The 48371-nt window shown below is 60.0% G+C and carries 42 protein-coding genes; 25 read left to right on the top strand and 17 right to left on the bottom strand.

Going from position 1 to position 48371, the window contains the following annotated elements:
* Nucleotides 1–147: 147 nt before the first annotated feature.
* Both AAF563_17865 and AAF563_17860 read right to left on the bottom strand, forming a co-directional pair.
* The gene (locus tag AAF563_17865; GenBank protein MEM7123152.1) at nucleotides 148–1653 is read right to left on the bottom strand and encodes an amidohydrolase family protein; all 1506 of its coding nucleotides are present in this window, start codon (nucleotides 1651–1653) and stop codon (nucleotides 148–150) included.
* A gap of 294 nt (nucleotides 1654–1947) precedes the next feature.
* Nucleotides 1948–2877, bottom strand: a complete 930-nt coding sequence (locus AAF563_17860) for a LysR family transcriptional regulator (protein MEM7123151.1) — start codon at nucleotides 2875–2877, stop codon at nucleotides 1948–1950.
* 279 nt (nucleotides 2878–3156) lie between these two features.
* On the opposite strand from AAF563_17860, the gene AAF563_17855 reads away from it, so the two are divergent.
* The gene (locus AAF563_17855; protein ID MEM7123150.1) at nucleotides 3157–4944 is read left to right on the top strand and encodes an IlvD/Edd family dehydratase; all 1788 of its coding nucleotides are present in this window, start codon (nucleotides 3157–3159) and stop codon (nucleotides 4942–4944) included.
* 14 nt (nucleotides 4945–4958) lie between these two features.
* Here AAF563_17855 and AAF563_17850 read toward each other — a convergent pair whose 3' ends face one another.
* Complete coding sequence (locus AAF563_17850) at nucleotides 4959–5894, bottom strand: D-2-hydroxyacid dehydrogenase (GenBank protein ID MEM7123149.1); 936 nt, start codon at nucleotides 5892–5894, stop codon at nucleotides 4959–4961.
* A 452-nt stretch (nucleotides 5895–6346) separates the two neighbouring features.
* Here AAF563_17850 and AAF563_17845 point away from each other — a divergent pair, with 452 nt between their 5' ends.
* Genes AAF563_17845 through AAF563_17835 form a run of 3 tightly spaced genes read left to right on the top strand, consistent with a single transcriptional unit; the run spans nucleotide 6347 to nucleotide 8477 of the window.
* Nucleotides 6347–7153, top strand: coding sequence for a transporter substrate-binding domain-containing protein (locus AAF563_17845; GenBank protein MEM7123148.1), 807 nt, complete (start codon nucleotides 6347–6349; stop codon nucleotides 7151–7153).
* A gap of 8 nt (nucleotides 7154–7161) precedes the next feature.
* Nucleotides 7162–7830: an amino acid ABC transporter permease gene (locus AAF563_17840; protein MEM7123147.1), complete on the top strand. Its 669-nt coding sequence runs from the start codon at nucleotides 7162–7164 to the stop codon at nucleotides 7828–7830.
* Nucleotides 7827–8477 carry an amino acid ABC transporter permease gene (locus AAF563_17835; protein MEM7123146.1) on the top strand — a complete coding sequence of 217 codons (651 nt, stop codon included), beginning with the start codon at nucleotides 7827–7829 and terminating at the stop codon, nucleotides 8475–8477. The genes AAF563_17840 and AAF563_17835 overlap by 4 nt, the downstream gene beginning before the upstream one ends.
* Nucleotides 8478–8625: 148 nt before the next feature.
* Here AAF563_17835 and AAF563_17830 read toward each other — a convergent pair whose 3' ends face one another.
* Nucleotides 8626–9033 (bottom strand): RidA family protein, encoded by a 408-nt coding sequence (locus AAF563_17830; protein ID MEM7123145.1) that lies wholly within the window; start codon nucleotides 9031–9033, stop codon nucleotides 8626–8628.
* A 121-nt stretch (nucleotides 9034–9154) separates the two neighbouring features.
* The gene (locus AAF563_17825; protein MEM7123144.1) at nucleotides 9155–10066 is read right to left on the bottom strand and encodes a dihydrodipicolinate synthase family protein; all 912 of its coding nucleotides are present in this window, start codon (nucleotides 10064–10066) and stop codon (nucleotides 9155–9157) included.
* A 912-nt stretch (nucleotides 10067–10978) separates the two neighbouring features.
* Here AAF563_17825 and AAF563_17820 point away from each other — a divergent pair.
* The gene (locus AAF563_17820; protein MEM7123143.1) at nucleotides 10979–12175 is read left to right on the top strand and encodes an aminotransferase class V-fold PLP-dependent enzyme; all 1197 of its coding nucleotides are present in this window, start codon (nucleotides 10979–10981) and stop codon (nucleotides 12173–12175) included.
* Between the two features lie 8 nt (nucleotides 12176–12183).
* Here the strand turns inward: AAF563_17820 and AAF563_17815 are convergent, their stop codons facing one another.
* Nucleotides 12184–13503 carry an aminotransferase class III-fold pyridoxal phosphate-dependent enzyme gene (locus AAF563_17815; GenBank protein MEM7123142.1) on the bottom strand — a complete coding sequence of 440 codons (1320 nt, stop codon included), beginning with the start codon at nucleotides 13501–13503 and terminating at the stop codon, nucleotides 12184–12186.
* Nucleotides 13504–13810: 307 nt separating this feature from the next.
* Between AAF563_17815 and AAF563_17810 the strand changes: the two genes are divergently transcribed.
* The gene (locus AAF563_17810; protein ID MEM7123141.1) at nucleotides 13811–15154 is read left to right on the top strand and encodes an amidohydrolase family protein; all 1344 of its coding nucleotides are present in this window, start codon (nucleotides 13811–13813) and stop codon (nucleotides 15152–15154) included.
* On the opposite strand, the gene AAF563_17805 is transcribed toward AAF563_17810, so the two are convergent.
* Nucleotides 15151–16155, bottom strand: coding sequence for an AraC family transcriptional regulator (locus tag AAF563_17805; GenBank protein ID MEM7123140.1), 1005 nt, complete (start codon nucleotides 16153–16155; stop codon nucleotides 15151–15153). The genes AAF563_17810 and AAF563_17805 overlap by 4 nt on opposite strands.
* Nucleotides 16156–16517: 362 nt before the next feature.
* Between AAF563_17805 and AAF563_17800 the strand changes: the two genes are divergently transcribed.
* The 4 genes from AAF563_17800 (at nucleotide 16518) to AAF563_17785 (ending at nucleotide 19542) form a co-directional block, all read left to right on the top strand.
* Nucleotides 16518–17312 (top strand): amino acid ABC transporter ATP-binding protein, encoded by a 795-nt coding sequence (locus AAF563_17800; protein ID MEM7123139.1) that lies wholly within the window; start codon nucleotides 16518–16520, stop codon nucleotides 17310–17312.
* Nucleotides 17309–17977, top strand: a complete 669-nt coding sequence (locus AAF563_17795) for an amino acid ABC transporter permease (GenBank protein ID MEM7123138.1) — start codon at nucleotides 17309–17311, stop codon at nucleotides 17975–17977. Before AAF563_17800 ends, AAF563_17795 begins: the two co-directional genes overlap by 4 nt.
* Nucleotides 17978–18115: 138 nt before the next feature.
* Nucleotides 18116–18862, top strand: coding sequence for a transporter substrate-binding domain-containing protein (locus AAF563_17790; GenBank protein ID MEM7123137.1), 747 nt, complete (start codon nucleotides 18116–18118; stop codon nucleotides 18860–18862).
* A 17-nt stretch (nucleotides 18863–18879) separates the two neighbouring features.
* Nucleotides 18880–19542, top strand: a complete 663-nt coding sequence (locus AAF563_17785) for an amino acid ABC transporter permease (protein MEM7123136.1) — start codon at nucleotides 18880–18882, stop codon at nucleotides 19540–19542.
* Between the two features lie 27 nt (nucleotides 19543–19569).
* On the opposite strand, the gene AAF563_17780 is transcribed toward AAF563_17785, so the two are convergent.
* Nucleotides 19570–20478, bottom strand: coding sequence for an aminotransferase class IV (locus AAF563_17780; GenBank protein MEM7123135.1), 909 nt, complete (start codon nucleotides 20476–20478; stop codon nucleotides 19570–19572).
* A gap of 297 nt (nucleotides 20479–20775) precedes the next feature.
* On the opposite strand from AAF563_17780, the gene AAF563_17775 reads away from it, so the two are divergent.
* Nucleotides 20776–22134 carry an MmgE/PrpD family protein gene (locus AAF563_17775; protein MEM7123134.1) on the top strand — a complete coding sequence of 453 codons (1359 nt, stop codon included), beginning with the start codon at nucleotides 20776–20778 and terminating at the stop codon, nucleotides 22132–22134.
* A gap of 41 nt (nucleotides 22135–22175) precedes the next feature.
* Here AAF563_17775 and AAF563_17770 read toward each other — a convergent pair whose 3' ends face one another.
* The 3 genes from AAF563_17770 to AAF563_17760 form a co-directional block, all read right to left on the bottom strand.
* Complete coding sequence (locus AAF563_17770) at nucleotides 22176–23561, bottom strand: amidohydrolase family protein (GenBank protein ID MEM7123133.1); 1386 nt, start codon at nucleotides 23559–23561, stop codon at nucleotides 22176–22178.
* A 273-nt stretch (nucleotides 23562–23834) separates the two neighbouring features.
* On the bottom strand, nucleotides 23835–24548 hold the full coding sequence (locus AAF563_17765; GenBank protein MEM7123132.1) for an AraC family transcriptional regulator: 714 nt from the start codon (nucleotides 24546–24548) through the stop codon (nucleotides 23835–23837).
* 470 nt (nucleotides 24549–25018) lie between these two features.
* Complete coding sequence (locus AAF563_17760) at nucleotides 25019–26098, bottom strand: aromatic ring-hydroxylating dioxygenase subunit alpha (protein ID MEM7123131.1); 1080 nt, start codon at nucleotides 26096–26098, stop codon at nucleotides 25019–25021.
* 267 nt (nucleotides 26099–26365) lie between these two features.
* Between AAF563_17760 and AAF563_17755 the strand changes: the two genes are divergently transcribed.
* Nucleotides 26366–27892, top strand: coding sequence for a M81 family metallopeptidase (locus AAF563_17755; protein MEM7123130.1), 1527 nt, complete (start codon nucleotides 26366–26368; stop codon nucleotides 27890–27892).
* 201 nt (nucleotides 27893–28093) lie between these two features.
* A complete protein-coding gene (locus tag AAF563_17750; GenBank protein MEM7123129.1) occupies nucleotides 28094–29704 on the top strand; it encodes an ABC transporter substrate-binding protein in 1611 nt (536 codons plus the stop codon).
* A 280-nt stretch (nucleotides 29705–29984) separates the two neighbouring features.
* On the opposite strand, the gene AAF563_17745 is transcribed toward AAF563_17750, so the two are convergent.
* The gene (locus AAF563_17745) at nucleotides 29985–30584 is read right to left on the bottom strand and encodes an XRE family transcriptional regulator (protein ID MEM7123128.1); all 600 of its coding nucleotides are present in this window, start codon (nucleotides 30582–30584) and stop codon (nucleotides 29985–29987) included.
* A 416-nt stretch (nucleotides 30585–31000) separates the two neighbouring features.
* Here AAF563_17745 and AAF563_17740 point away from each other — a divergent pair, with 416 nt between their 5' ends.
* The 9 genes from AAF563_17740 to AAF563_17700 all read left to right on the top strand — a co-directional run bounded on the left by AAF563_17740 (nucleotide 31001) and on the right by AAF563_17700 (nucleotide 39525).
* Nucleotides 31001–31927: a dihydrodipicolinate synthase family protein gene (locus tag AAF563_17740; GenBank protein MEM7123127.1), complete on the top strand. Its 927-nt coding sequence runs from the start codon at nucleotides 31001–31003 to the stop codon at nucleotides 31925–31927.
* Nucleotides 31928–31986: 59 nt separating this feature from the next.
* The gene (locus AAF563_17735) at nucleotides 31987–33036 is read left to right on the top strand and encodes an aldo/keto reductase (GenBank protein ID MEM7123126.1); all 1050 of its coding nucleotides are present in this window, start codon (nucleotides 31987–31989) and stop codon (nucleotides 33034–33036) included.
* Nucleotides 33033–34115, top strand: coding sequence for a proline racemase family protein (locus AAF563_17730; protein ID MEM7123125.1), 1083 nt, complete (start codon nucleotides 33033–33035; stop codon nucleotides 34113–34115). The genes AAF563_17735 and AAF563_17730 overlap by 4 nt, the downstream gene beginning before the upstream one ends.
* A gap of 99 nt (nucleotides 34116–34214) precedes the next feature.
* Entirely contained in the window at nucleotides 34215–35201 is a 987-nt protein-coding gene (locus AAF563_17725) for a TRAP transporter substrate-binding protein (GenBank protein ID MEM7123124.1), read from the top strand.
* A 157-nt stretch (nucleotides 35202–35358) separates the two neighbouring features.
* Nucleotides 35359–35880: a TRAP transporter small permease gene (locus AAF563_17720; GenBank protein ID MEM7123123.1), complete on the top strand. Its 522-nt coding sequence runs from the start codon at nucleotides 35359–35361 to the stop codon at nucleotides 35878–35880.
* A gap of 7 nt (nucleotides 35881–35887) precedes the next feature.
* Nucleotides 35888–37177 (top strand): TRAP transporter large permease, encoded by a 1290-nt coding sequence (locus tag AAF563_17715; protein MEM7123122.1) that lies wholly within the window; start codon nucleotides 35888–35890, stop codon nucleotides 37175–37177.
* A gap of 30 nt (nucleotides 37178–37207) precedes the next feature.
* On the top strand, nucleotides 37208–37954 hold the full coding sequence (locus tag AAF563_17710) for an SDR family NAD(P)-dependent oxidoreductase (GenBank protein ID MEM7123121.1): 747 nt from the start codon (nucleotides 37208–37210) through the stop codon (nucleotides 37952–37954).
* On the top strand, nucleotides 37951–38928 hold the full coding sequence (speB, locus tag AAF563_17705) for an agmatinase (GenBank protein ID MEM7123120.1): 978 nt from the start codon (nucleotides 37951–37953) through the stop codon (nucleotides 38926–38928). Before AAF563_17710 ends, speB begins: the two co-directional genes overlap by 4 nt.
* Before the next feature lie 195 nt (nucleotides 38929–39123).
* On the top strand, nucleotides 39124–39525 hold the full coding sequence (locus AAF563_17700; GenBank protein ID MEM7123119.1) for a nuclear transport factor 2 family protein: 402 nt from the start codon (nucleotides 39124–39126) through the stop codon (nucleotides 39523–39525).
* A gap of 46 nt (nucleotides 39526–39571) precedes the next feature.
* On the opposite strand, the gene AAF563_17695 is transcribed toward AAF563_17700, so the two are convergent.
* Nucleotides 39572–41104: a hydantoinase/oxoprolinase family protein gene (locus AAF563_17695; GenBank protein ID MEM7123118.1), complete on the bottom strand. Its 1533-nt coding sequence runs from the start codon at nucleotides 41102–41104 to the stop codon at nucleotides 39572–39574.
* The gene (locus tag AAF563_17690; GenBank protein MEM7123117.1) at nucleotides 41101–41283 is read right to left on the bottom strand and encodes a hypothetical protein; all 183 of its coding nucleotides are present in this window, start codon (nucleotides 41281–41283) and stop codon (nucleotides 41101–41103) included. The genes AAF563_17695 and AAF563_17690 overlap by 4 nt, the downstream gene beginning before the upstream one ends.
* Before the next feature lie 449 nt (nucleotides 41284–41732).
* On the opposite strand from AAF563_17690, the gene AAF563_17685 reads away from it, so the two are divergent.
* On the top strand, nucleotides 41733–42440 hold the full coding sequence (locus tag AAF563_17685) for an OmpA family protein (protein MEM7123116.1): 708 nt from the start codon (nucleotides 41733–41735) through the stop codon (nucleotides 42438–42440).
* Nucleotides 42441–42814: 374 nt separating this feature from the next.
* Here the strand turns inward: AAF563_17685 and AAF563_17680 are convergent, their stop codons facing one another.
* Genes AAF563_17680 through AAF563_17670 form a run of 3 tightly spaced genes read right to left on the bottom strand, consistent with a single transcriptional unit; the run spans nucleotide 42815 to nucleotide 46202 of the window.
* Complete coding sequence (locus AAF563_17680; protein MEM7123115.1) at nucleotides 42815–45046, bottom strand: N,N-dimethylformamidase beta subunit family domain-containing protein; 2232 nt, start codon at nucleotides 45044–45046, stop codon at nucleotides 42815–42817.
* A 30-nt stretch (nucleotides 45047–45076) separates the two neighbouring features.
* Complete coding sequence (locus AAF563_17675; GenBank protein MEM7123114.1) at nucleotides 45077–45376, bottom strand: hypothetical protein; 300 nt, start codon at nucleotides 45374–45376, stop codon at nucleotides 45077–45079.
* Between the two features lie 40 nt (nucleotides 45377–45416).
* The gene (locus AAF563_17670; protein ID MEM7123113.1) at nucleotides 45417–46202 is read right to left on the bottom strand and encodes a methyltransferase domain-containing protein; all 786 of its coding nucleotides are present in this window, start codon (nucleotides 46200–46202) and stop codon (nucleotides 45417–45419) included.
* Between the two features lie 443 nt (nucleotides 46203–46645).
* On the opposite strand from AAF563_17670, the gene AAF563_17665 reads away from it, so the two are divergent.
* Nucleotides 46646–47593: a D-2-hydroxyacid dehydrogenase gene (locus AAF563_17665; protein ID MEM7123112.1), complete on the top strand. Its 948-nt coding sequence runs from the start codon at nucleotides 46646–46648 to the stop codon at nucleotides 47591–47593.
* Between the two features lie 97 nt (nucleotides 47594–47690).
* Nucleotides 47691–48371, top strand: a 681-nt coding sequence (locus tag AAF563_17660) for an acyl-CoA dehydrogenase family protein (GenBank protein ID MEM7123111.1), incomplete at its 3' end; no start/stop codon positions are given.

Genomic DNA, 48371 nt, shown 5'->3' with positions numbered 1-48371 from the left:
TGCACATGGTACGTGTTCGAGAGGCGGAGCCCCCATAGTCGTGTCGGAGAGAGATTGCCACACTTACAGAACTGCCAACTATCTCTACGTTGGTTTCAAGGTCACATAGCGGCGGCGCGCACTCCCGCCTAGCTGCGTGAATCTACTTTAGCCGCCGATCCATCTGGTGAAGCCGATATCCGACTGGGCGCACCGGTCGTAGATGCCGTGGGTGATGGTCTCGAGTTCGGCGCGTTCCCGGTTGAACGCGTCACACAGCGCACGGTAGCGCGGCCACATCGCTCTGATCTCATCCTTGATGGCCGCCTCATCAACGGTCAGAACGCGGCCGTTCTCGCAGATCACCCGGCCCGCCACCATGGTCATGACGACGGAAGAACCGGTTTCGGCGGTGACAAGCTGACGTTTCAGGTTGTTCAAGGGCACGAACGGCATGCGGTCGAGATCGAGCAGAATGATATCGGCGAGCGCGCCTTCGCGGAGCTGGCCGAGCTCGCCGTGCTTGCGCAGAGCCCTGGCGCCGCCATCCATGATGCAGTTCAGATAGGTTTCCGCCGCGGGCCACTGGTCGTAATCCGGCTGATCGATCCTCTGCAGCATGGTGCCGACCTTGGCGTTGATCCAAAGGTTGTTGCTCTCGTCGACCGAGGCTTCGTCGGTGCCCAGGCAGACAGGCACACCGGCGTCGATCATCTTGCGTAACGACATGACGCCGCTGCCAAGCGCCAGGTTGGAAACGGGGTTGTGGGCGACCATGGCGCCTGCGTTGGCCATGCGCACGATATCGTCGTCGTCGGCCCAAACGGCATGAATAACGACGCTGTTCTCGTTTAGCGCGCCGATGTCGTCGACATACGCGATCAGAGATTGGCCGTGGTCTTCGCGGCCATGCACGTATTGCATCTTGGTCTCTAGAATGTGCATGTCGAAGGCGACGTCGTGCTCTTGGGCGAGCGCGGCCAACGCCTTCATGGTCTCGCGGGTAACGCGCTGCGGCGCCGAACAAGAGACGTGAATGGCGAGCCGGCCGCCATCGTGATTGTGCCATCGGGCAAACGCGCGGTCATACATGGCGACCATGTCAGCGGTTGACTTGCATGACCGCGCATCCATCGCTTTGATCGCGCTCTGCGGCAACATGTCCTGCAGAAACGGCAATGTCGCGTATTCAGGAAGGTTCGGATCGGCAATGCCAACCGATGCCCGTATCCCGGCGTCGGCATAGGCCTGGAGCGTGACATCGATCGTATCGTCGGCTGCCGGCAGGAAAAAGTGCTGGTCGTCGCGCACACTCGTGACACCTAGTTTGATGAGCTCCAGGGCCGACAACATGGTGCGCAGATAACCGGCCCGCTGACCGCTGGCCAAGTCGTCGGACGGTGTCTCGCGCAGCATGTAGACTTCCAGGGGAAAGCCATCGAATGCGCCTTTCATGAACGCACTTGCCGAGTGAAAGTGACCGTTGATCAGGCCGGGCATGGCAAGCAACCCGGTTCCGTCGATGACGCGCTCAGTCGCGCCGGCTTCGGTTCGGACCAAGTCATCACCGATGGCGGCAATCCTGTCACCATCAATCAGGATGTCGCTGGTCTCCAGGAAGCGGTCCTCCTGATCGAGTGTGAGAACCGATGCATTTCGAATGAGGATACTCATGGACAGGTCTTCTCCTCCTGGTGAACGACCAACGGCGTCGATGCCTTTGGGGTCGAGACTGTGATCTTACCGCCAAATCGATGCCGCAGGGTCAACTGAGCAGGCCAACATGGGCGGCAAACACGGGTGTGCAATCCAGGTCTGACAGATCAACGTTCGGGTGGCGCGGATGTAACGAAGGTCAAGAAAACGAAGAAGCTTGATAGGCTCAATCTCAAGGTCATCGGAGAATTGGCCTTGGGAGAAAGTACAGATCATCACGTCGTGGGCTTGCCGTTTGTGACAGAGGAAGGGTTAGCTTCCCGACCGACCTTTGAGCATGACCTGTAGAAACTCCTGCAAGATAGCAGAGTGATGGCGATTGCTTCGAAACACCGCATAAATCGGCATGGTGTAGCGGAATACATCCGGTAGGATCTCACGGATGTCGCCATGACCTGACGTCGCACAATGTACTGGGAGAAAGCCTAAGTACATTCCGCCCTCAACAAGGGCGAGCATTGCCTCGGTCTGATTGACGATACTACCGACGGGAAACGTCTGTTTCAGGCGACGTAATTCATCACTCTCAAAGAACCCCCGGTGCACAAGTTCACTCTTGTAGATTTCCCGTTCGTCCAATTCGTCGCCACGATCAATGGCCTGAGCGACCGGATGTTGGCCGCCGCAAAACAGGCCCGCGATCTCCTCATAAAGATAAGCGTACTGAAGGCCGGAGAAACGTTGATAGTCAGGGACGATCCCGATATGAAAGCGTCCGTCGATGACCCCGCGCTCAACTTCGCTGGGCGTGCCAATCGTCGGATTCACCGTGACATCAGGTGCGATCTCGCGGAACTCCATGATCGCTTTGATCAACGGGTTCCTGTCATCTGAAACCGCGTAGTCAATCACGCCGATTTCGATCTTGCCCATCAGCTTGTCGTTTATGCCGGCGATGTTCTCCTTGAAGTCGTTAGCGGCCGCGACAAACTGCTCAATGTACACAAGGGCCTGACGGCCCTGTTGGGTTAGGCGGAAACCGCTTCGATCACGATGGCAAAGACGCATGCCAAATCGTGTTTCCAGATCAGTGATGTGCTTGGATAGCGTGGAGCGGCCAATTCCCAGTTCAGTCTGTGCTGCCGACAAGCCCCCGCATTCGATCACGGTCTTAAACACGCGAACCAAACGCAGGTCGACGTCACTTATCTGACCCGAAAAGACCTTTCTTCGTCCGGCCATGCCACTTTCCTCCAGGTCGGGCGCGCGGCGGCTATGTTGTCAAGTTATAGAACAGTACTTCGACAGCTTCGGATTTACGTCACAAAGCAGACTACCTAGTACAGGTGAAAGCACGGATCTCCGTCAGTCGCAAGCTTGGCCCGCCATTTCTCATTGCCCTGACGCGACAAACTGGCACTGTAAGCGGCCATCCGAGATGGTGGCCAGTCGGCACGAACTATCTGAGTGGTCGAGCGTCGAGAGCGGCGCCTTTAGATTCAACGAGAACATGGGCGAACCGTGACTAGAAATCGCAAGAAACGCCCTGAGGACCTCCGCAGTAGTGCGTGCTTCAACAACCCCGATGATATCGATCAGGCGGCAACGCTTCTCGAGCACTATCTGAACTACGGACTAACGCAGGAGGAGATGCGGTCCGGCCGGCCGGTGATCGGAATCGCACAGTCCGGTTCGGATCTGGCGCCGTGCAATCGTCACCATCAAACGCTGGCACTTCGACTGAGGGACGGCATTCGGGATGCAGGCGGCATACCCATCGAGTTCCCGATCCACCCGATTCAGGAGACGGGCCGCAGGCCAACCGCAGCTCTAGATCGCAATCTGCAGAGTTTGAGTCTCATCGAGATCCTGCATGGTTACTTCCTGGATGGAGTTGTGCTGACCACCGGGTGTGACAAGACCACGCCGTCGCAGCTGATGGCAGCGGCCAGTGTCGACCTACCGGCGATTGCCCTGTCTACCGGACCTATGCTCAATGGCCGGTACATGGGTCGCTGTGTTGGCTCTGGTACGACCATGTTCGAGGCCAGGAAGCTCTTCGCAAAGGGTGAGATTGACGCTGTCGGCTTCCTTGATATCACGGGCTGTACCGCGCCTTCGGTCGGTCATTGCAACACCATGGGTACGGCCCTGACGATGAACTGCCTTGCGGAAGCGCTTGGTATGTCACTTCCGGATAACGCTTCGGCACCAGCGGCTTATCGGGAACGCCAGCAGATCGCCTATGCAACAGGCCGTCGGATTGTGGACATGGTGTGGGAGGACCTTAAACCCTCCGACTTGATCACGCGTTCTTCCATAGAAAATGCGATTGTCGTCTGTGCCGGCCTTGGCGGGTCCACGAATGCACAGATCCACATCAATGCAATTGCGGCACACGCGGGTATCGATGTGACGATGGAGGACTGGCAGGTGCTCGGCGCCGACGTCCCGCAAATCGTCAACTGCATGCCTGTCGGTGAGTATCTCTCCGAGGATTTTCACCATGCGGGCGGTTGCCAGGCCGTGCTGTACGAGCTCAACGAGGCCGGGTTGCTGAACGGCGACGCGATGACCGCCAACGGGAAATCTGTTGCTGAGAACTGCGCGAACAGAGAAACCCAGGACCGAAACGTGGTTTGGACCGTACAGGAGCCGGTCACCAGGAATGGTGGGTTCACGGTTCTAACGGGCAATCTCTTTCGATCGGGCCTCTTGAAGACCTCTGCGATCAGCGATGACTTTCGCGCCCGCTATCTCTCAAGACCAGATTGTCCCAACGTATGCGAGCTGAACGTGACGGTGTTCGATGGCCCAGAAGACTACCGGGCGAACATCGACAGCCCTGAGCTCGAGATTGATGAGCATTCCATTCTGGTCATCAGAGGTGTCGGTCCGGTTGGTTATCCCGGATCGGCTGAAGTGGTGAATATGCGGCCGCCTGCACGGCTTCTTACGCAGGGCATAAACGAGCTGCCGACAATGGGCGATGGTCGCCAAAGTGGCACCTCCGGAGCACCGTCCATTCTCCATGTCTCACCCGAAGCCGCGGCCGGTGGTGGATTAGCCATTCTTCGGAACGGTGACCGGATTCGACTTGACCTCAACGAGCGCCGTGTCGACTTGCTCATCGATGACGAGGAGATTGCCGAGCGGTTTCGCAACACCAAGTTCGAGTATCCGGTGAACCAGACGTGGTGGCAGCAGGTTTACCGCGAAAACGTGACCGATCTCGACAGGGGAGGCGTGTTCGAAGATATGGTCCAGTACAAACGGATTGGCAAAAAGTTGCCACGCCGCGTCGAGTGAAGTTTAACGTCGATTCAGTACCCTTTCTCGAAGTCGACAATGCCGAGCAATGGTTCACCACGGCGATAGCGCGCGAGGTTGTCGGCGAACACATCGATTATCTGGTCCATCTCGTCTACCGTACCGCCGCCACTGTGCTGGGTTACGATCATGTTCGGCGCGGTCCAGAAGGGATGGGTCTTCGGCAGTGGCTCTTCCTGGGTGACATCGATCACCGCGCCGCCGATTGCTTGTCGATGCAGGGCAGCGGCTAGGGCGGCCTCGTCGACGACGGAACCGCGTCCAAAGTTAACGAAGAGTGCATCGTTCTTGAGCAAGGCCAAGCGGGCCTCGTTGAAGACGCCGATTGTGCCGTCGGTTTCCGGGACCGTACTGACCACAACATCTGCAGCCGCCAGAGCCTTGTCGAGTTGAGCGGGTGTCCACTCGCTGCCAAAGCGGGTGACGTTGCATTGGAATGGCGCCAGCAGCTCTTCCAATCGCCTATTGATGTCGCCATAGCCGAAAAGCACGACGGCTGCCCCTCTCAGGGTTGCCAGCTGCGCACGTATCGCATCGCCCTGCCAATCTGAGTTTTCCCGCAACACGGCAAGTCGATTAACACCGCGGTAAAGAGCCAGTATCCCGGCCAGGATGGATTCCGCGACGGGTTCGGTGAAGAAGTCCGGCAGATTCGTCAGTGTGATGCGATCTTCAAGTGCCGGCCAATCCAGTTCGCAGTACTCGCTGATGCCGACAGAGCACAACTGCAGCCATTCAAGAGACGGCGATCGCGGCACCCAAGAGGCAGGGATGTTCCCAAACACCACCTGACTGGTCATGAATGCGGGGCCCAGATTGTCGGTCTCCTCGAACTGGTCGTGTACGTGGAGAGTGTCGTCACCGATCACGCTTCGTACTCGCTCGATCTGTGTGTGGTCGAAGGCTGAGGAGAACAGAAAAACGTCCATGAATGGATCCTCTGTTGGAGGCACCTAGGGTCAAGGGGCGGGCCAAATGAGCCGTGTTAGCTGAGCGAACAAGGGTCATCTATCTAGGAAGCATCGATGGAGGTCGTTGGCTAAATGTCGAACCATAGTTTGATTTCCTCACCTTTCGATGGCTCGGCATTTCGAGGAACATTTTCACACTGCGGGTACGCACATGGCCTGCGCATGTTGAGGGGCTCGGTTAGCAGTCATGCAAGGGTTTGTGGATCGTGGCGGCCACGAACCAAGCGACCGACGTTTCGGCAGTTACTTGCCGAGCTATTCATGAAGAAGAGGCTTTCGCAAGTCTTAGGCGCAGGAGCGATCTCTGCAGACGTCCAGTGACCTCACCAGTCTGAGGAAAATGCGACGTTGGGCATGTCCAAACGAGCAGCAGGATGACAGCAGCTCAAAGACAAAAGGGGAGTGATAGAATGCTTGGACTAACCAAAAAATGTGTTGCGGCGGCCTCGGTCCTTACTCTGGCCCTGTTCGTTTATCAGGCCGGCGGGCCTGCAGCGAACGCCGATGAACTAGACGACATAATGGATGCGGGCGTCATAAGGATTGGGTTTTTTGAAGATTTCCCGCCGTTCTCTTCCGCTGGCCCAGATCTGCGATCCCACGGTTACGACATTGATGTCATCAACGCCTTGGCTGAAGAATTGGGTGTCGAGGCGGAGCTCGTCGGCATCACCGGCCAGAACCGAATCCCGATGCTTCTGGAACACAAGATCAACATGATGGTCAGCGTTGGTTACAGCGATGAGCGCGCTGAGGTCTTGGCCTTTACTGAGCCCTACGCGCCATATTCGATCGATGTCGTCGGGCCGAAGTCTCTTGAGGTGACGGGGCCGGAAGACCTCGTCGGGAAGTCGCTAGCCGTTAACCGCGGCACGCTTGAGGACACGAGTCTGACGGAGGTCGCCCCCGAGGGTACGGACATTCAGCGTTTCAACGACTACAACGGTGTTATCTCGGCCTTTCTTTCTGGTCAGGTCGACATGATGGTTGTTGGCAATGACGTCGGTGCGGCGGTGCTGGCACAAAAGCCGGACATGGAACCGGAGTCAAAGTTCCAGCTCTTGAATTCGCCGTCAGCGATGGCGATTAACTTGGGCGAGGAACGCCTGTTAGCGCGACTTGAGGCGTTCATCGTACGGATCAAGCAAGATGGTACGCTTGATTCTATTTCTCAGGAGTGGCTGTCAATTCCGTTGCCCGAAAACTTGCAACACTGAGCGACTGAGTGGAGTACCAGTTAGACTTTGGGGCGCTGCTTGAGTACGTCGACTTGTTCGCGGAAGGGGCGGCGGTCACCTTAGGGTTGACCGCCGTTTCTGCTGTAGCTGGAGTCGCCGTCGGGATTTTTGGCGCCGCCGCGTTGTGGAGTGGGCGATCGTGGATGAGGTGGCCGATCGTCACCTACGTCGAGCTGATTCGCAACACGCCGTTCATCGTCCAGATGTTTTTCATTTTTTTCGGGCTGCCGAGCCTGGGCTTGCGTCTCACAGCGCTGCAGGCCGCGGCGCTTGCCATGACCATAAACCTTGGCGCCTATGCCATAGAGATTGTGCGTGCCGGACTAGAGTCAGTTCCAGACGGACAAGGCGAAGCCGGGCGCAGCGTGGGTCTCCACGCGATCCCGATCTTCGTGCTGATTATCCTGCCGCAGGCACTGGTCACGGTCTATCCGGCCCTTGTCAGCCAGATCACGATCACCATGCTTGAGTCGGCCGTGGTCTCACAGATTGCCGTCGTCGATCTTACCCATGTCGGCGACTTCATCCAGTCGCGTAACTTCCGTGCCTTCGAGACTTACGTCGTGATCACGGTTATCTATCTCGTCATGGCACTGCTGATGCGACGCCTTTTGGCGCTCGCCGGTTTCCGGCTCTTCGCAGGACGCGGCCGATGATGGAGTTCACGCTCTGGGACTTCGCGCGCAATCTGCTGCTGGCTGCCCGCTGGACGCTGCTACTCTCCGGCATAGCCTTTGCCGGCGGCGTAACGTTGGGACTGGTTTTGCTGGCGATCCGTGTCAGCAAGTACAAGCGCGTGCACATCGCAATCAAGCTTTATGTCGAGTTATTCCAAAGCACGCCGTTGCTGATGCAGTTGTTTCTCGTGTTCTTCGGCCTTCCGATGCTGGGGTTCGACGTTCCGGCGTGGGTAGCGGCGTCCCTTTGTCTCACGCTGTATGCAAGTGCCTACCTTACCGACATATGGCGCGGCTGCGTCGAAGCAATCCCGCGCGGTCAGTGGGATGCCAGCGCCAGCTTGGGCTTGAGATACTTGGCGCAGTTGCGTTTTGTCATCCTGCCCTTGGCTCTGCGTACCGCCATTCCGCCGACGGTGGGATTTATGGTGCAACTTGTCAAAGGTACCGCGCTTGCCTCGATCATAGGATTCAGTGAGGTAACTAGGACCGCACAGATTCTGACCAACGCGACGTTTCAGCCGTTCATCATATTCGGCATGGCGGCACTGATTTACTTCATCATATGTTTCCCGCTGACGGTCTGGGCGCGCAGAATGGAGCAGCACCTATCAACGGAGCGTTGAGATCGGACGGGAGCCAAGCGAACTTCGGGAAACGAAGCGTTCCAGCTTCGGTGTCTGTGGATCGCCGACGAGTTTCCCACCAGGCCGATTTCAGCACACCGAAACTCGAAGCACACCGATAACTGACGTGGCGGCTTGCGCATAGACTCTAGGAGCCCTGAAGGCCGTTAGGCTGATAGGCGGTTAGTTCGATTTCGACCTTTGCATCGATGGTTAGGCTGGCGCAAATGGTTGCTCTGGCCGGCGGCTTGCTGGTGAAGTACTTCGCGTAGACCGCATTGAACTCGTCAAAATCCGATGGGTTGGCAAGGCAGATGCTGACCTTCACGACATCTTTCAAAGAGCTGCCAGCCTTGCGCAGTATGCCATCTGCCACATCAAGAATTTTCGTCGTTTCGGCGCCGACACCGCCACTGACGATCTCCTGATCGTCACCAAGTGCGACCAACCCGGAGAGATAAATGAAGTCGCCGGCCCGGACGAAGCTGGAGAATGGCATGCCTTCTTCGCCGGGTGCGCCATGTTCGAGCCTGATAGTGCTGCTGCTGTCCGTCACTCTCTGTCTCCAATGCTGATGTTACGGTCACGACTGGATAGCGTCGCTTGGTGATGTGGCATCGTCTGGCCGCCAAGAAGCTTGCATTGCGCAGGCCCGTAGCCATCGCGCCACGCTTCTTTTAATGCGAGGTGCCGAGGCCTGAGGGAATGGCTTCCAGGAAAGGATCTGCAAGCGAGAGGAGCTGCTGCCGACGTAAAGAAGGGAGCGGCTCAAGGGGTGGGCAAACCGTTCTCCAACCAGGGTCCTCCGACAGGTCGGCGATCAACTCCTTGACCGCCTCACTAACCGGAAACTTCAACAGCGTATCTTCCCACAGACCGACCAACGTCGCCTGGGCGGCCTGGGCCGCCGGGCTGTTGCTTTGCCAGCCATCCGCGACATCGCGAAGCAGGTTCGGTATCAGGTTGGCCGTAGCCGTGATAGCACCGGCGCCGCCTGCTTCTAGCAGCGGCCACAGCAAGTGATCGTCTCCGGAATAGACGGCGAGCTCCGAAAAGGAGCTGACAAGTGCCTTCATGTTCTCGAAAGAACCACTGCTGTCCTTGATGCCTGTGATCACCGGCGAAAAGTCGTTCAGCAACCGTTCGATCAAGGATAACGTCAGCGGAACGCCAGTTACGTCTGGAAAGTGATAGAGATAGATCTTGGCGTCGTCCCGGCCTAGAGCGTCAATGACACGCGCATAGAAGGCGAAAATGCCGTCTTCGCTCGGGTTCTTGAAGAAGAACGGCGGGTGGATGAGGACTCCCTGACAGCCCAAATCAAGAGCTTGCCGAGAAAGCCTGACCGTCTCGGCGATCGAACAGCAACCGGTGCCGACCATAACGGTTTCTGGTGGAACGCCAGCACCGACAAAAGCGTCAAGGGCGGCGGATCTTGCGTCAGGCGAGAACGACGCCGACTCGCCGGTCGTGCCGAACAGGACTATGCCATCGCAGCCATTGCCCAGCACCCAGTGCGCGTGATCGACGAGTTTGCGGAGCTGTACATCTCCCGCTGAGTCGACGGGTGTGACGAGTGCGGCACTCAACGTCGGTTTCGAAACGTTCGGATTGCTCGTTGGCACAATCGATCAGCCCATAGTGTTACCTGACATCAGACTACATGGCGCGGCAGTCGTGCTGAAACCTGATAGTTTCGAAGCTTGGTTTCGCTAAATCGAACGAAACACTCTGGCTCGATCCACCTCAACCTGAGAAACCTCCTAACGTGTGTCGTGGACCACCCCTTGCACCACCTGTTGCATGATCCTCCGGTCCGGCGGCTCGCGTAGCGATCATCCAGATGGACCACAGGTCCATCATGATCTAACAATCAAACTGGAGCAGGTGGGGGGTATCTGGTTGGCGCGATCGGCCACGCTTCATGCGCCTATGCCTTCGACGACAGCGAAGGCAGCGGCAGCTCCAGGCTGGATCTGGATCTAACCTATGCTGGCCCCTTGGTGGGTGTCGGATTTCAGTTCTAGGGACTCGCGTTTCGATCGCGACATAGGTTCTGGGCGGACTCAGTGGAGCGGCGGAGTATTCGCACCACCACGACTCTCCATATCACGGGTTGTGGCGCCATCAGATGGCCATTGCTGAGCGATCACGTTCTTGGCGCACCCTAGCCGTTCCCTTCGTATCCAGAGTGCTCGCGTTTTGTGACATGCAAGATTGAGGCAGACCGGCCGCATGCGTGAGTCCATTTGCACTGCCTGCCACCCGACGGACCGCGCGGGCGCGTGGGACGCATCAGGGCCCCATAAGTCTATGTCGTCCGGCATAACTAAGGAGGTGACCGCTGAGAGATTGATGTCTGCTAAACCGATGCTGACTACGGTTGATCGGCAACGGCAGCGTCCGTGTGTGTGCCGGTCCTCCGGCATGGTTGGTCAGAAGGACGCGCGATGGGTCTGCGGAACGTTACGTCGCCAAAATGGGATGCCCTGAAAGCGGAGTTGCAGTCACGAAAAGACGGCGACTTCGACTGGGAAGGAGGCAAGGTTGCGCTCTACAGCTACTGGTTCGATGAAGGTCTCGAGTTTGCCATTCGCGAGGCCTACCAGCTTTACTTCGGCGAAAACGCGCTCGGCAAAAAGGCTTTTCCAAGCGTCGCCGAACTGGAAGACGAGGTCATTGATCATGGTCTGAGGCTGTTTGGTTGCCCGAATGGAGGCGCCGGCATCTTCACAAGCGGCGGCACGGAGAGCATCACCATTGCGGTCAAAGCCGCCCGCAAGTGGGCGCGCGACAACAGACCGGACGTTAACGATCCCGTTATCGTCGCGCCGGAAACGGCGCACCCGTCCTTCAACAAAGCCGCCTACATGCTCGACATGACGGTGACTCGCGTCCCGATGGGCGAGGACTTTCGGGCCGATGTCGCGGCCATGCGTGACGCGCTGACCGCCGACACGGTCATGATCGTCGGGTCGGCGCCGTCCTATTCCCATGGTGTCTTTGACGATATCGCAGGCATCGCGGCGCTCGCCCAGGAGCATCGGCTCTGGTGCCATGTCGACGCTTGTCTTGGTGGCTTTCTCTCGCCTTTTGCCAAGAAGCTGGGTTACGACATTCCACCCTTTGATTTCAGCGTGCCTGGCGTTACGAGCCTATCGGCCGACTTGCACAAATACGGCTACGCTCCCAAAGGGGCGTCACTGTCGCTGTACCGTTCGCAGGTCCTCAAGGATTGCGCCAAGTTCAGTTTCAACGACTGGCCCCGGGGCGCCTACGTAACTTACACGCTCAGCGGATCGCGCCCCGGTGGTGCGGTCGCGGGTGCTTGGGCCGCGCTTAACTATCTGGGCGAAGAAGGCTATGTGGCCGCGACAAAGGTCGTCATGGAGACGCGGGACCGTCTGATCGGTGGCATCGAGGCAATACCGGGTCTAAGGGTTTATCGCCCCTATGACCTGGCTGTCTTCGTCTTCGATTCGTCGGACGACAAGGTCGACATCAACGCCGTGATGGCCTGCATGCGCGAACGCGGGTGGTTTGTCGGCAGCACCGCGAAACCAATGGCCATCCACTACTCGGTCAATCCCGTTCACGCCAAGAGCGTCGACGCCTACCTTACCGACCTCGCCGCGGCGGTCGACGAGGTTCGGGTCTCCGGCCGGACCGTCGCGTTCGACGACGACACCTACTCATAGCGAGGTGGCTAGTTTGGCGAGCTCGTGAGGTGTCCATAGGTATCGAGAAACTCATCGAATCGATCAGCCATATGCCTGACATCATCGCGCGTATGGGCGAAGGAGAGATTGATCGCGCCGCGTCTGGTGATGTAGATCCCGCGGTTCAGCATGAAGAGTTGGTAGAGTTTCCGTAACGCCGCCGTCGTCGCGATCTGCGACGGATTTGTCGGCAGGCTGCTCTGAAAGTGCAGGGATAGTATCGATCCGAAGCAACCGGCACTGAAGGGCAAAGACCTCGCCTTGGCCTTGTCGCTCAACTGCTGACGCAACTCGTCACCCTTGGTGTTGAGCGCCTGCATGCCGGTGTTTGTCGCGACATGCCGGAGGCCGGTGTAACCCGCAATCATCGTCAGCACGTTGTTGTTGAACGTCCCGCCATGCATCAGCGTTTGAGGATGGGTCGGACTCAGCCGGTCGATGATGTCGGCTCTGCCGCCGACCGCACCGAAGTTCAGGCCGCCGCCGAAGAACTTCCCCAACGCCGTGATATCGGCGTCGATGCCCAGGATCGATTGCATGCCGCCGGGTGCGAAACGGGCCGTTTGCACCTCGTCGAAAATCAGCAGGGCGCCGATACGGTCCGCTGTTGCCCGTAATGTCTCGAGAAATGCCGGTTCAGCCATGATGCCGCCGCCGCTTCCCATCATCGGCTCGATAATGATGGCCGCGATCGCACCTTCATGCTTGGCGACCAGGCGATCGACGCTTTCGGTATCGTTATAGGTAGCGAACAGCATTCTGTCGGCTTCAACGTTCAACGGCATGTCCGACGAGAGGTAGTTGCACATGTAGCCGTGGTAGCCACCCTCGAAGGCGAGGATCAGCGGGCGACCAGTCGCAACTGTCGAAAGCCGCATGGCAATCAGATTGGCCTCGGTACCGGACGTGCAGAAACGCACGAGGTCGATCGACGAAAATCTTTCGCAGATCTCTTTGCCCAAGTCGACCTCGTGAACATGTGGCCCGCCATAGTTCATGCCATTCGATAAGGCGTCGCGCAGCGCATCTGTTATGGCCGGATTGGAGTGGCCATAGAGTGCCGCCGTCATGTCGCTGGTGAAATCGACATACTCGTGACCGTCCACATCCTCGACGTGGCTGCCTTCCGTGCGTGCGAGGAAGAGTGGAAACGGATCGAAGTAAAGCGACTGGCGTGAGCTGCCGCCGGGTAGGTAGGCGCCCGCCTCATCGAACACCTGTCGGCTTTTTGGGTTCAAATCGGCATATCGCTTCTCTTCATGGTCGATAGCGTCGTGGATGTCTTCGGGTCGGTTGACGTTCGGCATGTGTGGCGCCTTCAGAGCATTTGCGGGTTGGCGATAGTCGGTTTGTCCCCGGCGCCGGTCGATGAATGAAAGCTATTCGCTCTGTCGAATTCTTATGTGCGTTCTGAAGGATCATGACGCTCGGCGCATACGAATAAGCGCATCTTCATAAGGCGCTCTACCTTGGTGAACCACGGCGGCTTCTGGGATGTTGCCGCCGACGCTGTGCCGGGTTCCGGTAAGTGTTGATCAATGTTCCGCCTTCTGAAGCAAGGTTTGCGTTTTGAACGAGCCGTCGCCGATAGCCCAAGAGGCTTGTGATCTGCTGGTGCACAATGCTCGCCTCTTGACCGTGGACAAGCGCGATAGGGTCGTCCAAGGCGGCGCCTTGGCGGTGCGCGACGGCCTGATCGTCGCCGTCGGCGAGGATGAAACCATAAAACGGCAGTTCGTTGCCCGGACTGCGGTCGACGCCAATGGCGGTGTCGTTCATCCGGGTTTCATCGACGCCCATGTCCACGTATCACAGTACATTGCACGCTCGGTTCGGCCCGCGCTGGCGGCAAGCGCACTAACCCAAGGTCATTGGAAGGAGCATGTCCGGCCTGAGGATGAGCACGCCAGTGCGACACTCGCCGCAATCGACTACCTCAAATGCGGGTACACCGGTTTTATTGATCCCGGCACGATCTTTAACGCGGACGCGGTCGCGCCGGTCGCCGATGAGGTCGGAATCAGGATCTGGTTGACCGACCCTTACGTCGGGGATCGCGGTCGTCAGCTCGGCGAGACCTTGGGACACCTCTCAAGCGCCGGATTTCTCGCTCGCTGGACGGCGGACCTCGACGAGGCGCTGGAACGTATGGGGGCCCAGCTGTTTCGAAACGACCGGCCAGACAGTCTGGTGCGGGCCTTTGTCGGCATCTACGGTGAAGGAACCGAATCCATGGCGTTACATCGTGCCGCCCTGGAGCTTGCGCAGTCGGCCGATGTGCAGTTTCAGATGCACCTTTGCTTTCTGCCGTCTGCCCATCTTGAACGGGAGAAGCAGCTTGGAACGTCACTTTATCAGTACTACGCCGACGAGGGGTTGCTGAATGACAGTGTGACATTCATTCACATGAATGTCGTTCGCCCGGACGAGGTCGCGCTGTTGGCGGAACACGGCGTCTCCGTTGTTTGGTGCCCGTTCGGACAGATGCATATGATCGGCGAGGGGGGTGCCGCGCCGCGAATGGCCGCACTTCAGCGCGCCGGGGTTCCCCTGGGTCTTGGGACGGACATACCCTGGGTCATCAACTTTGACGGGCTCGCCGGCCTGGCAATTGCCGCCTCTTCGACTGTCGGCGACACGATCTCGGCCCAGAACACGCTCAGGGCTTTGACGCAAGGCGGCGCCGCCGCGGTCGGTGCGTCAGGAGCAACAGGTAGTCTGGAGCCTGGAAAACACGCCGACTTTGTCATCCGGCACCCCAGCCCATCCGGCGACTATGGTTTTGATGTAACGCTGGAGAGCACGATCCACGGGTCGCGTGAGACCGTCCGCTCGGTCTATGTCGCCGGCGACCTCGTCTACCACGCCGGGGAACCTGTCAGGGTTGATCGAGACCGTGCCGTCGAGCGTTCGAGAACGGCCGCACGCGGGATTGCGGCCCGTGCGGGAATCACTTAGCCGCGCGCGTTACCGTCCTTCGGCTCGGCTCCTCTGCCCTCCAAGCGTGCGCGCCGGGCCGTGACGCCAAAGCGCCGCTTGAAGGCGAGGCAGAAGTTAGAGGTGTGGTTGTAGCCGACTTCGTAAGCGATCTGCTTCATCGAAAGATCTGTCGCGACAAGCATGTGGACGGCTTTGGTCATGCGCCGTTCTGTCGCGTACTCGTGAATCGTCAGGCCAAAAGTCTCCATGAACTGTTTGGAGAGCGTGGCGGGTGCGATGCCGAGTTCTTCGGCGAGAATGCCGATGCCGATCTTATCGCGGGTGTTCTCGTCCAGAATCACCTTGGCGGCCTTGATCTTCTCACGAATCGACTCGGGACTTTCCGGGCGTTGCTGGTGGTCGTTGAGAATGCTGTCCAGGCCCAACACCAGCAGCTCTTTGGATTTTGCATAGATGTAGTCGCGTAACAGATTTGGATGAATGTTGGGCGCCAGGAGCTGTCCGGCAACGCTTTCCATTTCAGGCGTCAGCGGGCTTTGAAACCAGGTGAACTCCGCGCTCTCGTCCAAGGCGGTGTCAATCGTCCGTGTCAGTGCTGGGAGCTGCTGCTTCACCTCCGATGGCGGATCGTCGCAATCGAAGCCGATCGTGACGCCGGTGTCCCAACCGCCGCGGTCCCAGACGTTCGTTTTTGCAATGCCTGCGGGATGGTGGTACGCGACGAAACACGGCAAGCTCAGTGTGTGACGCGAGGCGCCCGGAATCTCGACCGTTCGACCGCCGCTCAAGTGAAAGACGAAGACCAGTCGGCCGGCGCCGGGCTCGGTCTCCTCGAAGCCTTGCCGAATCTTGACCTGTTTTGTCGTGAGCAAGCAGCTGTCTTCGATGGCGAAACCATCCTCGTAGCCTTCGCCAAGGCCGCTGGGAAGGCAGTATCTGACGGCAGTGTCCAGGCCACTGGGGTGCTGCGGCGCACGCGACAGCGACCGACTAAAACTCAGGCGTTCAAGAGCTTGCATGACCTCACTCGCTACCGCTTGTCAGCACGTCAATGACCGGCGTTCCAGCCGATGCGATCATGCACAAAATGATTGCAGCGCGGTTAAGAAGAATCAAGCTGGGGTGGAGTCACGAACGCCGATCTGCTCAGACAATGAGTGCTGAGAGGCATGCGGACGCAAACACGATGAGGCGGCGCGTGGCGGTCGAACCGGTCATACGAATCTCGCAGACCGCATAACTTTCGCCCTCTTCTAAGCATCTGAAATCACGTGAAGACTCTCATCTGGAGCAAGCGTTGCCGGGACTTCGCGCAGGAGCCCGATAGCACGCTTAACCCTGGTGCGATCAGCCCACAGAACCGTGGAGAAGAGGCGACTGCATGCACAGTGGTTCTGACACAACGCCGTTCGTCAGACTGAGGGGTGTTCACAAACAGTTCGGTGACTTGCGCGTCCTGCGCGGCGTCGATCTTGATGTCGCCCAGGGCGAGGTCGTCGTCCTTATCGGCCGCAGCGGTTCGGGCAAGAGCACGCTCCTGAACTGCGTCGCCTTGCTGGAAGACATCGAGGTTGGATCGATAGAGGTCGACGACACGGTGATCAGCACCGGCCCCGATCAGGCGGGTTCGTTGGCGCCGAAGCCGGTGCGCCAGGCGATCTCGTGCGAAGTCGGCATGGTATTTCAAAGCTTCAATTTGTTTCCCCACCTGACGGTTTTGCGGAACATCACCCTGGCGCCGAAGCGGGTTCGCGGCATGGCGACCCGCGAGGCCAAAGACCTCGCGATAAGTCTCTTGGAGAGAATTGGCCTGCGGGACAAGGCGGACGAATACCCCGTCAACCTCTCGGGCGGCCAGCAGCAGCGTGTTGCCATAGCGCGCGCCCTTGCGATGAACCCGAAGGTCATGCTGTTCGACGAGGTGACGTCGGCGCTTGACCCGGAACTTGTCGGCGAGGTGCTCAAGGTCATGCGTCAGCTCGCCGAGGACGGCATGACGATGCTGGTCGTGACCCATGAGATGCGTTTCGCGCGCGACGTCGCCGACCGGGTGATCTTCATGGACGATGGCGTCATTGTCGAGGACAGCCCGCCCGACACCATGTTCACCAACCCAACGACCGAGCAGGCGTCGCGTTTCTTGCATGTCCTGATGGATGCCGAGACTGCCGCATGATCGACGGTTTTATCAACATCGCCTCGGACATCCCCTACATCGCTATCGGTGCGTGGATCACGCTGACTCTGACGGTCGTCGCCATGTCGGTGGGCGTGGTGATGGGGTTGATCCTTGTCTTCGCGCGATTGTCCAGGTTGCCGGTGCTCAGTCAGGTTGCCATTGGATGGATCGACTTTTTTCTGCTGACCCCGCCACTGGTCCACATCATCTGGGCCTATTACGTCCTGCCCATCGTAACCGGCTGGCGGCTGGACGGCATCACGGTTTGCGCGATCGCGTTGTCGGCAAGCGTCGGCGCCCACATGGCGGAGGTCTTTCGCGGCGGCCTGCAGGCGATTGCCAAGACGCAGCACCGCGCCGCCGACGTCCTTGGGCTTTCGACCTTCGATAAGTACCGCTTTGTCATCCTGCCGCAGACGCTGCGTGTCATCCTGGCGCCGTCGACCAACGTCCTCGTCTCGCTGCTTAAAGACACCAGCCTGGCGGCGGTCATTGGGCTGGGCGAGATCCTGCATCGCGCTGAAGTGACAGCGTCGTCGAACTTCCTGTTCCTGGAGATCCTGACATTCGTGGCGGTCCTTTACGCCAGTCTGAACTATCCGCTCATCCTCCTTGCACGACGTCTGGAGGTACGGTCCCGCATGGGATTCGCGAGCGTTTAGCGTCCTCGATATGAGCATCCAAAAAAGGAGAGACTAATGAAAACGAGAAACGTGTTGGGTAGGCTAGTGGGCAACGTTTGCCGTGTTCTTGGTGCCGGCTTTGTGGCCATCGGCTTGACAGTTGGATTGGATGTCCGCGTGGCCGATGCACAGGAGACCCTCGCCGAAATCATGGATCGGGGCACGATACGCATGGTCGGCGTCTCGTTCCCGCCTTACATCGTTGCTGCGGCGGACGGGACCTATTCCGGGATCGATTACGACATCGTCAAAGGTTATGCCGAAAGCATCGGTGTGGAGATCGAGATGATCCCGGGCACCTGGGGCAACGCCATCGCCGGCATTCAATCCGGCAAGTGGGATGTCGCGCCGGTTTTCTGCTGGAAACCCGAACGAACGGAAGTCGTGACGTTCCTTGAGTCGCACTATCAAGGTGGCGGTGTCGTGGCGGTTCTGGCCGATGAAGGGCCGTTCACGCTTGAAGAGCTCAACAGTCCCGATGTCACGTTTGTGTTTCCCGCGGGCACCTGGAAGGAAACCCACGTTGCCGAATACTTCCCCGATGCCGAGACAAAGAAGATCACAAGCGGATCGACCGCGCAGGTGACGCTTGAGATCCTCAGTGGACGCGGAACGGCAACCGTCCTTGACGCGCCGATCGACATCACAAAGGTCGAGTCCGCCTATCCCGGCCAGTTCACGTTCCTGCCGTCAAAGACGGAACGGTTGGAAGACACGACCTGCGTCGGGTCTCTGATCGTCGATAGAAACGCCTACCATCTGGCGGCCAGTTTCAACGACTACGTTAAGGAGTTGAAAGCCGAAGGCGCGATCGACGAACTCTATAACATCCATATTCAGCCCGTTCTTGAGGGTAAGATCTAAGCGGCGGCTGCCGGATCATGGGCTTCGACTTCAGCTCGGTCATCGACTATTGGCCCGAGCTTCTCGATGGCGCCATCGCGACCGTCCAGATTGTGGTGCTGGCGGTCCTGCTGGGGTTTGCCTTAGGCATGGTGTTGGCCGTCGCCCATTGGTCCGGCGACCGAACGATACGCACGATCATCCAGGTTTATGTCGAGGTGTTTCGAACCACCCCGGCCTTGTTGCAATTGATGTATGTCTATCTGGTCTTGCCGGAAGTGGCCGGGATCAACCTTGGACCGATCACCACGGCCTGGGTCACCTTGGGTCTGAATACGGCGGCATTCTTCAGCGAGATCTTGAGAGCGGGTCTTCAAAGCGTTGACAAGACTCAGTCAAATGCCGCCGTCGTGCTGCGCCTAAGCAAGGCCGACACGTTCCGCTTTGTCATCTTTCCACAACTGATGCGCAACATCTTCCCGCCGACCGTGGCTTTGTTCATTACCGTGATCAAGTACTCGTCACTGGCCGCCGGCATTGGCGCGTTGGAACTGACCCGTGTCGGCCAGCTGGTCGCTGTCGAGAGCCTGCGGCTTGTTGAGATCCTGACGATTGTCGCGGTCATCTACTTCGTCATGGCGTATCCGCTGGCCATATTGGCGCGCACCTATGAGGTTAGGCTGCGGCGTGGGATGTATTGATGCGCTACGATGTCGGCGCTGCGTGACCTAGAGATGCGCCAGAAACTGGGCCACGAAATCGAACCCAACACGCTGCTTGTAGGCATCCATGAGGCGGGCGGTAATAGGGCCTGGAGAGAGTTCGAACTGTCGGCCGTTAAAGCTCCTGAGCGGGCACATACAAAGGCTGGTGGCGGAAAAGAAAGCCTCATCCGCGGTCGCCGCATCGAACAGTGTGATGGGCTCCTCCGCGCATTCCACACCAACATCGACACACAGTTCGATGACGAGACGGCGACTGACTCCCGGCAGCACGCTCTCGCGTGGCGGTGTGACAACCCTGCCGTCTCGCACAAAGAAGATATTGCATCCAGCGCCTTCGCAGACGTAACCCTTGTGGTCGAGTAGGACGGCCCAGGCATGAGGCGCGATGGCCGCGACCTCGCGCGCGCCGATCAGCATGTTCAGGTAGTTCGACGTCTTAGCGTTAGGGCTCAGCGCGTCCGGTGCGAAGCGGCGCTGGCTCGAGATGACCGCATCGATGCCGTCCCGAAACATCGGCGCTCTCGCTTTGAACGGGATCGGCTTGCACTCGATGATGAACGTCGGACCCGACTGAAGCGGAGCCTCTCCTTCGATGGTTTGAACGCCGCTAGAGACTCGTTGGCACACCCAGTAGTCCATGTCGGGGCCAAGCAGAGCTTTGTTCTTCTCGGCGATCTCTTTCGTCACGTCGACAATGGTCTGGCGGTCGTAGGGGACGTCGATCATGACGTATTTCAGCGAAGCGAACAGGCGATCGACGTGGTCATCGACCAGATGCGGGATGCCATTGAACGTCCTTGCCGTGTCATAGACGGAGTCACCGTAGATGAACCCCAGATCCCGGAAGGGGATACGGACGTCCGCCTCGGGCATCGTCTCGCCATTGTACCAAGCAACACGCGTGGCGGTCATGTGTCGGATCCTTCCAGAGTCGCTTTGCCTCATCGAATGCTAGAGCCACGGCCGGACAAGACCAGTCTTTGGGCGTTATTCAATCTGCGCTTCGTTTATGGAGGCTGGCGCCCCGTTGTCGCCCGTAAGGTAGGCGCGGGGCGGTCTCGCGGGTCGGTGTGTCTTGGTCGAGAGATCCGCTGCCAACATACCCAATTTCCCATAATCAAGCCAAGGGAATCCATAAGCTCCGTCTGTTTCTAAACCCCCGACATTCCCCAGAATACGGACGCCGGTAGCGAACAGAGGGATGGCGTTATGGCGCTGGCTGTCGATGTTGCGACGGAGCTCCAGAAGATCCGGTTTGACGACCTGCCGCCGGACGTGGTCGGCAAGATCAAGCTTCTGATCCTGGATCATCTGGGGTGCATGATCTCCGGTGGCGCCACCGACCATGCGAGGACGCTGCGAAAGGTCCTGACGAAGGGCGATGACGGTGGTGACGTATCGGTATTCGGTACCGAAACCAGAATGACGGCCGCCAACGCGGCACACGCCAACGCCCACGCGGCCAGTGCCTTCAGCCTGGACGATTCCTATGTCAGGTTTGGCCATCCTGGCGCATCGATCATCCCGGCCGCGATCGCCGTTGCCGAAGAACGCGACGCGTCGGGGACCGACTTGCTCACCGCGATTGTTGCCGGGTACGAAATGTCATTGCGTCTGGGCGCCGCCATCGTGGCAACGGAACCCCGCGACCAGCAAGTCAAAGGGCTGGCTTGCTGGCAGATCTTCGGCGCCGCGGCGGCGCTTGCGAAGCTTCATGGTTTCTCGGCCATGCAAACCGCCGATGTCTTTGGTTTGGCTGCCATCCATGCGCCGGTTCCGTTCATCCGCAAGTTTCACAGCAAACCGATGAACCGGCTTAAGAACAACTACGGATGGGCGAACAGAGGCGCCATTACGGCGGCCGCATTCGTCGAGGCGGGGTTTCACGGGAACAAGGAGATCTTTGACGGCGACAGCGGATTCTGGGTCATGGCGGGGTCGGACCGGTTCGACCCCGACGCCATGACCAATGAGCTGGGCGAGCGGTTCATGGTGCAAGATGTCGGGTTCAAACCCTATGGCGTGTGCCGGTGGATCCACACTGCTATTGACTGCACCCGCGAACTGATGAAGTCATTGGGGCTGAACAAGGACAATCTCGACGTACTGCATGTGGAGACGGTCGAAGAGTTCGTCCGGGATTTCGGCGGCGCCTGGCCGCAATCGACCCTGGAAGCCATCTTTCACATCCCCTATGCGCTGGCGTTGGAGTTGCACGGCAAGTCATCGTCGCTCGGTCTTCGCGACGAAGACCTCAATGATGCCGACCTCAAGCGGACAGGCCAGAAGGTTACCTTGGCCGTGCTCGAGGGCGCCGCTGAAGCGTTCTATGCGGACGCCAGGTTGCCGGTCCGGCTCACGGCAAGGCGTCGCGACGGGACGAGTAGGGCAGTCACGGCTGAATGGCCAACGGGTCAACCGAAGGGACCGCCGTTTGGCAGAGACGAGGTCGTCGGCAAGTTTTTTGCTCTGGCGTTGCCGGTAGTTGGAAAGGACCGGGCTGAAGCCTTGATTGCCGCCGTCGACGTCTTGGACGAAACGAACGTCAGGCAAACGTTTCAGCGCTAGTTTTTTGCAGCGCCCGAGATATCGGTGCCAGCATCCATTGCTTACTGCATCAGCCGTTCGGCAAGTTTGTCCCTTTGGCGAATGGCCGTTGCGAGGATCTCGTCTTGATCTCTGGTTGTCAGGCGGCCTTCCGCCATGACCACCCTGCCGTCGATCAGAACCGTATCGACGGGTATCATCGCTGAGGACAGCGACAGCAGAATGCCCGACGTATCCTCCCACGATGTCTGGGTGATATCGCGGCGCTCTCTGATCACGATGTCGGCACGCTTGCCGGGCGTCAGACTGCCGAGCCTGTCGCCCATGCCGATGTTGTTGGCCGCGGCGATCGTCTGCATGTGGAAGGGGTCTGCGCTATCCAGCCGCTCGCCGATGTTCGCGGACAGGTAGAGGCTGATCAGACCCGATATGCCAATCGGATGGGCGAGCGTCGTATCGACACCGAGCGAGACGCTCAAGCCCTGTCGATGCAGGCTTGGGAACCAGCATCGATGCGGCGGGGTGACCCCATGGTTAAGGCCGTTGTTGGGACACCAAACGAGGCCTGGTCTTGTCGCAAGCAGGATGTCGACATCCTCCTCGCTCAGGTAGTTCATGTGGGCCAGTGTCGTGTTGGTATCCAACGCGCCCAGCCTGTTTAGCCGCACGGCGCCAGTATCGCCACGCGCCTTCTTTTCCGCTTCGGCGAACACCGGCAAGAACGACTGGTGCTGATAGTAAACAACGCCGTTGTCGCGGGCCAATTTGACGGCTTCCTTGGTGAGGTCGTCGGTCGCCGTTCCTTCGCCATAAAGGCAGACATAGCCTCTGACCAAACCATCGTCGGCCATGTTACGTTTGAGTTCTTTGTTGAGTTGATCAAGCGTTCTGTCGGCGTCGGCGGGCGCTCTATCGACGAGCTGCTCCGGCATCATGCCGGGCCAGCGCTTAAGCATGGCCGCAATGTCGTCCCAACCGAATGGGGCGGAGACCAGGCCGCGCATGCCGCAGTCTTGAAGCGTCTCGGCAAACGCATCGGTTTCAAAGACGGTGCCTGCCTCCATGAACATCGTGAAACCGCGCTGAAGCAGTGAACAGGCGGCCGCAGCCGTGTAGGCGGCGGTGATCTTTTCGTTGGTGCTGCACTTCAACTGCGAATAGTTGAGCTTGCTGTCCGCGGGGTCCGTTGGGGCAAACGGAGCGCCATGGTAGGCGATGCCTGTCGCATGGAGATGTGTGTCGATAAAACCCGGGTGAACCAGTGCCAGGCACGCATCAATTCGGCTGGCCGCCTCGAACGCCGGGAGAATATCTTTCTCGTCCCCGACAGCCTCGATCACGCCATCCTTAATGGCGATCGCGCCCGGACAAAAATGAGGGTTGCTCTTATCCGCCGTAAAGACGTCGCCGTTGACGATGATGATATCGGCCAGGCTCTTTCTTTTCACCAAGACATCCTCACATGTATTCGCTGCAATCTTGTCGGTCTTCGAGAGTGGCGTTCGGACGCTTGCGTTCCCCAGAAACCCCGCCTGCTCGCGGCTGGTCAAGTGACCGAGGGACGCTTCGCCGGAAGACAATGCCAAGCATCGCCCGTGATGTTAGCGGATGCCGGCAAGCAATCAGCCACGAGGCCTTATGCGATCGCGGCGAGTTCTTTGTGAAGCTGTGGTCCGCAGTCACGCTTGGCCATCGCCAAACGTCCTACCAATGATGTGGGTTCAGTGGCTTATCGGCGAAGAGGCGGCAAGGTCCTGCTGTGTCCGAACGCTATTCGGCGTCATCCCGTACTTCTTCTTGAACGCGGTACAGAAGTTCGAGACGTGGTTGTAACCGACTTCATAGGCGATCTGCTTCAAGTGCAGGTCGCTGAACGAAAGCAGGTCATAGGCCTTGGCCATCCGTACATCGACGATGTATTCGTAGATTGTCGTCCCGAAACGTTCGCGAAACTTCTTCGATAGGTGGGACTCGGAAATCGACAGATGCGCGCAGACCTCCTTGACGGAAATCTGCTCCAATCCGTGTTCGTCAATATAGGCTTTTGCCATGCCGACCTTATCGGCGGCACGCCTGCGGGGTAGGCCGCTGCCTTGGTCTATCAGAGCTTTATCGACTGCCAGGCACAAGAGCTCCTGGGCCTTCAACGAGATATAGCTCTGGATGAGGCTGTCGTGGATATCCGGCGCAAAAAGCTTGCGTGCGATCGTCTGCATCTCCAGGTTCAATGGCCGCGCGACCCAAAAACAGTCCTCTTCCTGCGTGACCTGTTGAAGCCGCTCGGCGATCGACCGAAAGCCCGATTCCACGGCTCTGGGAGGACGATCGACATCGAAGCTGACGGCGACGCTCGCATAGTGGCCGCCATCCTGCCACGCCAATACCTGCGGCCGGCTGTTCGGCTGAAAGTAAGCGAGGAGGGTCGGCGTGCACATGTCGAGCTCGCCGACACCCGGGAGCTCGGGACGTCGTTGGCCATCAAGATGAAAATGGAACACCAGTCTACCTAGTCGAATGTCGTGCAATCTTCTCCACTGTCTCAATTGGACTTGCTTGACGGTCAGAAGACATGAGCTCTCGAAAAGAAACCTGTCTTCATAGCCTTCGCCGTACCTCTCAGGGGTCGGGAAGCGGACAGCCCCTTCGAAGCCGTACGGGTGATGAACCGCTGTGCTATACGGTCTCCCACCGTCCAATATCGGTTGGATAAGAGGGTCCATTGGCGTTGTTTGGGTATCCATTTGAATCGAAATGCTAACAACGCCGAGTTTGGGCCGTCAAATGTGGCTTGGCATGGCCAAGTGTTGAGGGGGCGATTTTCAGGGCAGGTGACCGACGTACGGTTTTCGGCCACAGCTTGACGGTGGCTGGTGCCGTTGCAGCGATCCCGACCGACAGGAACAGACTATGAAGAAGCTTTCGCCAGTCGTGCGGCAAGCCAGCGCCAGAACTCGACGAGCGCCGCTTCAGTCGGGGCGAGGCGCCCACCACCTGCGCCCGATACGGCGGTGTTTCGGGCGATGCTCTCGCAGATGGCCTGATCCTCGGCGCTGACTTCCTCATAGGCTGTGCGAATCGTGGCGATATGCTGCCGCCGTGCGTCCGGGTCGGACGGCAGGCTCCGGGCATCGGCGGTTGCGCCCCAACGTATCCGAGTTCGCATGGGTCCATCGGGCTGCGGGGCAAGCCATAGCCCGCGATCGGGCACAAGGAAAAACAGATGGGCGGGAAATACGGATATGAGCGGATGCTCCACGATTGCGTCGGCGCCGTGTTCCGTGCGTTCGAATCCTGAGGACGACCAGTGAATGGCGAAGCCGTCGCCGCCGGGTTCCAGACGTACATCGCGGTCCGGCCGGGCTCCCGGCAAGGTCGACCTGTGGGCCGAGAAGATGTGATAGGGCTCGCTGAAGTTCTCGACCACGGTCTTCCAGTTGCAGGCCCAGATCTCGTCCGTACGAAACAGCAGAACCCGATCCGTCATGTCGCGTGGCGCGATGCGTTGCTCAAGGTCGGTGAGCGTTGTGGATGGCGGCGCCTGGTCAGGCTTGAGAGCGACAAAGATCCAACCCTGCCAGACATCGATCGGTAGCTCAGCGAGGCGAACGCCATCGCGCCTGAAGTCTTGGCCCATGAAGGGCGCCCTCGCGAGCCGGCCATCGAGCTCATAGGACCAGGCGTGATAAGGGCAAACGATCTTGGCGCAATGGCCATCACCGGAGAGGAGTCCGGAGGCGCGGTGTCGACAGATATTGGCGAACGCCTTCAGACCGCCATCGGTTTGCCGAACGACGGCGAGCGGGGTATCGAGTAGCCGATAGGTGATGTAGTCGCCGGGTTTGGGCAGTTCGTCAACGCGGCCAACAGGCAGCCAGGCCCGGCGGAAGATGCGCTCCCTTTCTAAGTCGGCCAGCTCCACGTCACCGTACACTGATGCTGGCAGCGCATGTGCTTCGGCGCGCGCCAATTCGTCAACAAGAGTCATCGTGGGGTTCACGGCTCCGGCCCTGGACAGTTCGCAACGTTAGAACCTAACGGCTGGCGGCGGACGGCACGACCGTCAGACGGTTATGAAATCCGCTTTGTTCTTATGCCCAGCATCGGCTCGATTACCGTACTGGCATAAGGATTCGGCCTTAACCATAACCGTAGACGTTTTCCGTTTCCGGCCATCTCAGCAAGGCTGGTCCCTCACTTGGTTCGGCCCGTTGGTTGGCCTGATCACGTGTGATCGAACATCAATGGAGAAACCATGGGACGTTCCGGATCGGCGCCCAGCATCATGGTTGGACGCTTTTTTCACGAGTCCAATGGGTACAATCCCATTCCAACGCCGGGGGCTGACTTTGACGTGCACTTTGGTGATGACGTCCTGACATCCTGCCGGCGTTCAGGTACGACTCTCAGCGGTATCGTGGCCTCACTCGAAGCGGCCGGTGCGGCTCTTGTCCCCGTGCACGCGGCCGCCACGGCGCCAAGCGGTCCGGTGGATCACAACTTCTTCAGCGACACCCTTGTGTTATGGATTCGCGCCATCGAGCGGGAACGTCCCGACGCCATAGCGATCGAGCTGCACGGCGCCATGGCGACCACCGAGGCCAATGACGCGGATGGCGTATTCCTGGAGAGCCTGCGTGAAACGGCAGGGGGCGATGTTGTCATCGGAGTCGGGCTTGACCTCCACGCGCATATCACGCCGCGCATGTTGGGTGCGGCTGATATCTGTATAGCCTGTAAGGAAAATCCCCACTCCGATGTCGTTGACTGCGGCAACGACGTGGCGCAATTGGTGTTGGACGTGTTGCACGGCCGGCTTCGTCCGGTCATGACCATGGCCAAGACGCGCATGCTGCTTCCCGGCAAGAACGGGACGTCAGAACCGCCGCTTTCGGACATGCATCAGCGGGCAAAGGACATGGTCGCATCCGATCCGCATGTCCGTGATATCACCCTCTACAACGCTTTTCGTTTTTTGGATGCGCCGGACATCGGCCAGGCCGCCGTCGTCCTGACGCACGAAACGCAGCCGGCGGCAATGACGATCGCGTCGGAACTGGCGACGACGTTTTGGGAGCGGCGAGGGGAGTTTGTCGACGATTACGTGTCGATTGATGATGCCCTCGATACGATCAGCGCCGATAGGCCGGGTGGCGCGCTGCCGTTCGTCATCGCCGACATGGGTGACCGTGTCCTCGCCGGCGCGCCCGGCGACAGCACGAGCATTCTTGCGGCCACGCTTGATCACGACTATCCGTTCAAGGCCGCTTTCCCGGTGACCGATCCGTCGGCCGTGCAGGCCGCGCGGGCGGCCGGGCTGGGCGCCGCCGTGACGCTGTCACTGGGTGGTAACATGACGCCGGGCTTTTCGCCGCTCGACGTTACCGGAACCGTCACGAACCTCACCGATGGTCGGTTTCAGATGCGCGGCCCCTATCAGGAAGGCGAGGCGACCTCCATGGGTCCCTCGGCCCTGGTAACCGTCGATGACCGTTTGGCCATCGTCATTTCGTCGAGCCCCGCCTTCAGCCACGATCCCAATGCGTTCGAGAGCCAGGGCGTTTCCATTGCCGGTCTGGACTTTGTCGTTGTGAAGTCCGGGTACCACTTCGAACTGAACTTTAACGGTCTTGCCGTACCCATCCTCGTCGCGAGCCCAGGCCTTGCGTTCTATACACCGGGCGGCATGCCAAGAAAGCTTGGGCGCGTTTGGCCCGACCATGACGTCGATGACGATTGGCTGATCCCGCCGCGTGTTTTCGATCGCAAGGTCCGAGCGTGACGGCGTTCGTTCTCCATAACGCTTCCCTCGTTTGAAATAATCCGATCGCGTGTTGCCGCAAAACGCGCGGCGCTAACGTCGTCACCTGTGAAGTCGGCGGGCATCAAGGACTCGCTCGAACTGAGGCCTAGCGGCCCGCGGCGGTCGCAAGGCACGGCTGGTTCGAGCCGATCCAGAGCTTCGCGAGACAAGGAGGCGACAATGGACAAGAAAGAACGACTGACGTGCGAGTTTCTTAAGGGCAAAGTTTCGCGACGTGACTTCAGTATCGGACTTGCGAACATGGGTTTGTCCGCGGCGGCAGTCGGCGCGTTTGTCAGTCAGACAATCAAGGACGCGCGTGCTGACGAGCCCAAGAAGGGCGGTCATATGCGTGTCGCTTCCGACAGCAGCCACGCCGGCGATACGCTGGATCCGGCAAAGATCACCAGCGGGACGGACATCATGCGCTCCGGCTTGCTGTATAACCGTCTGATAGACTTTTTGCCCGGACAGGGTCTGGTGGGCAACCTTGCGACGGGTTGGGAACCCAACGGCGACGCCACGCAATGGACAATCGAATTGCTGGATGGCGTAGAGTTCCACAACGGCAAGACGATGGGGGCGGCCGACGTCGCCTATTCGTTCAACCGTCACCTCGATCCGGAGGTCGGTTCGCCGGCCAACGCCTATCTCGGCGATGTCGACACGATCGTCGCCGATGGCGACCGGCATGTCGTTTTCAACATGAAGCAACCCAATGCCGACATCCCCTATCTGTTGACCGAGTATCACTTCACCGTTCAGCCCGAAGGCCAGGATGCCGCGGCCTACGCGGCCGGTGAGGCGGTCGGCACCGGGCCGTGGAAGGTGCAGGAGTTCGATCCGGGCATCGTTGCTGTCTTCGAGCGGTTTCCCAACTATCACCGAAGCGGTCTGCCCTATATTGACACAATCGAGACATTCGGCATTCCGGACAACGCGTCACGCGTGAACGCCTTGCTGGCGGGTGAGGTCGAGATCATGACCGATCTTGACGCCTCGCTCATTGGCACTGTCGAGGCCGCGGGCAACGCGCATGTCCTCAACCAGCCCGGCGGCGCCCATGCGACCTTCCCGATGCGCTTTGATACGGCGCCATACAGTGACAACAACGTCCGGCTGGCGATCAAACATGCGATTCATCGAGACCGGATGCTGGAACTCGCCTGGGGCGGATTCGGCACCGTGGGTCGCGATCATCCGATTCCTCAGTTCGATCCGTTCTTCGCGGCCGACGTCGAAGCCCTCCCGCACGATCCCGATAAGGTTGCCTACTATCTGAAGCAGGCGGGCATGGAAAACGCGACGTTCGAGGTGAGTGCCTCCGACGGCACCTTCGGCGGCAGCAACGCCAGTGTCGTCATGGCTGAGTTGATGAACGAGTCCGGATTGAACGTTCGTGTCCAGAAGGTGCCGTCGGACGGTTTCTGGAGCGCGGTCTGGCGGGTCGTGCCCTGGTGCGCCTCGAACTGGTACGGCCGTCCGACCGCCGACTTGATGCTCTCGGTCGCCTATCTCTCGGACGTCCCGTGGAACGAGAGCTATTGGTCGAACGAGAGGTTCGACAAGCTGGTCCTGCAGGGTCGTCAAGAGACGGACGACGCCACGCGCAAGGAGATCTATCGCGATATCCAGGTCATCATGCGTGACGAAGGCTCAACCCTGACACCGGTCTTCACCAATTGGCTGGATGCCTATAGCGACAAGGTCAAGAACCTCAAAGGCCACCCGCACGGCTTTGCCGGATGGATGTACTGGGAGGATGTCTGGCTCGATGACGGGTCGGCTTAATGTGTGGGGTGGCAGTTAGGTTGGGGTAATGTTTGTCGCGACCCGGAACGTCTTGTCGAGCCCGACGAGGTCCGGCAGATAGGTGTCACAGGTGTTTTCGATTGCCGCTGCACATCGACCTGGCCCGCCCTACGGCGCCCTCGCCGCGGCCACGAAACGACCCGAGCCCATTCCTCTCCGCTCACCAAATGAGGATCGCGCGCTTTTCAAGCTTCCTCACCTTTCCGAAGCTTGAACGATGTTCTCGACACTCAAGAGTTCCCTCAACTGTGTACAGACACTAGGGCAGCAATGTCGTGGTCGAGACCCAAAAGATGACGGCTTCCTTCTCGCCGACTGAGATGCACGCGTGGCCCATGGTGCTGTCGTAATAGGCGCAATCACCAACCGACAGCCGTAGCGGCCTGTAGTGTTCGGTGTGCAGTTCAATCTCTCCTTCGAGTACGTAAAGGAGTTCCTCGCCGGGGTGAGAGAAGAGTTCGCCAAACTCGGTGACGCTGTCGGTCTTCAGCCTGGCGATCAGCGGGTGCATGATCTTGTCATTGATGTCGCCGCACAGAAGCTCGTAGTCGTAGACGTCGGTATGGTGGATCTCGCCTTCTCCATTGCGGGTATAGGACCGCCTAGTCCGGTGCTGGCCGTAGGCATCGATGGTCATAAGATCCGCGATCGTCATCGATAGTCCTTCGGCAACGCGCAAAAGCGTCTCGAAGGACGGCGACAATTGGCCATTCTCAATCTTCGAAACGGTTGAGACGGCGATGCCGCACCGTTTCGCCAGTTCGCTCTGTGTCCACTTCCGTTCTTTTCGCAGGCTGTAGAGATGGTCTCCGATGCTCGGCCGGTTGGGCCTGTTGTCTGACTGGCGGTACTTCTTCATGAATGCTCTTTCAAGGTCGGTCCAATGTCGTACCGGCTCCACCTACACGCCCATCGTTTGGCAGTAACACGTTCTCGCAAGCCCACGTTGCCGGCCCGGGTCGTCCTGCCGCTGTGATGTTGCCCCTTTGCTCGGCCAATCGCGTCGATCAGCTGTCAACGCCGTGACCGGCTTCGGCCGATGATCCCAGCAAGCGTAGCTCGGTATGCGACCACAGCGTTATCACAGGCTGCCCACGTTAGTCACAGTGTTTGCCCATTAGCTGTTGAATTTTCCTATTGACTATAAAATTTACCATGTTAGTTCATGTGTCGTGGCAGCACCCTGGGACGCCGTGCCAAACGTTTGGGCAGACCGGCAGCCCTTCTCAAGTGCGGTTTCGCCTGCGCCAAATGAAGATTGAAAAAGGGGATAAAATGGACGATTTCAATTTCCGCGGCGTGATTCCAGCTATTACCACACCATTCAAAGACAACTTTGAGATTGATCACGATTACTTAAGAGAGCATGTCGTGTGGCTAGCGGAGCACGGTATCGCGGGCATCGTTCCTGTCGGCTCTCTGGGTGAGGGGTCGTCCATGAGCTTCGACGAAAAGTGCGCGGTCTTTCAAAGTTGCGTCGAGGCGTTGGGGACGCAAACGCCGGTCATGGCGACCATCGCTTCAGCGACGACAGCCGAGGCCGTCGCCTTGGTCAAACGCGCGGCGGACATCGGCTGTCAGGCTGCCATGGTCCTGCCGCCCTATGTCTACAAAGGCCAATGGCACGAGACGAAAGCGCATATCAGCGCCGCGATCGAAGCGACCGACCTGCCGTGCATGGTTTACAACAACCCGACGGCCTACGGCACCGACATTCTGCCGAAACACATCGCTGAACTTGCCGGCGACCATGACAATCTCCTTGCTGTCAAAGAATCAAGCGGCGATGCGCGTCGCTTCGCCGCCATTCGCGAGGTTACTGGCGACCGTTTGAGCCTCTTCGCCGGCCTCGATGACGTCGTCTGCGAGGCTGTCGCCTTGGGCGCTAGCGGATGGATTGCCGGCCTGGTCAACGCGCTGCCGCGACAGACGATGGATCTGTTCAACTTCGCTGCGGCGGGCGAGACCGAGAGAGCCTTCGAGATCTATCGCTGGTTCTTGCCGCTGCTCAGGCTCGATACGGTTCCGGAGTTCGTGCAGCTGATCAAACTCGTACAGGCCGAGGTGGGCAAGGGCTCCGAAGTCGTCAGGCCGCCGCGATTGCCACTGCCGTCCGATCACCACGCAGCCGCGCTTAATCTCATTCGCGAACGTTTGTCGTGTATGCCTGCCAGCGGGGAAGGCCAAAACGCCGCCGCATGACACCGCAGCGAAGGACGAACAGTTAACCGGTTCAGCAGCACATTTAAACAACGGCAATCATGGAATACAGAAAACTAGGACGTACAGGAGTCAACGTATCAAACCTGTGCCTTGGGACCGATAACTTCGCCGATCCCACACCGGAAGACGAAGCCGCGGTGATCTTGAACAAGGCGCTCGATGCCGGCATCAACCTGATCGACACAGGCGATGTCTATGCCGACGGCGAAGGCGAGAAGATCATCGGACGCGCGCTTAAGGCCAGCGGCCGCCGTGATCAGGTGATCATCGGCACCAAGGTGGATCACGGCAAACGTCGGCCGGGATACTCTGTCGACGATCCCGCGCTGTTCGGGCCCAACGACCACGGCCACAGCCGCCTGAACATCATCCAGGCTTGCGAGAACTCGTTGCGCCGGCTGCAGACGGACTACATCGACCTATATCAGATCCATCGCCCGTCGCCCGACATTCCGTGGGACGAACAATTGGGCGCCCTGACCGACTTGGTCCGCCAGGGAAAGGTCCGCTACATCGGCACCTCGACGCACCCGTCATGGGCTGTCATGGAAGCCATCATGGTCAGCGAAATGAAGGGTTACGCGCGTTTCGTTTCCGAGCAGCCACCCTATAACCTGCTCGACCGGCGTATCGAGAACGAGCTGGTGCCCATGTGCCAGAAGCATGGGCTCGGCTTGATCACCTGGGCGCCGATGGCGATGGGCGTCCTGGCCGGACGCTATACGTCCGCCGACTCGTTTCCGGAGAACTCCCGCGCCAATCTTCGCGGCGGCTTCTATGCCGACCGCGTCACCGAACGCGGCATCGAGGTCGGCAAGCGCTTCACGAAGTTGGCGGAGGACGCCGGCCTGACGCCGGCGCAGCTTGCCATTCTGTGGGTCAAGGAACAGCCCGGCATCACCGCGCCGCTTATCGGTCCGCGCACGGTCGAGCAGCTCGATCTGTTGTTGCCGCTTCTCGACATGCCCCTTGATGACGGCATCCGTGAGGCCTGTGACAAGCTGGTGCCGCCGGGCAGCGTCGTCGCCAACTTCCACAACACCGCCGACTGGATGAAATCGCAGGTGACATGGAGTGACATGCCGTGAAGCTCTCACGCGTCATACAAGCCATTGATCTGCACGCGTGCGGCGAGCCCGGACGTGTCATCGTCGGCGGCGTGTTGGATGTGCCCGGCGACACGATGTACGACAAGATGTGCTTCCTTGAAGCCCAGGGCGACGACCTGCGCCACCGCATGCTGCGCGAGCCGCGCGGTTATCCGGCAGCCAATTGCAATCTCATCCTTCCGTCATCCAATCCCAAGGCGGCCGCCGGCTTCGTCATCATGGAGCAAGTCGAGTACCCGCTGATGTCGGGAACCAACATCATCTGCGTGGCGACCGCGTTGATTGAAACCGGCATGGTCCCGTCCACCGAGCCCGTGACGGAGTTGACCCTGGAAGCGCCGGCCGGACTGGTCACGGTCCAAGCGGAGGTCTCGGACGGCAAGGTCAAGGGCGTCACCTTCGAGAACCTTCCCGCGTTCGCGGCCCACCTGAACCAGACGATCGATGTGCCGGAGATCGGCCCCGTCCAGGTCGATGTGGCGTGGGGCGGCATGTTCTATGTCATTGCCGATGCCGAGAAGATCGGGCTCGCGCTCGAGCCCGACAGGGCCGGCGAGATCACCCGAGCCGGCGAGATGATAAAGGCTGCGGCGCGCGAGCAACTGCCCTGCGTGCACCCGGAAAATCCGAACGTATCCGGCGTCACGATCTGTGTCATGACCGGCTCGCCCACGGCCGAAGGCGCCAGCGCCAAGAACGCGGTTGTCGTGTCGACCGGCCAACTCGATTGGGACCGGCCGGCGACCTGGACCGGCGTCTTGGACCGTTCGCCGTGCGGTACCGGAACCTGCGCAAGGATGGCGGCGCTTCACGCGAAGGGCGAGCTGGCCTTGAACGAGGATTTTCATCACGAAGGCATTCTCGGCACGATCTTCACGGGCCGTTTGGTGCGCGAAGAAACGGTCGGCGGGCAACCCGCCGTGGTGCCGACAATTCGGGGTCGTGCTTGGGTCACGGGGATGGCCCAGTACGTCGTTGATCCCGACGACCCCTTCCCCAACGGATTTACGGTTGGCGACATTTGGGGAGGCGAACGAGACGAGCCGATCAGCCACTGACCGCTGAACCAAGCAACGACCTTGGGTTGGTGATGATCAGGCAAGACGTGGCGTTGTGAATACCCACACGCCAGAACGGCCAAAAACGTGGAGGCATCAATGGGTTACTTTATCAGATCACTAGCGGTCGCGGCGTTTGCCGTTGCGGCGGCCACGTCGACCGGCGCCGGTGCGGCGGATTACACCGTGAAGCTCGCGCACAATGCGCCCGAACAGCATCCGTTTCACGATGGCGCGCTGGCGTTCAAGGCGGCGTTGGAGGAGAGCACGGACGGCGCTGTCGAAGTCCAGATCTTCCCGAGCGAGCAGCTTGGCAGCGAGGAAGAAACTAGTCAGATGTTGAAGCAGGGCACCTTGACCTGCGCCGTCGAGAGCGCCGGCGGCGGTCTGGCGCCGTTTGTTCCCGAGGCCGATCTTTTCAATCTGCCCTTCATCTTCGACGACCAGGATCACTTCTACCGCGTTGTCGACGGGCCGATCGGTGACGACGTCGCCGGCAAGGTCGAAGAGAATTTGGATTCGGAGTTCTACGGCTGGTGGTTCTCCGGCGTGCGCAATGCCTGGAACAACCAGCGTCCGATCAACACGCCGGCCGACATGGAAGGCCTGAAGATCAGGGTGATGGGAAGCCCGGTCCTGATCGACACCTTCAACGCGCTGGGCGCGCAGGCGACCCCTATGTCCTTTGGCGAGGTTTACACCAGCTTGCAGCAGGGTGTGATCGACGGTGCCGAGACCGATCATGTCGATCTGCTGGTCGAGAACTTTTATGAGGTCACGCAGTACGTGTCGTTGACGGGCCACATGTATCTTGCCGCCGGCCTGCTGTGCAGCAACAAGGCCATTGCCGAACTGCCCGAGGACGTTCAGGCCAAGATGCACGAGGCCGCCGTCACCGCGACGCAGGTGCAGCGCGATGCCATGGCCAGCATGACAGACGAAGCGTTGGCCGAGCTCGAGGCCAAGGGCCTCAAGTTCAACGAGGTCGACCTCGACGAGTTCCGCGCCAAGGTCGCGTCGGTCTACGAGAACAATGCCGAGCGCGTTGGTGGCATGGCCGTCATCGAAGAGGTGGGTAACCAGTAAGACCTGGTTTCGAAGGGGGCGTGCGCGAGAGCGCACGTTGGCCGGCGTTCGGACGGGTGACTCTCAGCACCCGTCCGGATGCCGGGCAACTTTGCGTATACACCGATCGGCATTCTAGAGTCCCCGTGCGCCGCGACGTGACGAAAGCGAGGACGCCATGACCAAACGCTCGGTTCAGGAGTCGGTATGGCTTGCCGTGCGCCATCCGCTCGAAACTGTCATCTGTGCCCTTCTCGTCGGCCTGGCGGCGGTGGTATTCAGCCAGGTCGTGGCGCGGTATGTGCTGGAGACGCCGCTTTCCTGGTCCGAAGAAATGGCCAGGTTTCTTTTGATGTGGCTGTCGATGCTGAGCGCGGCCTATGCCTTCAAGACAAAGTCACACTTCGCACTGCAGATCCTGGTCAAGCAAATGCCGGCGCGTCTGCAGCACGCGATCAGGCTCATGGTTCACGCCATCGGCGCCGCCTTCTTTGCGATCCTGCTCTACTACGGCGTTATCTTCGTATCCGGCGTGTCCGGGCACCTGGCGCCCGCGCTGCAGATGCCGATGGAAATTCCCTATTCATCGATCGTCGCAGGCTCGGCTTTGATCTTGATCGAGATCCTCAAGTCGGCATGGCGTGAGATAGCCAACGGACCCGGTGACCCGAACGCCGGCGAGACGGCGAGCAGGGGCTAGCGGATCCATGGCCGCGATCGCCGCCATCACGCTCTTCGTGGCACTGTTCATCTCGGTGCCCATCGCCGTCGCCCTGGGGCTGTCGGCAATGGCGTCGCTGTTCTACCTGTCGATCGACTCGCTGGTACTTCTGCCCCAGAAGATCATTGCCGGTATGGATTCCTTCACCCTGCTCGCCATACCGCTGTTCATTCTGGCCGGCACGATCATGGGTCACGGCGGGATCGCGCGGCGGATCGTCAATCTCGCCCTGGTCTTTGTCGGCAGGGTGCGGGGCGGCCTGGGTTTCGTCGTCATTCTTTCTACGATGTTCTTTTCCGGCGTGTGCGGGTCGGCCAGCGCAGACACCGCTGCCATCGGCTCGACGACCATGCCGGAGATGCTGAAACGCAAGTATCCCAAGGAGTTCGCGACAGCGCTTTTGGCGGCATCCGGCGCCACCGCGTCGATCATTCCGCCGTCCATCGACCTCATCATCATCGGCGTCGTCGCCGGCATTTCGATCGGCGGCCTGTTCGCTGCGGGTATCCTGCCCGGCGTCGTCAACGCGCTCGCCCTGATGGCCTTGTGCTACTACTACGGTCGGCGGCTCAACCTGCCGGTGACCGAACAGACGACCTGGGCAGAAAAGGCGCGCGTCTTCGCCGATGGTGGCCTTGCCGTCTTGATGCCGGTCATCATCCTGGGCGGTATTCTGGGCGGGATCTTTACGCCGACAGAAGCCTCCGCGGTCGCCGTCGTCTACGGTCTGATCGTCTCGCTGTTCGTCTACAAGGAACTGACGTGGAGCGACATGCCGGGCGTGCTGCTGCAAGCCGCCAAGCTGACCGGCATTGTCATGCTGATCCTGGGCATGGCCTCGGCGTTCTCGTTCGCGCTCGCCTTTGAGCGCATCCCGCACGATCTCGCCGACTTCATCGTCACCAACGCCGATAACTGGATCATCTTCGTCATCTGCGTGAACATCATCTTCTTCGCCCTGGGCATGATCATGGACGCGCTGCCGTTGATCATCATTCTCATGCCCATTCTGGTGCCAGCCGGCAAGGCGCTGGGCATGGATCCCATTCACATCGGCATCTTTGTCGCGGCAAATGTGACGATATCGTTGTTCACACCGCCCGTGGGCGTTTGCCTCTATGTCGCCTGCGGTCTCAGCAAGCTACCGATCGAAGCCGTCTTCAAGCCGCTGCTGCCGTTCCTGGCGGTGTTGTTGGTGACGCTTCTTGTCATCAGCTACGTTCCAGAGATCACCCTGTTCATCCCCCGTCTGCTCGGCTACGCGGTGGCCAACTGACGACTACCTCCCAAAGACGAAAGGCATGCCATGACAGTTGATCGCGCGGTCGTCATCACAGGCGGAACCCGAGGACTCGGTGCGGCCATGGTGCAACACTTCGCGACAGCCGGGCGCGATGTCGTGATGAACTGTCGCGACGCCAGCACAGGCGCGACGCTGGCCGACGAGATTGCGGCGACGGGCGCCCCCGGCCGCGTGCTACCGGTTGAGGCGGACGTCAGGAACCGCGGCGAAGTCCGCGCCATGTTCGACAAAGCCTTTGCCGCGTTCGGCGGTGTCGATGTCTTGATCAATGGAGCCGGTATCAATCGCGACGCGTCGTTTCTGGACCTGACGGACGAAAGCTGGGATGCCGTTATCGATACCCACCTAAAGGGCGCCTTCATCTGCTCGCAGGAGTACCTGAAGCACAACACGGACGATCCCGGGTGCATTATCAACCTGGGCGCGGCCTGCGGTGTCCAGGGGCGTTTGAACGGTGCCAACTTTTGCAGCGCGAAAGGCGGCGTCATTGCGCTGACCAAATGTATGGCGCGAGAGCTGGCTCCTCGGATCCGCGTCAACTGCCTGATCCCGACCGCCGTCAGCACCGATGACGTTCGCGAGCGCTACGCGCTCGACACGCCCGAGGGATTACAGAAGTTGCTGGACGGCCTGCCGATGGATCGGTTGGGCACGTTTGAAGATGTCATGCACATGGTCGACTGTATGTTGGGTGCTGAATTCACGACAGGTGCGAACTTCTACGTCAACGGCGGCGAGTTCATGCAATGACGGAGCTTGGCGGGCAAAACACGAGACCGCGCGACACACAACAGGCTGATGTCGCCACGGTGCCGCGCTTCGCCAACATCGCAACCTTCATGCGCGTTGCCCAATCAGGCACTGCGGAGGGCCTGGATGTCGCCATGTTCGGCGTGCCCTTCGACTTGGGATCCAGCTTCCGCTCGGGCTCGCGTCATGGCCCGTCGGAGATCCGCGAAATGTCGCGCCTGATCCGCGAGGTCAATTATGCGACCGGCACGGCGCCGTTTCAGCATTGCCGCGTCGCCGATATCGGCGACGCGCCTGTCAACTCGTTGGATGTCGACGAAAGCCTGAGTGCCATCGAAACCTTCGTTGCCGACGTCGTCGCTTGCGGCGCGCGCCCGCTGGCCGCCGGGGGCGATCACACCATTACGCTCCCCATCCTGCGCGCGCTTGCCCAAGACGGTCCGTTGGCGCTTGTCCAGATCGATGCCCACTCCGACACCCAGGACGTCATGCTTGGTCGCGACGTCGCCAACGGCACCGTCTTTCGCCGCGCCATAGAGGAAGGTTTGCTGGAGCCGCGCCTGTGTTTCCAGATCGGTATCCGCGGAACGCTGTTCAAGGCCGACGAACTGGCCTGGGCACGCGACGCCGGCGTGACGATTTTCGACATGGACGATTTTGAGGATCTTGGAGCGCAGGAAATCACAGCGCGCATGGTTGGCGCCATCAAGGACCATGCGACATACCTTACGTTTGACGTTGATGCGCTTGATCCGGCCGTCGCTCCGGGAACCGGTGGCCTTGAACCCGGCGGCTTGAGCTATCGCGATGCACTCAAGCTGATGCATGGTATCCGTGGACTGAATCTCGCTGGGGCGGATGTGGTTGAGATTTGTCCTCCCCTGGAGCCGGGTAACCTCACGGCAATGGTCGCCGCCAACATCATGTTTGAAGAGTTGTGCCTCCTGGCAGAAGCGAAGGACAGGTCCACCTAGTACTTCGAAGGACCGGACGCATGGCATTACTGACTTAACGATCTGTGATCGACCAGTCGATGTGTGGCGACAGTCTCATGTCGCAAAGTGGAATTGCGCAACGCGACAAACGCCAAACCTGTTCTCGATGGTGTTGGCTACCCTGCTATAGTCTCCGTCATTTGATTCAGTCGACCAACGGCAACGGAGAAAAAGTTGCTTACGAACGAGAAGTTTTCTCAGTGGCTTGATGCTTACGGCAGCTCGTGGGTCAACCAGAATCCGGATGGTACGCTGGCGCTCTTCACCGACGACGCCACCTATATGTACACGCCCTTCCACAAGATCATGAAGGGCAAGGACGAGATACGCCGTTATGTGGAAAAGGGCGCGGTCGGCCTGCAGGAGGATATCGCGTTCGACTATGAAGTCCTCGCCGTCACCGAGGACTATGGCATCAACCGCTGGAGGGCAGCGCTGACCTGGAAAGAGACGGGTGAACGGCTTCGCTTCGACGGCATTTATCAGGTGTTCCTGAACGAAGATAATCTCTGTTACCGCTTCGACGAGTGGTGGCACGCCAAGCCGCCGCTGCCCGAGGACAACGCACCGGAGTAGGTGTTGTCCCGCTGCGGGCTGGTGATGCAGATCTCCAAAACATCAATCAGGCAATAGCCCCGACGACACGGACGCGGGCGCGCAGGCTATTGCCGGGCATATAGGCGAGCGGCAGGTCCTCGACCTCGACCAGTTCCAGGCTCTCTGCATCCGCGCCGGCCTCGACGGCGCGCTCTTCCGCGATGCGGCGCGCTTCCGCCAGGGCGTCCTCGCGCGAAAGTCCCTGGAAGATCTGATCGCATTCGCCTGAGATCTGGGCGATAGCCGCCCCGACCGCGTTGGCGACCTCGCCGTGCTCGACATGGATGACCTCACTGACACCGGCGATTTTGTCGGGCACCAGGAACGCGCCGCCGCCGACCGCAATGACCGGGACGTCGCCGGCTTCCGTTTTCATGCGGTCGATGGCGACCGCGGTCATCTCGCGCATGGCGGCCATGGTCTCGTCGACCAGGTTCTTCGGCAGATTTCCGACATGTGAGGGATCGCCCAAGTCGATCAGGCCGGCGGCGACGGCGATGTCCGTCGCGGTCAGGTCGCCGCCGCCGAATACCAAGCCGCGCTCGGTCAGCCTGTAACCGGTGCTTTCCGGTCCGATGGTGAGCGGGCCGCGCGTGATCAGCGTGCCGCCGCCCAGCGCGATAGAGAGAAGGTCGGGCATGCGGAACAAGGTCCGCACACCGCCGATCTCGACAACGTTGTTGGCCTCGCGCGGGAAGCCTGCCTTCAGCATGCCGATATCGGTCGTCGTGCCGCCGACATCAACGACCATGGCGTTCGACTGTCTCGACAGGAAGGCCGCGCCGCGCATGCTGTTGGTCGGACCCGACGCGAAACTGAACACCGGAAACTTCTCGGCGACATCGGCCAGCATCACAGTGCCATCGTTCTGGGTCAGGTAGAGCTGGGCTTTGATGCCGCTCGTCTCGATCGCCTTGGTGAAGGCCGCCGTCGTTTTCTTCGACAGATCCTGCAGGCTGGCATTCAGCAGCGTCGCGTTCTCGCGCTCCAAAAGGCCGATGCGCCCCAGCGAGCTGGAGCGGGTGACCGCGATGTCCGGGCATTCGTCGGCCAGGATGGCGGCCGCCTGATCCTCCAATGCGCTGGTCAGTGGCGAGAAGACGGAGGTGACGCCGACGGCGGTGTAACCGGCATCGCCGATCCGCTTGGCGGCCTCGCGCATGCCGGTCTCGTCGAACGGCGCGATGGGCCGACCATCGTACTCGTGGCCGCCCTGCAGCATGACGATGTCGCCGCGCACCTTGTCGGCGAGGTCGTCGGGCCAGTCGATGAACGGCTCCAGCGACGCGCTGGCCGGCAGGCAGATGCGGATCGCCGCCACCTTGCCGACATCGCGCCGCTGGGCGACCGCGTTGGTGAAGTGGGTGGTGCCGATCATGACGGCGTCCAGCGTCTGCGGGTCGGCGGATGTCTGGGCGAGTACCTGCTTGAGCGCCTCGGTGATGCCGGACATCACGTCCTCGGTGGTCGGCGTCTTGACCGAGCCGACGATCTGGTCGTCTTCAACCAGGACCGCGTCGGTATTGGTGCCGCCGACATCGATGCCGATACGTTTCATGCTGCGTCCTTCCCGTTCTCGTCCCCGTGAAGGGATTGATACTCCAAGTCATAGCCGAAGGCCCGCGGGCCGACCACGCACGGTGCGTCTGCCGTGGTCAATTCCGAAGCGGCGGGCAGCGACAGGATGGTGACTTGCTGGCCATAGCGGATCGTTTCCGTGCCGCCAACTTCTATCATGCCGTCTACGAGATATGGTTGTGTCAGGCGCAGAGCTAGAGCGTCTACACCAATCGAAGTTCAGATGCCGGTGCTGATCCACGTCGATGGGGCCATGACGCAGTGCACTGTCAACCCAATGACTGGCCATTGCGTCCGCGCTGGCAGACGGTGAACCAACGCAGTGGGGGAGGGCGATCGCTCTGAGTTGCCACAGGTGGCCAAATCTTAGCCCTATTGAGAGGCTCTACCTCCTATGAGATGCCCCTGTCCGGTACGCTACACCTGGACTTTGACGTGTGCCTCATTGAAGATTTTGGATAGGCGTGTGTGATCGACGTCGGCCCGGACGACGTGCCGGACAATGTGTTGTTCAGCATCTGGTCCGACCGCGGTCGACCTGCAACGTGCCTGCCGATACCAGCGTCATTGTTCGTGTCGGTCTTGGGGCTCGCGTTCATGAGGATGTCATGATGATGAAACGTCTTTCCATGTCTTTTGCGGCAGGGCTTGTTTCGCTTCTTTTCTTGCCGGCGGTCGCGTCATCGGACGAAACCAAGGTCATCTCCTGGTCGACCTACGGCAACAGTGGTTCGTACGGCTATGGGCTGGGGACCGGACGCGGGCACACCAACTGGCGCGGTTACAACTATGGCTCGATGGCCGCCGGTTTCGATTGCCACAAGGTGTTCGATTACACCCATCTGGACGACCATACCCCCGTTACGGTCGAGAGCACCCAGTGCTACGACCGCACCGGCCTTCCCTATATTGTCCCGGGCAGCAGCATCATCATGCGTCTCGATGGGACCGCGATGATCAGCATGTCATCGGAGATGTTGTTTGCGTTCGACTCTGCGGAGATTAGCGGCGCAGCCCAGGCGTATCTCACGGAAACCGCGGCGATGATTCGGGAATCGGGTGCGACGTCGGTTACGATCGTCGGACACACGGATGGCATTGGTACAGCCGCCTACAACAAGGACCTATCGCTGCGCCGCGCGATGGCCGTCAGAGACTGGTTGGTCAGTCAAGGTGGCCTGGGTGACGTCGACTTCCAAGTCTCCGGCGTCGGCGCGGATGAACCCCTTGTCGCAGAACAAGATGCGGAAGGTCGTGACTTACCTGATGCCAGGCAGGCGAACAGGCGGGTAGAGATCCTTTACGCGACGAACTGACAGAGGTCGTCGTCCAAGCGTGCAAGAGCTGGGCTTCCCCATGACCTGACAACTGCCGCGCGCATGTCCCAGTACCGCAGTGATTGCGCGCCTGCAGTAACCGTCGTAGCAGGCTTCCCGCGCGTTGGAGCAGTTGTCTCAAGAATGGCCGGCGCATGAACGACAATCCCTGAAGCAGCAGGACGGCGCGGTGGCCGAACCGGATCTCACGCTGAACTTTCCGGCTGTTGCACACCTACAGGCGAGTTTCGATTCGGGCCTGCTACCAAGAGCACCGCGACGTTGCCGGTCAAGGTCATCGACGGCGACCGCAAGGACGATGCCATCGGTGCGCAGCTGCATCACCGGTTGATGATGGTCGGTACTGGCGAACGCTATCTCGGCACGGTGAAGGGTTTTGGGTCCAGGAAGCGGCGAAGCACGTTTTCGGAGACGACCGCAACGTTGTTGTCGTAGCCGTTGTGCGGCAGGCTAGCGCTCCAGGCGATCGAACCCGTCGAAAACACTGCGCCGCCGCCGGGCGTCTCGAAGAATGTCATGTCGGCCTTGACCCGGGGATTCTGGGCGCCGTCCATGGCGCTGTGGTGGAACCCAGTCTCGTCGGGCACCAGCCAGGTGTTTTCCGAATGCCCCGTCGAGCTCGCCACCACCAGGGTGTGGGGCGGTGTGCCGAGCATCGGGTCGGCCGCGTCGATTTCGCCGCCGCTTGCGCCACCGCCCAGGTATCCGAAGTCGCCGATAATCTCGTCCTCGCCAATGCCGTCGAAAATGAAGGCCACGCGGCTGTCGAAGCTTGCGGACGTGCGCTGGTAGACGCCGGACGCGTCGAAACCAACGGCCACCGTGCCGACGCCGACCAGCGCTTGTGGCGCCATACCGAGCCGGCGCCAAAGGCCACCATACTCGCCTGTAAACTCGTGATAGTACTCGCCCGGTTCTTCGTCGCGGTAGCGAATGCCATCCTCTGCGCGGCGAAGCTCAATGACGCCCGGCATCTCATCGGACATGGCGCAGCGCCAGATAAAACCGTTGCCGCCCAGATAGGCGAGCCGGCCGCCACGCGCGATGTAATTGCGCAGCCCGTCCCACATCGGCGTCGTGAAGTACTCGGGATGGGCTCCGGTCACCACAGCGCGGTAGCGTTCGAGCAGCGCTGAGCCCTCGTGATGCAGGTCTTCATCGGTGATGACGTCGCAGTCAATTCCGCGTGCCTCGAGCCAGCCGAGAACCAGCGTGTCGAGGTTGAGGTTGTAGCCTCCGAGATCGGTCTTCGGCGCCATGTTCAGCACCGGTCGTAACCGGGAGGCATAGCGCACGCCGCTTCCGTCCCAGTGATGATCATAGGTCGACAAGCCGATCTCGGGGTGTTGGTAAAGGAACACATCGTCCGCGTCGACCGGCGTCCACGAGAGGTCGGTGACCTCGGCAAAGTACTCGTGCAAGTGCCATTGATAGTTGGCATAGGCCATGTAGGTCACGGTGGATGCGAGAAAGGCAAGCTTCGAGGTCGTAGTGCCCCGGGGAGGGCGCACGAAGAATGTGCTGTAGGACTCGTCATCGTCTGCGCGTAAGCGCACCGCGTATACGCCGCTTTCGAGATCGTCGGGCACGGTGTAGGAGAAATCGGTTTCCCAGCCAGCGTCGTAGTGGTCGTCATCGTGGAAGTGGATGGCGCCATACTCCTGAGGCGCGTGCTGCCAGTTCTGTTCGTTGCCCGACCAGTTGAAACCCTTCACACCGCGCGAGGGCAGGTTGACGGTCGTGCCGTGGAGCCCGTTGAAGCCGGTGTCGATCACCCTGCGGCTGCCGATATCGCGTGAGAAATCCCAAGCGGCGACGAGCGTCGGTTCGCGTTCCCGAGCCATGGCATCCCAGGCCAAGGCGCCGATCTCGCTGTGTGAGAGCACGCAGCCGGTCAGGAGCGGCCGGTCGAGTTTGCCGTTGAAGTTGTGGTGAGGGATGGATCGTCCGGAGCCGGTGGACGTTGCCGGCAGTGCCGCCATCAACAGAGGTCCCGTTGCGGCCCTGTACGCCCCCTTACCGTGCGCGACCGCGGAGCTGTCGGCCTCGACCGGCGGACCCAGGAACTCCTGGTAAACGTCGATCGCACCGGTGGTCGCGTCGTAGGACGCCGAAATCAGATGCCAACGGCGCTCGGCGATCGGCCGTTCGCAAGAGACCGTCGTGGACTTGCCCGCGTCGCCGACATGCAGAGCGGCCGCGCCGTTGTCGTCGATAATCAGGGCAAAGCCGCACTCTGACCCCGCATCCCAGTGGGCGATCAGTCCCTGCTTGCCCTTGCAGGGCGTCGTTGGGAAGACCCAGGTCTGCACCGTGAAACTCTCAAGAGCGTCAAGCCTCGGTGAAGCGGCAATGGACGCGTAGGAGCCGGCGGCTGTCTTCTGGGTGCGTCCCGGGTACTCACTCGCGAACGGCGCGGCGATCTCCTCTTCCCGGAAGATCCCGTGATCAGGGTCGTCGTCGCCACAGATTACCCGCACGAGATCAGCGTGATAATGCGCTGGCCCATACGTGCTGACCTTGACTTCGAGCGTATCCCCTGGAGCCACGCTCCACGCATTGGTGTAGCCGACGACCTTCTTCACGCTGCCGGTCCTTCCCGTCCGTTGATGTTTCTAAGCCGGCCCATGGCCGGTGACAGCCTGCCAGCGCAAACGGAACACCTTTCGTGCCGCATCGTCTTCGTTATCGAACACCGCACCTTCGATGAGTTCGACCGGGTGACCGCGTTCGGTTGGCATCCTGGCGACCGCCCATTCGCGGCGGCGTTTGGTGCAGACCACGATAAAACGCTCGTCCATCGGCCCCAGGCGCAGGCGGTTCAGCACCATGGTGAGTTCGCGGCTGTAGGGACCACTGGGGCTCGCATCAAACTCGGCAATCAGGTCGGTGCGGGTGGGGTCGATCTCATACATCGGGCACTCTCCCGTTACCGAGTGGCGTTTCCACCACGCTTCAGCCGCCAGGCTTGAAGCCGCGAAGGTGGCCGGGTGCGAGCTGATCGACCATGGCCGTTTCCCAGGCGGCATGCCAGATCTCGACATACTTGTCGGCATCATCGCCAACGCCCGCACGCAACGCCTCGTTCTTATGCTCGGCGAGGTTCTCGTAGTCGTTGTGAAGAACGTTCTTGATCCAATCGCGGCGGTCGACGAGTGACACGTTCTCAAAACCCGCCTGCTTGAGCGCCTCCACGTACTGCTCTTGCGACTTGAGCTCGAAAGTCAAGCCGACGACGTTAAGCCAGCGTTTCATTTCCGGCGTCGCTGGCTCCTCGTTGCCGCGCATCCAGTCGCTGCCGGAGAAGAAGCCGCCGGGCTTGAGTACGCGGTAGACCTCGGCGAAGAGCGCCGGTTTGTCGGGAATATGGATCATGGCGTCTTTCGAGAACACCACATCGAAACTCTTGTCCTCGAGGGGGAAGGGGCCCGGTTCGATAACACGATAGGAGATGCGGCCGCTCAAACCCTCACGCTCGGCACGGGCGACGGCATGCTCTGTTACCGTCTTCTCGACATCAATACCGAGCACGCTGCCGGCGCCGTGGTTGCGAACCAGGGCGATATCGACACCGCCGACCCCGCTGCCGATGTCGAGCACGGACATGCCTGAGATGTCGACCCCCTCGAGCGCCTTGGCGACTTCGTCCTCTCCGCCTGGCGAAAGGAACCCCTCGCCCCAGACCAGTTCGAGTGCATGGATAAAGTTGCCGTCATATTCGTCCTCGTGGCGACCAGACATCGTTGCCTCCCCCTTAGAGCCGTGCTTCATGATTATTGGGCGATTTCCGGACAAACGGCGGCTTCCACTCTCCACAAGCCATGCCTCGCCAGGCAGCACCGGTTAGCCTAGACCCCGCCTTCCGCTGTGACAAATGATCGACGAACATGCGGCGAGCACGTCCGGCGCGGTGCATTCACAAGTGGTGTCGATGTCGCCGCCGAGGCGGTCGCGTCCTTGACTGGAATCTCGTCATCGGAACGGTCTTACTCTTGTCGCCGGTCAATGTACGGTCGGCTCGATCCTGCGTGTGCATCGAGAGCAGGGATCAAACTCAGAACAGTGGACATCGCGGTCTGTGGTGACGCCACCGCACCGAAACCGGTGTCTCATCGCGGTATCTGCGCTAGGTTTCGAACCAGGAGAAAGGGAGTGTTCACGTGACAAGTAACCCCGTCATCGCCGTGGTTGGGGCCGAAGGCCCCGATGAGATCCCCGGCCTGAAGGCGCTGGAGTCGGAGCTGGAGATTAGATACCCGTCGGCCGGCCAACCGCTTTCCGACAATGTCAGCGGTGCGGAGATCCTTCTCTGTTGGGATTTCCAGTTCAGCGAGTTTCACACGGCTTGGCAAAGTGCCGATCAACTGAAGTGGATCTTCTGGCCCGGGGCGGGCGTCGACTCATTGCTGTTTCCCGAGTTGGTTGAGAGTGACGTCGTTCTGACCAATTCCCGCGGAGTCTTCGATCGATCCATGGCTGAATATGTGCTGGGTCTGATCATCGCTTTCGGCAAGGGCTTTCCGGAAACAGGCCGGCTCCAAGCTGAGCGTGTATGGAAACACCGTTTCACCGAACAACTGCTGGGCAAGGAGGTTTTGATCGTCGGTGTGGGCAGTATCGGCCGCGAGATCGCCCGGCTGCTGAAGGCGTTTGGGCTGAAGGTCAGTGGCGTTGGACGACGGCATCGGGAAGACCAAGACTTCGGCGTCATCCATGCTGGCGCTGATCTCGACAGTCGTCTCCCAGCCGCCGACTTTGTGGTGGTGATCTGCCCCAGCACACCGGAGAGCCGCGGCATGTTCGGGGCCGCTCAGTTCGAGGCGATGAAAGGCTCCGCGCGATTGATCAATATGGCGCGCGGCGAGATCCTCAAGGAGGATGCGCTTGTTGACGCGTTGCGCAACGGGACGATCGCCGGGGCGGCGCTTGATGTCTTCACCGAAGAGCCCCTGCCGGACAGCAGTCCGTTGTGGGATATGCGTAACGTGATTGTTTCCCCGCACATGAGCGGCGATTTCCATGAGCACCTTGACGTCGTTGCCGGTGCTTTTCTCGAGAACCTGAGTCGTTACCGATGCGGTGAGCCGTTGCTGAACGTCGTCGACAAGAGGGCGGGCTTCTCGCTCGAGTAAGGGATTGTCTGGCGATTTGGCTCGGTTCACCGCGCACCTTTACTGGAACGTCATAGGGCAGAGAGGTTGAGCCCGCTCCGATTGGATTGATCAGCCCATGACACTCGAGCTGACAGAGACGCAGACCATGATCGGCGATCTGACCGAGAAGGTCTGCGTCAACTTTGACGATGCGTTCTGGCGCGAACGCGACGAGACCGGCACGTTCCCGCAGGCGTTCTATAGCGCGGTCGCCGAGGCCGGGCTGCTGGGCGTGGCGATGCCGGCCGTGTTTGGCGGGTCGGGACTGGGGATATCGGAAGCGGCCGTGATGATGGAGACCATCGCGCGGTCAGGCGCCGGCATGGCTGGCGCGTCGTCGGTCCACATGAACATCTTCGGTCTGCAGCCAGTCGTGGTGTTTGGCACCGACGCGCAGAAGGCCCGCATGTTGCCGCCGCTGATCTCGGGAAAGGAAAAGGCCTGCTTTGCGGTGACCGAGCCGGATGCCGGCCTGAACACCACGCACATCAAGACGGCCGCGCGACGAGACGGCGATGGCTATCTTCTCAAGGGCCAGAAGATCTGGATCTCGACGGCGCAGGTCGCGGACCGCGCCCTGATCCTGGCGCGCACGACGCCGCTGGAAAACGTCCAGAAAAAGACCGACGGCCTGAGTCTCTTCTATACGCGTCTTGACCGCGACCACGTGACGGCGACCGAGATCCCCAAGCTCGGTCGCCATGCGGTTGATTCCAACATCGTCTATTTCGATGATCTGCCGGTCCCCGAAGACGAC

The organism is Pseudomonadota bacterium (genome assembly GCA_039028155.1).
In the GTDB taxonomy this organism is placed as follows: domain Bacteria; phylum Pseudomonadota; class Alphaproteobacteria; order SP197; family SP197; genus JANQGO01.
Note: the sequence above shows the minus strand (reverse complement) of the source record. Positions and strands in the feature narration are given on the sequence as shown.

Bases quoted from the DNA above. Each gene is read 5' to 3' on its own strand.
- AAF563_17715 (MEM7123122.1), top strand. From the start codon at position 35,888: ATGGCCGCGATCGCCGCCATCACGCTCTTCGTGGCACTGTTCATCTCG.
- AAF563_17720 (MEM7123123.1), top strand. From the start codon at position 35,359: ATGACCAAACGCTCGGTTCAGGAGTCGGTATGGCTTGCCGTGCGCCAT.
- AAF563_17685 (MEM7123116.1), top strand. From the start codon at position 41,733: ATGATGATGAAACGTCTTTCCATGTCTTTTGCGGCAGGGCTTGTTTCG.
- AAF563_17835 (MEM7123146.1), top strand. From the start codon at position 7,827: ATGATGGAGTTCACGCTCTGGGACTTCGCGCGCAATCTGCTGCTGGCT.
- AAF563_17795 (MEM7123138.1), top strand. From the start codon at position 17,309: ATGATCGACGGTTTTATCAACATCGCCTCGGACATCCCCTACATCGCT.
- AAF563_17725 (MEM7123124.1), top strand. From the start codon at position 34,215: ATGGGTTACTTTATCAGATCACTAGCGGTCGCGGCGTTTGCCGTTGCG.
- AAF563_17780 (MEM7123135.1), bottom strand. From the start codon at position 20,478: ATGACCGCCACGCGTGTTGCTTGGTACAATGGCGAGACGATGCCCGAG.
- AAF563_17710 (MEM7123121.1), top strand. From the start codon at position 37,208: ATGACAGTTGATCGCGCGGTCGTCATCACAGGCGGAACCCGAGGACTC.
- AAF563_17765 (MEM7123132.1), bottom strand. From the start codon at position 24,548: ATGTGCACGCCGACCCTCCTCGCTTACTTTCAGCCGAACAGCCGGCCG.
- AAF563_17775 (MEM7123134.1), top strand. From the start codon at position 20,776: ATGGCGCTGGCTGTCGATGTTGCGACGGAGCTCCAGAAGATCCGGTTT.
- AAF563_17860 (MEM7123151.1), bottom strand. From the start codon at position 2,877: ATGGCCGGACGAAGAAAGGTCTTTTCGGGTCAGATAAGTGACGTCGAC.
- AAF563_17675 (MEM7123114.1), bottom strand. From the start codon at position 45,376: ATGTATGAGATCGACCCCACCCGCACCGACCTGATTGCCGAGTTTGAT.
- AAF563_17850 (MEM7123149.1), bottom strand. From the start codon at position 5,894: ATGGACGTTTTTCTGTTCTCCTCAGCCTTCGACCACACACAGATCGAG.
- AAF563_17800 (MEM7123139.1), top strand. From the start codon at position 16,518: ATGCACAGTGGTTCTGACACAACGCCGTTCGTCAGACTGAGGGGTGTT.
- speB (MEM7123120.1), top strand. From the start codon at position 37,951: ATGACGGAGCTTGGCGGGCAAAACACGAGACCGCGCGACACACAACAG.
- AAF563_17865 (MEM7123152.1), bottom strand. From the start codon at position 1,653: ATGAGTATCCTCATTCGAAATGCATCGGTTCTCACACTCGATCAGGAG.
- AAF563_17740 (MEM7123127.1), top strand. From the start codon at position 31,001: ATGGACGATTTCAATTTCCGCGGCGTGATTCCAGCTATTACCACACCA.
- AAF563_17670 (MEM7123113.1), bottom strand. From the start codon at position 46,202: ATGTCTGGTCGCCACGAGGACGAATATGACGGCAACTTTATCCATGCA.
- AAF563_17755 (MEM7123130.1), top strand. From the start codon at position 26,366: ATGGGACGTTCCGGATCGGCGCCCAGCATCATGGTTGGACGCTTTTTT.
- AAF563_17735 (MEM7123126.1), top strand. From the start codon at position 31,987: ATGGAATACAGAAAACTAGGACGTACAGGAGTCAACGTATCAAACCTG.
- AAF563_17815 (MEM7123142.1), bottom strand. From the start codon at position 13,503: ATGCCGAACGTCAACCGACCCGAAGACATCCACGACGCTATCGACCAT.
- AAF563_17785 (MEM7123136.1), top strand. From the start codon at position 18,880: ATGGGCTTCGACTTCAGCTCGGTCATCGACTATTGGCCCGAGCTTCTC.
- AAF563_17750 (MEM7123129.1), top strand. From the start codon at position 28,094: ATGGACAAGAAAGAACGACTGACGTGCGAGTTTCTTAAGGGCAAAGTT.
- AAF563_17695 (MEM7123118.1), bottom strand. From the start codon at position 41,104: ATGAAACGTATCGGCATCGATGTCGGCGGCACCAATACCGACGCGGTC.
- AAF563_17745 (MEM7123128.1), bottom strand. From the start codon at position 30,584: ATGAAGAAGTACCGCCAGTCAGACAACAGGCCCAACCGGCCGAGCATC.
- AAF563_17760 (MEM7123131.1), bottom strand. From the start codon at position 26,098: ATGACTCTTGTTGACGAATTGGCGCGCGCCGAAGCACATGCGCTGCCA.
- AAF563_17845 (MEM7123148.1), top strand. From the start codon at position 6,347: ATGCTTGGACTAACCAAAAAATGTGTTGCGGCGGCCTCGGTCCTTACT.
- AAF563_17805 (MEM7123140.1), bottom strand. From the start codon at position 16,155: ATGCAAGCTCTTGAACGCCTGAGTTTTAGTCGGTCGCTGTCGCGTGCG.
- AAF563_17690 (MEM7123117.1), bottom strand. From the start codon at position 41,283: ATGATAGAAGTTGGCGGCACGGAAACGATCCGCTATGGCCAGCAAGTC.